Here is a 56,230-nt window from a genome sequence, read left to right on the forward strand (position 1 = left end):
GCCGACCGGGTGGTGACGGTGCCGGTCGCCGCCGCCAGCTACTCCGCGCTGACCGCCGCGAAGGGCGGGCTGCTGTGGCTGCGCTCGCCGATGCGCGGGGTGCTGGGCGACAACCTGGCCAGTCCCACGGCACGTCCGCCGCGAGCGTCGCTGGAGCGGTTCGACCTGGCCAAGTCGCGCACGGAGACGCTGGTGGACGGCGTGGACGCGTTCGACGTGGCCGGCGACGGTCAGCGGATGGTCGTGCAGGACCGCGGCGACCTGCGGGTGGTGCCGACCGACCGGAAGGTCGACTCGGACGACAGCGACTCGGTGGACGTCGACCTGTCCCGGATTCGCGTGGTGGTGGACCGGGCCGCCGAGTGGCGGCAGTCGTACGCGGAAGCCGGGCGGCTGATGCGGGACCACTTCTGGCGCACCGACATGGGCGGCGTGGACTGGGCGGGCGTGCTGGAGCGCTACCGGCCGCTCGTGGACCGGCTCGGCAGCTACAGCGACCTCGTCGACCTGCTGTGGGAGGTGCAGGGCGAGCTGGGCACGTCGCACGCCTACGTCATGCCCGTCCACGGCGGGGCGCGCGGTCGTGCGGTGGGGCTGCTGGGTGCGGACCTCGAACGGGACGAGGCGGGCGCGTGGCGGGTCGTGCGGGTGATCCCGGGTGAGACGTCGGACCCGGCGGCGCGGTCGCCGTTGGCGGCTCCGGGGGTCGCGGTGCGGGCGGGTGACGCGATCGTGGCCGTCGACGGGCGGCAGGTCGACCCGGTGACCGGCCCGGCGCCGCTGCTGGTCGGCGCGGCGGGGAAACCGGTGGAGCTGACCGTGCGGCCCGGTGGTGGGGGTGAGCCGCGACGGGTCGTGGTGGTGCCGTTGCGGGACGACGAACCGCTGCGGTACCACGCGTGGGTGGCCGACCGGCGGGCGCGCGTGCACGAGCTGACCGACGGGCGGGTCGGGTACCTGCACGTGCCGGACATGATGGGCGCCGGCTGGGCGCAGCTGCACCGGGACCTGCGGGTGGAGCTGGCGCGCGAGGCGGTGGTGCTGGACGTGCGGGAGAACGGCGGCGGGCACACGTCCGAGCTGGTGGTGGAGAAGCTGGGGCGGAAGGTCATCGGCTGGTCGGTGGCGCGCGGGTACACCACGGCCGTGAGCTACCCCGGTGACGCGCCGCGCGGGCCGGTGGTGGCCATCGCGGACGAGTTCGCCGGGTCCGACGGTGACATCGTGAACGTGGCGATCAAGGAGATGGGGATCGGGCCGGTCGTCGGCACCCGCACGTGGGGCGGGGTGATCGGCATCGACATGCAGTACAGCCTGGTGGACGGGACCTTGGTGACGCAGCCCCGTTACGCGACGTGGTTCGCCGGGCCGGGGTGGGACGTGGAGAACCACGGCGTCGACCCGGACGTCGAGGTCGTGATCACGCCGCAGGACCGCGTGGCCGGCCGCGACCCGCAGCTGGACACCGCCGTCCGCCTGGCCCTCACGTCCCTCGCCGACCGCCCCGCCGCCACGCCACCCGAACTCCCACCCCTCGCGTGAGTCCTACGTTCGGAACGCGTGAGTCCTACGTTCGCGTCCCCCGAGTTCAACGCTCAGAACGGCCCAGGCCGGCCGACCGTGTTCCGAGCGTTGAACTCGGGGGTTCCGAACGTAGGACACGGTCGTTCTGAACGTAGGACTCACGCGACCTGAACGTAGGACTCACGGGTCGGGAACGTAGGACTCACGGGGGGTGGGGGAGGAGGGTGTCGCCCCAGTGGCCGCCCTCGCGGACGCCGGGCGGGACGGCGAAGTGGCCGGAACCGTTGTGCTCCAAGTACTCCATCATCACGTCCTTGGTCGACAAGGCGTGCTGCATCGGCACGAACTGCCGGCCCGTGTCCCGGTTGAAGCACACGAAGAACAGCCCGGCGTCGAGGTGCCCGAGCCCGTCCGACCCGTCGGTGAAGTTGTACCCCCGCCGCAACACCCGCACGCCGCCGAGGTGCTCGGCCGACGCCAGCCGCACGTGCGCCACCTCGCCGATCGCCGGCTCACCGCCCGCACCCTTCACGTGCAGGTCGACCGGGTCGAACTCGGCCACCTGCCCGAGCGGCGCGCCGACGCCCTTGGTCCGCCCGACGATCGCCTCCTGCTCCGCCAACGACGTCCGGTCCCAGATCTCGACGTGCATCCGGATCCGCCGCGCCACCAGGTACGTGCCGCCGACCAGCCAGTCCGGCCCGTCGCCCGGCGCCACCCACACGTGCTCACGCAGCGCGTCGCCGTCCTCGGCCTTCACGTTGTTCGTCCCGTCCTTGAACCCGAACAGGTTCCGCGGCGTGACCTGCGACGTGGACGTGGACGACGTGCGGCCGAACCCGAGCTGCGACCAGCGCACCGAGACCCGCCCGAAGCCGATCCGGACCAGGTTGCGGATCGCGTGCACGGCCACCTGCGGGTCGTTCGCGCAAGCCTGGATGCACAGGTCACCACCGGTGCGCCGCTCGTCCAGGTCGTCACCGGGGAACCGGGGCAGGTCGATCAGCTTCGCGGGCTTGAGCGGCGCCAGCCCGAACCGGTCGTCGAACAGCGACGGCCCGAACCCGATGGTCAACGTCAGCGCGGACGCGGGCAGGTCGAGCGCCTCACCGGTGTCCTTCGGCGGCGCCTGCGCGTTGCCGCCGACCGCGCCGCCCTCGGCCGCTTCCTGACCGGCCGTCATCCGCCGGGCCGCCTCGGTCCACTCCTGCAGCAGCGACACCAGTTCGGCACGCTTGGAAGTGGTCACGTCCAGCGCCACGAAGTGCATCCGGTCCTGCGCGGGCGTCACGATCCCGGCCTGGTGCTCACCGTGGAACGGCACCGCCTCCGCACCGGTCAGCGCCCCCTCACCCCCGGAACCGGAGCCCGAACCGGACGCGGACAACGCACCTGCCGCCGCACCGGCACCGACCAGCGCGGCACCCGCCGCCCCGAACCCGAGCAGCCTGCGCCGGGGAACGCCGGTCACTGCGACACCACCTCGGCGACCTTGCTGATCGGCTCGCCGAGCGCGTCCACCGCCGCCGCCAACGCCCTGACCTCGTCCGCCGAGAGCTCGGTGTACAGCTTGAACCCGTCACCGACGCGGTGCGTCTCCAGCAGCTCGTCCAACGCCTTGAACTTCTCGTCCACCGAGGCCACCAGCGCCGCGTCCCGCTCCTCGATCACCGGCCGCAGCGCCGCGACGGCCGCCTGCGAACCGTCCACATTGGACCGGAAGTCCCACAGGTCGGTGTGCGAGTAGCGGTCCTCCTCGCCGGTGATCTTGCCGGTGGCGACCTCGTCCAGCAGCTCCTTCGCCCCGTTCGCCAGCTGCAACGGCGTCAGCTCCACCGCCTTGGCCTGCGTCACGATGTCCTTCACGTCGGTGAGCAGCCGGTCGGCGATGGCGGGCGAGTCGGCCTGCAGCCCGGACACCCACAAGTCCTTCTCCAGCCGGTGGAAGCCGGTGAACTCCGCGCCCTCCTCGATGACGTCCTCGCGGCCGTCGATCTTCGGGTCGAGGTCGCCGAAGCTCTCCGCCACCGGCTCGATGCGCTCCCAGTAGATCCGGGCGACCGGGAACAGCGCCTTGGCCTCCTCGACCTTGCCCGCCTTGACCGCGTCCACGAACTCGGTCGTCTTGACGAGCAGCGTGTCGGCCTGCGAGTTCACGTAGCGCTGGTAGCTCTTGGTCGCCTCGGCCAGCTTCGCGTTGCCGTCGGTGGACTTCTTGCCCTCACCGGACACGGTGAACTCGCCGCGGATGCCGTCGCCCCTCATGCCGGGCTTGCACGCGGTCTGCAGCTTGCCCGCCTCGGTGACCTCCACGATCAGCCGGCGGGTCAGGCCGGGGCCGATGTTCTCCACCTCGCCGAGGATCCGGTCGCCTTCGGCGTACAGGTAGAACTCGGTGACCTTGCTGCCCTTGTTGGTCACCTCGAACGTCACGTTGCCGGTGTTCGCGGTGGTGCGGGCGACCTTGCACGCCTCGTCGGACGCCTCGACGGCGATCGGGCCGTCGGCACCCGCGGGCGCGGCCTCGGTGCCGCACGCGGCGATCAGGAGCAGCGAGCCGAGAGCGGCGGTGCGAAAGGCGGCGCGGCCGGCGCGGACGGCGGAGTGGGGAACGGGCACGGTTTGTTCTCCGGTTTCAGCTCTTCGCCGCGACGCGCGGGCGGATCAGGAACAGCGGCAGGACGATGGCGACGTACGCCGTCCACGCGATGGCTTGCAGCACGGTGGTGCGCTGCGAGTAGTTGAAGATCCCCTTGAGCAGCGCCCCGTACCAGGAGTCCTCGGGGATGGTGTCGCTCAGGTCGAACGCGAGCGTGTCCAGGCCGGGCAGGATCACGGCTTCCTGGAGGTCGTGCAGGCCGTAGGCGAGAACGCCCGCCGCGACGAACACCAGCAGCGCGCCGGTCCACGTGAAGAACTTGCCGAGGTCGAACCGGATCGCGCCCCGGTAGAGCAGGAAGGCCAGGCCGATCGCGACGCCGATGCCGATCAGGAACCCGATCATCGGCTGGGTCGTGTTGCCCGCGCTCTGCACGCTGGAGTAGAAGAAGACTGCGGTCTCCAGGCCTTCGCGCCCGACGGCGAGGAACGCGAGGGTGACGACGGCCACCGGGCCGATCTCCAGCGCCCGGTCCAGCTTGCCGCGCAGTTCGGCGGCGATCGTGCGGGCCGTGGCGCGCATCCAGAAGATCATGCCGGTGACGAACGCCACCGCGAGCAGCGACATCCCGCCGCCGAACGCCTCCTGCTGCTCGAACGTCATCGTCGCGGTGGTGAACGTGACGACCGCGCCGAACACGATCGACAGCGCGACGGCCGCGCCGACGCCCAGCCAGACGTGGGGCAGCCGGGACCGGCGGTCGGTCTTGACCAGGAAGGCGACCAGGATGCTGACGACCAGGGCTGCTTCCAGTCCTTCGCGCAGCCCGATGAGCCCGTTGCTGAGGAGCACGGCGGCCATCCTCACGAGGAGTTAACTGAGGCTCTACGAACTTAGGCAAGCCTCGGCTTCCCGTCCAGTAGGACAAACAGGCCTTAACCTCGCAAAACAGGTACCGGGGACGTATTGCCGCGCAAACTCGCCCCGAGCACTCGTGGCGAGCACGTAGCCTGGGGCGGTGGTCGTCCCGCCGCCGTCGAAGACCGAGCCTCGCCCTCCGGGCCGCGGCGATGCCGGCAACCTGGCCGGGCGCCTGGCGCTGGTGCTGGTCCTGCTCGCTTTCGTGGCGGGCGGGGCGTGGGCGCTGGGCGCGTTGAACCGCTCCTCGCCCAGGCCCGCCGCCGATCCGCCGTTCCCCGTGCCGTTCCTGGAAGTGCGGCCCGGCGCCGCCGCACCGGGCGCGGCCGGTCAGGTGCCGACGTCCGGCGCACCCGAGGCCTCGCCGACGGGTGGTGTCGAACCGCTGGACGCGTGGGCGGCGTCGTTGTCCAGGAAGATCGACGTGCCGGCGCGGGCGCTGCGGGCGTACGCCGTGGCCGACTTGATGATGCGGACCCAGAACCCGTCGTGCCGGATCTCGTGGGCGACGCTGGCCGGTATCGGCCGCATCGAGTCGCACCACGGCACCATCGGCGGCCGGCGGCTCCAGGAGGCCGGTCGGCCGTCGAGCCCGATCGTCGGCATCCCGCTGGACGGCTCACCGGGCGTGAAGGCGATCGCCGACAGTGACGGCGGTGTGCTGGACGGCGACACGACGTGGGACCGGGCGGTGGGGCCGATGCAGTTCATCCCGACCACTTGGGCCCGTTACGCGGTGCGTGCGAACGGGGACGGCCAGAACCCCGATCCGCAGAACATCGACGACGCCGCCCTGGCCGCGGCGCGGTACCTCTGCTCCGGTGGACGTGACCTGGGCACCGGCGAGGGCTGGTGGGCGGCGGTGCTGGACTACAACAACTCGACCGAGTACGGCCAGAACGTCTACAGCGGCGCCGACGCCTACGCGCGGGCCAGCCTCGAAACCTGAGCTGCCGAACGCGCGGTGTAGTCAGGTGCCGGAGGGCTGCGGGGGTGGGCCGGTGTGCGGGATCGGGGCGACCGTGAGGCCCAGTTCCGGCAGGCCCAGCCAGTCGAGGTCCACCGAGGCCGCCGCAGCGCGGCTCGCCAGCTCCAGCCGCACCCGGTACACGCTGAGCAGCAGGGCCTGCAGGGAGTCGACGCCGAACGACGCGCCGACGTCGTCCTTGCCCAGCCCCAGGATCTGGTGCGGGCAGCACCAGTCGCCGTTGGTGCTCAGCGGGTCGGGGTGGGGGCTGCCGAAGCGGATCACGACCTCGGTGCGCGTGCCGTCACCGGCGACGCACTCCAGCCGTCGCTCGGCCACGACGTCGCCGAGTTCGTAGGCGGTCATCGGTCGCGCTCCACCGCCAGGCGGGCGCTGACCTCGCCCAGGGCTTCCTGGTACTCGGGTGACGGGTTCATCGCCGCCGCCATCCGCAGCTGCGTCAACGCTTCGGTCAACCGGTTCTGCCGCTGCAACGTCCGGCCCAGCGCGAACCGCGCGTAGTGGTCGCTCGGATCGAGGTCCAGCACCTTCCGGAACGCCGCCTCGGCGCGCTTCAGCTGGGCCGAACCCAGGTAGGCCCGGCCCGCGAGCAGCTGCACGCTCGCCCGTTCCGGCGCCGCTTCGAGCACGATCCGCAGCTCGCGCAGCGCCTCCAGCGGTCGGCGGTCCGCGAGCAGCGCCTCGGCTCGGCGGAACGCCTCGAAGGTGCTGTCCGTCATGGTTCGATCAACGCTACCCGTGCACCCCGCCGCGGTTCGACAGCCGACCGGATGACGGGATCGGCGTGTCACCACACGGGTCACCCCACGAGCGCGGCGTGCAGCCGGTCGAGCACCGGCTTGATCGACGCGGGTTGCTCCACATGGGCGTTGTGGCCGACCCCGGGTAGGACTATTCCACTCGGCTGCGCCGCCCGCAGGTGCTCCGGCGGGCACATGTGGTCGGTCTCGCCGGCGGCCAGGAACACCGGCGCCTTCGCCACCGCCAGCAACCCCGCCACGTCCGGCGCGCCCACCCCGAACGCCCCCGAATCCAACGCCGCCCGCCAACCGCCCGAGCCGCCCGATTCGCCAGAGCCGCCCAGCTTGACCGTTCCGCCTGTCCCGCCCGCACCGCCTGTCCCTCCCGACCCGGCCGCCTCGACCGTCCCGCCCGAACCGGCCGTCCCGCCCGAACCGACCGCCTCGGCGGAGCGGCCGACCCCGGCCGAGCCGCCTGTCCCGACCGATTCGCCCGAGCCGCCCACCTCGACCACGCCGTCCTCCAACGGCACACCGGCCAGCTTGCCCGCCCACGCCGACGCCTCCGCCCGCGTCCCGAACACCCGAGCCGGCCGCGCGGCCAGTGAAGCCGCCCGCGCCAACTCCTCCGCCGTCCACCGCAGCTTGACGCCCACCCCGCCCGCCGCGCGCACGTCCACCCCGAACCACCCACTGGCCAGCGTCAACGCCACCACACCACCCAGCGAGTGCCCCAGCACGGCCACCGGCCCGCCGGGGACCACCGCCGCCACCGCCGCCGCCAACGCCCCGAACGAGTACCGCTCCAGGGCCGCCGACCGCCCGTGCCCCGGCAGGTCCACCGCCATCCACGACCCGGGCCACGACTCCGCGACACCGCGCCACACCGACCCGGTCGCACCGAGCCCGTGCAGCAGCACCAGCAGCGGCCCATCCCCACCCCGCGTCACGTGAACCACGCGTGCATCCCCTTCCCGACGACCCCCCGACGAGCGAGCCGGGGCCGTTCCACACCTTGCACCAACTAGGCTCGTCACAGGTACGCGAATGGTCTGACGAGGGAGCGCACGTGGCGGTCATCGAGCAGGTCGGCGCCCGCGAGATCCTGGACTCGCGCGGCAACCCGACCGTCGAGGTTGAGGTGGCGTTGGACGACGGCACGCTCGAACGCGCCGCGGTGCCGTCCGGCGCGTCGACCGGTGAGCACGAGGCGGTCGAGCTGCGCGACCGGGACGCCAGGCGCTACCTCGGCAGGGGAGTGGAGCGCGCGGTCACGGCTGTGCTCGACGAGATCTCTCCCGGACTGGTCGGCGTCGAAGCCGTCGAGCAGCGCGTGGTGGACCAGAAGCTGGTCGACCTGGACGGCACACCGGACAAGTCCCGCCTGGGCGCGAACGCCATCCTCGGCGTGTCGCTCGCGGTGGCGAAGGCGGCGGCGGCGTCCAGCGGTCTCGAGCTGTTCCGGTACGTCGGCGGCCCGAACGCGCACGTCCTGCCCGTGCCGATGCTCAACATCCTCAACGGCGGCGCGCACGCCGACACCGACGTGGACATCCAGGAGTTCATGATCGCGCCGATCGGCGCGGAGAGCTTCCGCGAGGCCCTGCGCTGGGGCGCCGAGGTGTACCACGCGCTGAAGTCCGTGCTGAAGTCGAAGAACCTGTCCACGGGCCTGGGCGACGAGGGCGGCTTCGCACCCGCGCTGACCAGCAACCGCGAGGCGCTCGACCTGATCATGGTCGCGATCGAGAAGGCCGGCTACACCCCCGGCCGCGACGTCGCGCTGGCCCTGGACGTCGCCGCCACCGAGTTCCACACCGACGGTGCCTACCAGTTCGAGAAGACCAAGCGCAGCGCCGAGCAGATGACCGGCTACTACACCGGCCTGGTCGACGCCTACCCGCTGGTGTCGATCGAGGACCCGCTGTCCGAGGACGACTGGGACGGCTGGGTGCAGCTCACCGCCGAGCTGGGCGACCGCGTGCAGATCGTCGGCGACGACCTGTTCGTGACCAACCCGGAGCGGCTGGAGGAGGGCATCTCCCGGCGCGCGGCGAACGCGCTGCTGGTGAAGGTGAACCAGATCGGCACCCTGTCCGAGACGCTGGACGCGGTCGCCCTGGCCACGTCGTACGGCTACAAGTCGATGATGTCCCACCGCTCCGGCGAGACCGAGGACACCACGATCGCCGACCTGGCGGTGGCCACCGGCGTCGGCCAGATCAAGACCGGCGCGCCCGCCCGCGGTGAGCGCACGGCGAAGTACAACCAGCTCCTGCGCATCGAGGAGGCCCTGGGCGACGCCGCGCGGTACGCCGGTGACCTGGCCTTCCCGCGGTACACACCGGAGAGCTGATGGCGCCGCGGGAACGGGACGCTCGACGTGGCCGGGACGCCACGCCGAGGTCCAGCCCTGCCGCCGGCCGGGACCGCAAGGCCGGTACCGGCAAGGCGGGAGCCGGCAAGGCGGGAGCCGGCAAGGCGGGAAGCGGCAAGGCGGGAAGCGGCAAGGCGGACCCGAGGGCTGCCGGTAAAACCGCTGGTCGTCAGGGCAGCGGTGCGAGCCCGGCCGACCGCAGGTCCGCCAAGGGCGGCACGTCGGGCCGCAAGCCCGCGGGCGCGAGGCCGCAGGCACGGCCGACGGCGCGCAAGCCGCAGTCGAAGGCCCGGACCAGGGCGGGCGCGGGCACCGGCGGCGCGTTCGGCATGACCGGCACCCGGCGGGCCGCGTTGCTGGCGATGGTGGTGTGCGCGCTCGCGCTGAGCATCGCCGTGCCCCTCAGGACGTACCTGGCGCAACGGGAGGAGCTGCGGGAGGTCACCGCCTCCCACGAGACCCTGCGGGTCGAGGTGGCCCAGCTGGAGCAGCGCAAGCGTGAACTGGCGGACCCGTCGCACGTGGAGGCCGAGGCGCGTCGCCGGCTGCACTACGTCCGGCCCGGCGAGACGCCCTACATCGTTCAGCTCCCCGGTGACGAGGAGCGGGAGATCGACGAACAACGACCGGCCGCGAAACCGGCCCAGGACAAGGCGTGGTACGAGCAACTGTGGGATTCGGCGGCAGCGCGATGACGGTCAGTGACGAGGACAGGGCGGCGGTGGCGGCGCAGCTGGGACGCGCGCCGCGGGGCATGCGGGAGGTCGCCGCGCGGTGCCCCAGCGGCCACCCGGCGGTCGTGCAGACCAACCCGAGGTTGGAGGACGGCACCCCGTTCCCGACCCTGTACTACCTGACCTGCTCGCGGTTGAACTCGTTCGTCAGCAGGCTGGAGGGCGCCGGGCTGATGAAGGAGATGACCGACCGGTTGGCCGTGGATGAACAATTGGCCCAGGACTACCGCCGGGCGCATGATTTGTACTTGGCTGAACGGGACGCCATCGAACCGCTCGGCACGACCGTCACCGCGGGCGGCATGCCGGACCGGGTCAAGTGTTTGCACGTGCACGTGGCGCACTCCCTGGCCGTGGGCCGGGGCGTGAACCCCTTCGGCGACGAAGCCCTGGACAGGCTCGCGGAGTGGTGGCCGAGCGGCGACTGCGCGTCAACGGTGAAAAACTGACCTTACGGGCAGTTCTTCGGACATCGGCGTGCACGCGGCAGTGACACCGCCGTTCGGATCAGGCACTCTGGGTCCTGGCCGGGTAACGACTATCGGGGAGTTCGTGGCTGTGCCGAAGAGCAAACGTCGTGTGCGGAAGCGGACCAAGGTCCATCCCGGCACGATGACGCCACGGCAGTGGGGCTTCGCCGCGACGGCGACCGCCGCGATGCTCGTCCCAGCACTGTTGCACGGAGCGGCCCCGATCGACTGGGTCAACCTGTCGAACCAGTCCGGAGTGGAGGCCGTGCCGCCCGGTCCCGGCGACGTGCTGGGCACGCTCGCGCTGAAGGACCGCGGCACCCTCGGTGCGACCGGCCGACTGCCCGAGACGGACGAGCTGAGCGCGGCGCTGCTCGCCGACGCCGACGACCCGTCCGAGTTCGAGGACGAGCTGCCCCCGTTGGACGGCGGCTACCTGCGCGAAGGGCAGCACGGCATCCCCGGTGTCATGCTCGAGGCGTACATGCGCGCGGCGGACCGGTTGGCCCGCACCACGCCCGGCTGCAAGCTGGACTGGCCGTTGCTGGCGAGCATCGGGCGGATCGAGTCCGGGCACGCGCGCGGCGGCCGGGTCGCCGAGGACGGCACCACGGTCAGGCCCATCGTGGGGCCGGTGCTGAACGGCGCCCCCGGCGTGGCGGCGATCCCGGACACCGACGACGGCCGGTTCGACGGCGACCGGACCTGGGACCGGGCGGTCGGCCCGATGCAGTTCATCCCGTCCACGTGGGCCGGTTACGAGGCCGACGGCAACGGTGACGGGCAGAAGAACCCGAACAACATCTACGACGCCACGATCGGCGCGGGCAACTACCTGTGCGCGTACGGCGCGGACCTGAGCGATCCGGTGCAGCGCGCGCGCTCGGTGTTCCGGTACAACCACTCCGAGGAGTACGTCCGGACGGTGCTGTACTGGGCGGACGCCTACGCGAAGGGCGTCACCCCGCTGCCGGACATGGTCGGCTCGGACGACGACTACGGCCCCGGTCTGAGCCCCGGCAACCCGGCGAACAACCCCGGGCAGCCCGGCACCACGCCGCCCGGCACGACGCCCCCCGGCACCACGACGCCACCGTCGCAGGGCACGTCGACCCCGCCGACGACCACGACGCGTCCCGGGACGACGTTGACGCTGACCCCGACGCCGCCGTCGTGCCCCACGACGACGACGCCGACCACCACGCCGACGACGACGCCCACGACGACGACGCCGACGACGACACCTTCCGTGCCGCCGGGCTGCCCGACGCCGACCACCACCACGCCGCCGACGACGACGACCTCGCCGACCACGACCACCACGCCGAAGACCTCGACGGTGGAGCCCAGCTCCCCGGCGACGACCTCCGAGTCCCCGGTGACCACGTCGTCGGCAGCCACCACCCCGGGAAGCACCACCCCGGAGAGCACCACCCCGGCGGGCACCACCCCGGAGAGCACTACTTCGGCGGGCACTACTTCAGCGGGCACCACTTCAGCGGGCACCACTCCGGAAGGGACTACTCCGGAAGGGACCACGTCGGAGAAGACCACGTCGGAGAAGACCACGTCGGAGGGGACCACCTCGGACAGCAGCTCGCCGGCCGGGAGCTCCAGCGACCCGGCCACCTCCTCCGGGTCGTCCACCAGCTCGACCGGCTCGACCAGCTCGACCAGCTCGACCACCTCGTCGATGCAGCCCAGCTGAGCCTCCCGTCTCCGCCCCACCGCCCCGCTGAGCACCGGCCCGCCGACTAGGGTGCTGGGGGCAGCACCCACCGGCAGGGAAGGAACCGGGCATGGCACGCGTGGCCGCGATCGATTGCGGGACCAACTCGATCCGCCTGCTGGTCGCCGATGTGACCACTTCGGACAGTGGTGAGCGGTCGCTGCGCGACGTGCACCGCGAGATGCGGGTCGTCCGGCTCGGCCAGGGGGTGGATGCCACCGGCCGGCTGCACCCCGACGCCATCGCCCGCACCCGCGCCGCGCTCCTCGACTACACGAACGTCTTGCGCCGCAAGGGAACCGAGCGCGTCCGCATGGTCGCGACCTCCGCGACCCGCGACGCCGCCAACAAGGACGAGTTCTTCGACATGACCCGCGAAGTGCTGGGCGTCGAGGCCGAGGTCATCACCGGCGACGAGGAGGCCCGCCTCTCCTTCACCGGCGCGGTGTCCGACCTGGACGCGGACGAAGGCCCGTTCCTGGTCTCCGACATCGGTGGCGGGTCGACCGAACTCGTCCTGGGCACCTGGAACGGCGTGCGCGGCGACGTGGAGGCCGCCCGGTCCGTCGACATCGGCTGCGTGCGGCTCACCGAGCGCTGCCTGCGCGGCGACCCGCCGACCGAGGCCGAGGTCGAGGAAGCCGTCCGGGTGACGAAGGACGTCCTCGCCGAAGCGTTCGAAGCGGTGCCCACGGCGAAGACCAAGACCTGGATCGGCGTCGCCGGCACCGTCACGACCCTCGTCGCGCTCACCAAGGACCTGCCCCGGTACGACCCCGCGGAGATCCATCTGGCACGGATCGGCCTCGACCGGATCCGCGAGACCACCGCGAAGCTGCTCACCATGAGTCACGACGAGCGCGCGGCGCTGGGGCCGATGCACCCCGGCCGCGTGGACGTGATCTGCGGCGGCGCGTTGATCGTCCGCGTGCTCGCCGACCACCTGGAGTCGCGCGGAGTGACGGAACTCGTCTCCAGCGAGCACGACATCCTCGACGGGATCGCGTTCTCCACCGCCTGAAGCTGTCAACTGGGATTGATCGTGATCAAGCCGTGACGCCGTCACCGGTATGGCCCACGTCACCGTCCCCTTAGCGTTCCTCTGACGCTGTGAAAGCGGTCGACTCTGTTCGGTTACGCCCGATCAGGTGGGAGGACCCTAATGTCACGTGCCCGATTAGTCCCCGCGGCCGTCGCGGTCGCATTGGCCGCGGCAGCCTGCGGCTCGGCAGACACCCCGGCGGCCTCGAACACCGAAGCCGGCATCACCATCTTCAACACCGAGCCGGAGAACCCGCTCGTCCCCGGCAACACCACCGAGGTCGGTGGCAGCCGGGTCCTCGACCCGCTGTTCACCGGCCTCGTCGAGTACCGCGCGGAGGACGCGCAGCCGCAGAACGCGATGGCCGAGTCGATCGACACCACCGACTCCAAGGTCTTCACCGTCAAGATCAAGCAGGGCTGGCTGTTCCACGACGGCACGCCGGTCACCGCGAAGAGCTTCGTGGACGCCTGGAACTGGACCGCCTACGGGCCGAACGCCACGCAGGGCGCCAGCTTCTTCTCCCAGATCGACGGCTTCGACGCCGTCCACCCCAAGGACCCGGACGGCGCCGACGGCCCGCAGGCGCCGCCCGCACCGACCGCGGAAACCCTGTCCGGCTTGAAGGTCGTGGACGACCACACGTTCACCATCACGCTGTCCGAGGCGTTCGCCGTGTTCCCGGTGACCATCGGCTACGAGGTGTTCTCGCCGCTGCCGGAGTCGTTCTTCAAGGACCGCATGGCCTTCGAGAAGCACCCGATCGGCAACGGCCCGTTCAAGTACGTCTCGCGGGAGGTCGGCGCCAACATCAAGCTGACCCGCAACGACGACTACCAGGGCACCGACAAGCCGAAGTTCAAGGACTTGACGCTCAAGGTCTACCAGAGCCGTGAATCGGCCTACGCGGACCTCGTGTCGAACAACCTGGACTTCCTGGAGGAACTGCCGCCGAACGCGCTGGCCGGCCGGCAGTACGAGACCGACCTGGGCGAACGGGTGGTGCAGCGGGAGACGCTGAACAACCAGACCATCGCGTTCCCGCTCTACCTCAAGCCGTACGACAACGTCGACCTGCGCCGCGCGATCTCCATGGCGATCAACCGCGAGGAGATCACCCGGGTCATCTTCGAGGGCACCCGCAAGCCGGCCGACGGCTGGGTGCACCCGCTGATGAAGGGCTACCAGCCCGGCCAGTGCGGCGAGTACTGCACGTTCAACCCGGAAAAGGCCAAGGCGGCGCTCGCGAAGTCCGGGTACACCGGGGAGATCGTGCTGCTGTCCAACACCGACAGCGGGCACACGGAATGGGCCGAGGCGGTGGTCAACAGCATCAAGAACACCCTCGGCATCGAGGCCAGGTTCGCGCCGTCGACCAGCTTCGGCGAGTTCCGGCAGAAGGTGAACGCGCACGAGATGACCGGCATGTACCGGGCGGGCTGGATCGCGGACTACCCGTCGATCGAGAACTGGCTGACGCCGCTGTACCGGACCGGCTCGTCCTCCAACGACGGTGGCTACTCGAACCCCGCGCTCGACGCGAAGCTCGCCGAGGCCGACAAGGCGCCCAGCGAGGAGGAAGCGATCGAGCTGTACCTCGAAGCCGAGCGGATGCTCGCGGAGGACCTGCCGGTCCTCCCGCTGTGGACGCAGAACACCATCGCCGGCCGCTCCGACCGGCTCAAGGTGGCCAACCTCGACCCGTTCCGCACGCTGGACCTCTACACGGTGGAAGTGGCCTAGCACCAGGGGTTCCGCACGGGCCGGTCCGGGTCGCAGACCCGGGCCGGCCCCGGTCGAGGGGAGTGCGCGTTGGGGCGTTACGTCCTGCGCAGGCTGTTGCAGATGGTGCCGGTGTTCCTCGGCACGACGTTCCTGATCTACGCCCTGGTGTGGGCGGTGCCCGGTGACCCGTTCGAGGGCAAGTGCGGTGAGCGGGACTGCCCGGCGTCGTACGTGGCGGCGATGCGGGAGAAGTTCAACCTGGACGACCCGCTGATCGTCCAGTACGGCAAGTACCTGCTGGGACTGGTCCAAGGCGACTTCGGCCTCACGTCGTCGGGGGTCGAGGTCTCGACCCGGATCGCGGCGGCGTTCCCGGTGACGGTGCGGCTCGCCCTGGTGGCGCTGCTGGTCGAGGCGGTCATCGGCATCACCGCGGGTGTCGTCTCGGGCCTGCGCAACCGCGGGTTCCTGGACAGCCTGGTGCTCGTGTCGACGCTGTTCCTGATCTCCATCCCGGTGTTCGTCACCGGGTACGTGGTGCAGCTGGTGTTCGGGCTGCAACTCGGGTGGATCTCGCCGACGGTCACCACGCCGACGTTCGGGAACCTCATCGTGCCGGGGTTCGTGCTGGCCAGCCTGTCGATGGCGTACGTGGCAAGGCTTTCCCGGGCGAGCATCTCGGAGAACCGGCGGGCCGACTACGTGCGCACGGCGTTGGCGAAGGGCCAGCCCAACCACCGGGTGGTGGGCGTCCACCTGCTGCGGAACTCGCTGATCCCGGTGGTCACGTTCCTCGGCACCGACCTCGGCGCGTTCCTCGGCGGCGCGATCGTCACCGAGGGGATCTTCAACGTGCCCGGCGTCGGCGGGCTGGTGTTCCGGTCGATCCTGACGAAGGACGGCGCGATGGTGACCGGCGTCGTCACCGTGCTGGTGTTGGTGTACCTGCTCATGACGTTGCTGGTGGACCTGCTCTACGCGGTCTTGGACCCGAGGATCCGCTATGACTAGTCAGATCGCTCCTGCCGTGGTGGAACAGCCGCGCGGCCTGTTCGGGGACGCCTGGCACACGCTGCGGCGGCGGCCGTTGTTCTGGGTGTCCGTCTCGTTGATCCTGCTGATGCTGTCGCTGGCGCTGTTCCCGGGGCTGTTCGCGTCCGGCGACCCGAACCTGGCGGACCTGTCGCGGTCGCGCGGCGCGCCGTCCGCCGAGGCGTGGTTCGGGTACGACAACCAGGGCTACGACATCTACACGCGGGTCGTCTACGGCGCGCGGGCGTCGATCGTCGTCGGCCTGCTGGCGACGTTGGGCGTGGTGCTGGTCGGTGCGTCCGTGGGGATGCTGGCCGGGTTCTACGGCGGGTGGCTGGACGCCGTCGTGTCGCGGATCGCGGACGTGTTCGTGGGCGTGCCGTTCGTGCTGGGCGCGATCGTCATCCTCACCACCCTGAACGCCGGTGGTGACGCGGGGCCGGTGCGGATCGTGGCGCAGGTGGTGCTGTCGATCTCGGTGCTGTCGTGGCCGGTGGCGATGCGGATCATGCGGTCGACGGCGATCGCGGCCAAGCAGCAGGACTACGTGAAGGCGGCGCGGGCGTTGGGCGCGTCCTCGGTGCGGATCATCGGCAAGCACATGCTGCCCAACTGCATCGCGCCGGTGCTGGTGTACTCGACGATCGCCCTGGGCGCGTTCATCGGCGCCGAGGCGACGCTGTCGTACCTCGGGATCGGGCTGCGGCAGCCGGTCGTGTCGTGGGGCGTGATGATCAACAGCGCCAAGGACTACCTGCGCGTCGCGCCGCACGCGCTGCTGTTCCCGGCCGGTTTCCTGACCGCGACCGTGCTGGCCTTCGTGATGTTGGGTGACGCGGTGCGCGAAGCCCTCGACCCGAAGCTGCGTTGATCTGCTGGGCTCGACCCTTTTGGGGAGGTTTTGGTGCTGCTCGAGGTCGAGGACCTGCACGTGGAGTTCCGCACGCGGGACGGGGTGGCGCGCGTGCTGAACGGCGTGAGCTACCACGTGTCCGCGGGCGAGACGTTGGCCGTGCTGGGCGAGTCCGGGTCGGGGAAGAGCGTGACCGCGCAGGCGATCATGGGAATCCTCGACACGCCACCGGCTTTCGTGACGCGGGGGTCGGTGCGGTTCCACGGTGAGGAGCTGCTGTCGGCGTCCGCGGACCGTCGTCGGGCGGTGCGGGCGTCGGGCGTCGCGATGATCTTCCAGGACGCGCTGTCGGCGTTGAACCCGGTGTTCACGGTGGGGTTCCAGATCGAGGAGCAGCTGCGGGTGCGGCGCGGGATGAGCCGGGCCGACGCGCGGGCGCGGGCGGTCGAGCTGCTGGACCTGGTGCGGATTCCCCTCGCGCGGCAACGGGTTCGGGACTACCCGCACCAGTTCTCGGGCGGGATGCGGCAGCGGGCGATGATCGCGATGTCGTTGGCGCTCGACCCGGAGGTGCTGATCGCGGACGAGCCGACGACGGCGCTGGACGTGACCGTGCAGGCGCAGATCATGGACCTGCTGGCGGAGATCCAGCGCGAGCGGCAGATGGGGCTGATCCTGATCACGCACGACCTCGGGGTGGTGGCGGAGGTGGCGGACCGGATCGTGGTGATGTACGCGGGGCGGATCGTGGAGCACGCGGACGCGGTGTCGCTGTTCCGCTCACCCGGGCACCCGTACACGTCCGCGCTGATGCGCTCACTGCCGCGGTTGGACTCGAAGGGGACGGCCCTGGAGACGATCCGCGGGCTGCCGCCGAGCCTGCTGCGGATCCCGCCGGGGTGCCCGTTCCACCCCCGGTGCTCGCGGGCGGAGGACATCTGCGCTTCGCACGTGCCGTCGGCGGTGCGGCTGGGGTTCGGGCGGACCAGCGCGTGCCACTTCGCGGAGGAAGTCGTGGGTGGTCCCCGTGGCTGAGCTGCTGGAAGTGGTCGACCTGGTGAAGCACTTCCCGGTGACGCGGGGAGTGGCGTTCCGGCGGACGGTCGGGCAGGTGCGGGCGGTGGACGGCGTGTCGTTCACGTTGGGCGCGGGGGAGACGCTGGGGGTGGTCGGCGAGTCGGGGTGCGGCAAGTCGACGCTGGCCCAGGTTTTGATGCGGCTGGAACCGCCCACGTCCGGGGCGGCGTACTTCGAGGGTGAGCCGATGTTCTCGCTCCGGGGCGCCGCGCTGCGCCGGTGGCGGCGGGAGATGCAGATCGTGCTGCAGGACCCGTACACCTCCCTGAACCCGCGGATGACCGTGGGCGACATCGTGGGTGAGCCGTTCGAGATCCACCCGGAGGTCGCGCCCAAGGCGTCGCGGGCCGGGCGGGTGCGGGAGCTGCTGGACGTCGTCGGCCTGAACCCCGAGCACCTCAACCGGTACCCGCACCAGTTCTCGGGTGGGCAGCGGCAGCGGATCGGGATCGCGCGGGCGCTGGCGCTGAAGCCGAAGGTGATCGTGTGCGACGAGCCGGTGTCGGCGCTGGACGTGTCGATCCAGGCGCAGGTGATGAACCTCCTGGCCGAGCTCCAGGGCGAGTTCGGGCTGTCGTACGTGTTCATCGCGCACGACCTGTCGGTGGTGCGGCACCTGTCGGACCGGGTGGCGGTGATGTACCTGGGGAAGGTCGTGGAGATCGGGACGGAGGAGCAGATCTACCGGCACCCCACGCACCCGTACACGCAGGCGCTGCTGTCGGCGGTGCCGGTGGCCGACCCCGCCCTGCGGGGCAGGCGCGACGTGATCCGCCTGACCGGCGACGTGCCGTCACCGGTGAACCCGCCCTCCGGCTGCCGCTTCCGCACGCGGTGCTGGAAGGCGCAGGACGTGTGCGCCACCGAGGAACCGGCCCTGATCAGCCGCGACGGCGGGCATCCGAGCGCGTGCCACTTCGCCGAGGAACGCTCCGTCGTGCCGTGACTGACGCCGTGCCGTGACCGACAGCGTGGCCTGACTGACGCCGTGCCTGATGAGCGCATGCCCCGCGGGTCGCAATGAGCCGCGGGGCATGCGTTCAAGGCCGGTGCGCCCGGTGTGGGGCTCAGCCCAGGCTGCCGGTCGACCGCTAGCGGTTCGAGGCGGACTGGACGAAGTCGGCCAGGTCCTTCGACTGCTGGACCCGACTCGGCTCGTGGACGTACATCATGTGCCCGGCGGGGTAGTAGGCGGCTTCGATGTTGGCGTGCAGCTCGTCCGGGATCTGCAAGTGCGCCACCACGTGCTCGGCCGCGTAGTACGGCGTCGCCCCGTCCAGGTGACCGTATGCGATGTGCACGCGGAGGTGCGGGTTGGCGCGCATCGCCGACGCCAGCTTGTTCGCCACCGTCACGTGCACCCCCTCGAACTCCTTGAACGACCAAGGCCGGACGTTCACCGTCAGGATCTCGTACGGCAGGTCGTTCTCGTACTCCAACTCCGACCGCACGTAGTGGTTCAAGGCCGCCGTGTACGGCCCGAGGATCGCCGAGTACGACGGGTCCTCGCTGAACGTCTCCCGGCCGTAGTCCGCATCCGGCCCGGTGAACCGCGAATCGAGCCGCCCGACGACCTTCCGCTGCGACCGCAGCAACTCCGTGAAGAACCGCACGTGCTCGACCCGCAGGTTCACCCGGTCCACGTAGTCCTCGTCCAGACCGGTGAGGCGGGCCAGCCGCGCCACCACGTCGGCACGCTCCTCAGTGGACAGTCGGTTGCCACGCGCCAGCGCCCACGGGTAGTCCCGCGACGCGAACTCCTCGGCCTCCGCCAGGACGTCCTCCAGCGCCCGCGACCCGTGCAGCCCGTGGTAGTGCGCGATCGCCGCGTACGTCGGCAGGAACAGCGTGTGCGGCAGGTCGTTGCCCTCGCTGAAGTCCAGCGTCGCGAAGTCCAGCACCGACGAGATCAGCATCAACCCGTTGAGGTACATCCCGTACCGGGACTGGAGGTACTCGGCCAACCCGGCCGCCCGCGTCGTCCCGTACGACTCGCCGGCCAGGAACTTCGGCGACATCCACCGCCCGTTGCGCGACGTCCACAGCCGGATCACCTCGCCGACCGACTCCAGGTCGCCCTGGAAACCGTGGTACTCGCCGGGCTTCTCGCCCTTCACCGCCCGCGAGTACCCGGTCGACACCGGGTCGATGAACACGAGGTCGCTGTGCGCGAGCAGCGTCTCGGCGTTGTCGACCAGGTCGTACGGCGGCGGCGCCATGTCACCCACGTCACCGGACACCACCCGGCGCGGCCCGAGCAGCCCGAGGTGCAGCCACACGCTGGACGACCCCGGCCCGCCGTTGAACGCGAACGTCACCGGCCGCTTCGCCGGGTCCGCGCCGTCCAGCGTGTACGCCGTGACGAAGACCTCCGCCTTCGGCTGGTGCCCGTCGAACTTGCCCTCGGTCAGCACCTCCTGCCGCAGCACCACCCGACCGGTGGTAGTGGTGTAGTTCAGCTTGCGGCGCTTGACGGTGATGCTGTGCTGGGTGGTGACGAGGTCGTCGACCGGGAGGTCCCGCTCGTCGTCGGGCTTGTCCTTGGCGGCCTGCTCGTCGCCGTTGTCCTTGTCGGTCATGGCCGAACTCTACGATCGGAGACGCGCACCTTGCTCCCGCTGTCCGCTCTCGACGAACGGGTTACCAGTTGCCGCGCGTGCCCGCGGCTGGTGGCGTGGCGCGAGGAGGTGGCGCGGGTCAAGCGGGCGGCGTTCCGGGACGAGGAGTACTGGGGGCGGCCGGTGCCGGGGTTCGGCCCCGCCGACGCGTCACTGGCGATCGTCGGCCTGGCGCCCGCCGCGCACGGCGCGAACCGCACCGGCCGCATGTTCACCGGCGACCGCTCGGGGGACTTCCTGTACGCGGCGATGCACGCGGTCGGGTTGGCGACGCAGCCGACGTCGACGCACGTCGGCGACGGCCTGGAGCTGATCGGCACGCGCATCACGGCCCCGGTGAAGTGCCCGCCGCCGGAGAACAAGCCGACCCCGGAGGAACGCGACAACTGCCGTCCGTGGCTGATCCGGGAACTCGAACTGCTCCGCCCGACCCTGCGGGCGGTGCTCGTGCTGGGCGCGTTCGGCTGGCAGGCGGTGCTGCCGGTGCTGGCCGCGTGCTGGCAGGTGCCCCGGCCACGCCCCGCGTTCGGCCACGGCGCCCACGTGACGCTGGAGGCACAGGACGACGGCCCGCCCCTGCAGCTGTTCGGCTGCTACCACGTGAGCCCGCACAACACGTTCACCGGCAAGCTCACCCAGTCCATGCTCCAAGACGTCCTGGAGCAAGCCAAGACCGCAGCCGGCCTCGGTTGAGGAGCCGGCTCGGATCCGGCCGCCGGTCGGTGCCGTACGGGTTGCGGTGGACGTCGGGGTCGTCGGCCACAGCGAAGCCGACCACCTGCCGGAACCCGGCACGAACGGGCCTGCGTCGTCCACGTCCGGTCACCGTCGCGACCCGATCCGGCGCGGTTCACCGCAGCACCGGGCGGTTGGCCCACGTGTACTCGGTCGCGATGTCGAAGACGCAGGCACAACTCGGGCACTCCGCCTTGCCGAAGAGGTGGGCGAGTCCGCCGGCGAGGGCTTCTTCCCCGTCGCGGACCGCGGTCTCGTGCATCCACCGGCCGATGCCCGAGAGCTCGTCGGCGGACGCCGGCCGCAGGTCGCGCCGGTCCACGTCGCCCCGGTGCCAGTCCCGGATCGCCGAGTAGTTCCCGTGGTCGCCGATGGCGATCGTCACCTCGACGGCGCACTGCGGACAGGCCAGTTGGTAGAAGTCGTCCGTGAAGTCCCCCAGGGCGGCTGCCCAGTGGTACTGCTCCTCGACCGCGAGCAGCGCGCGGAACGGCCTGAGGTAGTCGGAGGGCCGCGACCGCAGGTGCCGGTCCAGCACCTCGCGGAACTCCGCGATCGCGTCGGCGCAGTCGGCCGCCAGATCGTCACAGCCGTGGTGCGCTGCCGCCCGTTCCACGATTTCCCCGGCCAGCGCACGTGCCCGTGCGCTGGCCGGTGCGAGACGCACCAGACGAGGCAGGGCGGCGAAGCCGGCGGGCGACACCAAGTCGTGCTCCAGGACCAGCCGGTAGCCCAACTCGTCCCAGGCTTCGGCGTCGTCCTCGCGCTCCACCCGCTCCAGGAGCCCGGGAACGCGATCAGTGCCGAACCAGCAGTCGTGCGTTCGCGACCAGTCCACGTGTCCGGTGAAACGCCGGTCAGCCGTACAGGTGGCGGTTGACGTCGGGGTCGTTGGCCAGCACGAAGTCGACCACCTGCCAGAACTCGGGCAGTCGCGGGTGGGTGAGGCCGTCCTCCCGGGACAGCTGCACGCCGTGGATGTCGCTGCCCGACCCGTCCATGCACGCCTGGACCAGGGTCGCCGCCGGCTGCGGGCTGCCCTCGACCGGGCCGACGCGGCACCCGAACGTCACGTGGTCCTCGGTGGAGCCCGTGCCCCAGGTGCCCAGAATGACGTCGATCCACGTCTCGTGCGGATGGTCGCGGTGGTGGTACGAGTTCGCGAAGTACACGGCGTGCGCGTTCCCGTCGCGGTGGACGAAGTTCCACGACCGTTCGATCGGCGCGTCACAGCACCCGCACGCGTACTGCCTCGTCTGCCGCTCGTCGGGCTCCATCGCCAAGGTCACCGGTGAAGACTATCGATCACGGTGGGCCAGTCGGCCGCGTTCCCGGGAAACCGCACGCGCCGAACCACGGCGACGGGCATCCTTGGCTCATGAAGCCCCGGCTCGCGCTCGTCATCGCGGTGGGGTCGGCGCTCGTGCTGATCGCGCTCGCCGCGCGCGGGGAGTCGCCGGTCCGCTACGGGGAACGGCCCGTGGTCGCCGAGGAGACGCCCGCGCCGACCGCCAAGCCGGTCGACCCCTTCGACGTCGACGTGGGCGGTTCGACGGTCGGCGGGTCGTTCCTCGTCCTCACCATCGTGCTGGTCGTGGTGGCGGTCGGGGTGGTCGCGTTGGTGATCTCGTTCGGCGTGTTCCGGCACCGGCAGCGGCGCGGGGTGGGTGTCGCGGTCGACGCCCCGGACCTGGAGGACGGTCGTGCGGAGCCGCCGGCGATCTTCGTGCGACGTGCTGCGGAAGCGCTCGACGAGCTGCGCGACCAGGCCGGACCGCCCGGTGACGCGGTCATCGCCGCCTGGCTCAGCCTCGAACGGGCCGCCGAGGACAGCGGTGTGCCGCGCCAGGACCACCAGACGCCCACCGAGTTCACCGGCGACCTGCTGCGCCGCTACGAAGTGGACGAAGGCGCGGCGGGCACGCTCAAGCTCGTCTACCAGCGGGCCCGGTTCGGGACGGCGGCGGTGACGGCGGCGGACGCCCGCACGGCCACCGAAGCGCTGGAGCGGATCGTGCGGGACCTCCGGTGAGCCCGCTGCTCGGCATGGCCCGCGCGATCACGCTGGCGGTCGCCGTCACCGCGGTCACCGCGTTCGTCCTCACCCGCGTCGGCGCGCCCTGGCACTGGGCGGTGCCGATCGCGGTGCCGGTCGGCGCGTTGGCCCTGCTCGCGTCACGCCTGCCGCGCGCCACGGACGTCGTCTGGGCGCCCCTGCCCGCGACCATCTCCACCGCCACGTCCGCCCAGGCCGGTTCGCTCGCCGGCCGGCTCGCCGAGGCCGCCGTCGACCAGGACCGGTTCGTCACCCGCGTGCAGCCCCGGCTGCGGCGGCTCGCGGAGGCGCGGTTGCGGCAGCGGCACGGCGTGCCCGGCCTCGACGACCCGAGAGCGCCCGAACTGCTCGGCGCCGACCTGCACCGCCTGCTCACCGACCCGACCGCACCGCTGCCCGAGCCGTCGAAGCTCGCCGACCTCCTGGAGAACCTGTGACCCACGGCACCGTGTCAGTCGAGACGATCGCGGCCGACGCGAAAGCGGTGCTCGCCGCCGTCGGCACCGTCGTCGTGGGTCGGGAGCGGTCGTTGCGGCTGGCGTTGGCGGCCGTCCTCGCGGGCGGGCACGTGCTGCTGGAGGACGTGCCCGGCCTGGGCAAGACGCTGATGGCCCGGTCGCTGGCGCAGGCGTTGAAGTTGGACTTCAAGCGCCTCCAGTGCACCCCCGACCTGCTGCCCGCCGACGTCACCGGCTCGTTCCTCTACAACCCGGGCGACCGCGAGTTCACGTTCCGCGAGGGACCGCTGTTCACCGGCCTGCTGCTCGCCGACGAGATCAACCGGACCCCGCCGAAGACCCAGTCCGCGCTGCTGGAGGCCATGCAGGAACGGCAGGTCACGGTCGAGGGCCGCACGTTCCCGCTGCCCCGCCCGTTCCACGTGCTGGCGACCGCGAACCCGGTGGAGTACGAGGGCACCTACCCGCTGCCCGAGGCGCAGCTCGACCGGTTCCTGCTGCGGCTGGACATCGGCTACCCGCCCCCCGCCGAGGAGGTCGAGGTGCTGCGCCGCAGGCTCACCCGGCAGCGCGAGGAGACCGAGGTGGAGGCCGTGCTGGACGCCCGGCGGCTCCGGGAGCTCCAGCACGGCGTGGAACAGGTGGCGGTGGACGACGACGTGCTCCGGTACTGCGTGGACCTGGCGTCCGCGAGCCGCGGGCACACCGCCGTCGAGGTCGGCGCGTCACCGCGCGGCGCGCAGGCGTTGGTGCTGGTGGCACGGGCTCTGGCGGTCCTGGACGGGCGCGACTTCGTGCTGCCGGAGGACGTCAAGGAGTGCGCCGTCGCCGCCCTCGCGCACCGCATCACGCTGCGCCCGGAGACGTGGACGTCCGGCGTGACGGGCGTGGAGGTCGTCACCGAGCTGCTCGGCCGCGTGGCCGGCCCGGCGAGCACCCGTTCGTCATGACGAGGGCGCAGCGGCTTCGTGAAGCGCTCACCGGGGGGAGAGGGGAGCACTGGCACCCGACCGACGCGCTGGTGCGCGGTCTGGCGCTGGGCGTCGGGCTGGTGGTGCTCGGCGGGCTGCTGCACGAGGTGGAGCTGGTCCTGTTCGGCGCGCCGCTGCTGATCTCCACGCTGCTCGCCCTGCTCACGCCCGTCACGGGCACGCCGACGGTCAAGGTGCGCGGCCTGCCCCGCACGGGTGAGGTCGGCGCGGCCAGGTCCGCGGTCGAGGTCGATCCGGGTGAGGGCTCGGAGGTGCTGGCGATCCGGCTGCCCGACCCCGTGGCCGGCGGTATCGGCACGGTGCACCTGATGCCCGCGACGGCGCGGGAGATCGAGGTCGTGCTGCGCCGTGACGCGTGGGGCGAGGGCGTCGACCTGCGGCCGGACCACCTGGTGGCGGGGCCGGACGCGTTGTTCGTGCACGGTCCGATCACCGCCGTCGAACGCGGTCGGGTGATCCTGCCGCCGGTGGAGGCGTTGCCCGCCGGTCTGCTGCCCGCGCGGGCGGTGGGGTTGGTCGGCGCGCACCGGGCGCGGCGGCCGGGCGACTCGGTGGAGCTGCGCGACATCCGGGCGTTCCAGCCGGGTGACCGGCTGCGGCGGATCGACTGGCGGGTGTCGTTGCGGACCAGTGCGATGGCGGGCACCGCCGAGGGCACGCACCTGCACGTCCGCGAGCACCACGCGGAGGCGGACGCGGACGTCGTGCTGGCGCTGGACACGCGGCAGGACGTCGGCGCGGAGCTGGGGGACTGGGCGACGCCGGCGCGTGCGACGACGGGCAGCTCGCTGGGCAGGTCGCTCGGGGACTGGTCGCTGGCGTCGCGCGGGACGACCGTGCGGCCGGGAGGCAGCCTCGACGTGGCGGTGCGGGCGGCGGCGTCGTTGGCGGCCGGGTACCTGCGGCAGGGCGACCGGGTGAGCCTGGTCGACCTCGGCCGGCCGCAGCTCGGTGCGCGTCCGGGCGTCGGGCGGCGGCAGCTGCTGCGGCTGCGGCACCAGCTCGTGGTGTGCGCCCGGTCGGCGGGGTGGGCCCAGCGGCCCGTGCTGCGGCCCGAACAGGTGCCGCACGGGGCGCTGGTGGTGGTGCTGTCGCCGTTCTTGGACGCCGAGGTGGTGGAGCTGGCGGTGCACGCCGCGCGGCGCGGGAACGTGGTGCTGGCGGTGGACGTGCTGCCGGAGCAGTTGCGGCCCGATCCCGAGGCGCAGTGGGGTGTGAGCGCGTTGAAGGTGATCCGGCTGGAGCACGACGTGCGGCTGGAGGCGATGCGGCAGCACGGCGTGGCCGTCGTGCCGTGGGGCGCGCCGATCGCGGGCGTGCTGCGGCAGGCCCGGACCGGACGGCGGCTGTCCCGATGACCCCGCCCCCGACCGCGACCCCACCCCCGGCCTCTCCCGTGACCCCGGGCCCGCCCGTGGCCCCGACCCTGCCCGCGGTCCCACTCCTGCCCGTGACGCTCGCGGCGGCACCTCAGCGGGTGGCTCGCGCGTTCCGAGCGTTGAACTCGGGGGTTCCGAACGTAGGACTCGCGGGACGCGAACGTAGGACTCACTGGTGAGGGGCGGGGTGGGCGGGTGGGTGTTGCGGGCGGCCATCGGGGTCGCCTCGGGGGCCGTGGCCTGGGTGCTGGCGGTCCACGGGGTCGAGTGGCCCGCGCTCGCCATGTACGGGCTCCTGGTGGCCGCCGCGATGGCGATCCCGGCGTCCGCCGCGGTCGCGCTGATCATCGGCTACCCGGCGGCGGCGATGGCGTTCGTCGGCGACGACCGGTCCTGGGCGGGCGTGTTCGCGCTGGTCGTGCTCCTGCACCTGGTGCACGTCCTGGCCGCCTACGCGGCCGTGGTCCCGATCGGATCACGCGTTCACCTGGAAGCACTAAAGGCACCCGCGAAGAGGTTCGCCCTCGTTCAACTCTCCGTGCTGGCCGTGGCCGCGGTCGTCATCCTGTTGCCGGGCGGCCGAACGGACGCCGCGGTGGAGGTCGTCGGCCTCGCGTGCGCGGTCGGGCTGGTCCTCGGAGCGGTCCTCCTGATGCGCCGGAAAGGCTGAGAAACGACCTGCCCGACCTCAGCCCCAGCTGAACGTCTGTATCGTTCCTCTCAGCACGTTCTCCATGATCTGCTGGTCAGCGGCAGCGTGTCCGTCATCACCCGGCGACCGTGGTCACAACAGGCCCCGTAGATGCGCGGGAAACCCCCCTCCGGTGCGACCATATGTGTATGGCTGCTGTGAAGTCGCAACCCACACGGATCGTGATTGTCGGCGGTGGGTACGTCGGCATGTACACCGCGCTGGGATTGCAGAAGAAGCTGCGTTCCGGCGAGGCGTCCGTCACGGTGATCGACCCCCAGCCGCACATGACCTACCAGCCGTTCCTCCCCGAGGCGGCGGCCGGCTCCATCGAGCCCCGCCACGTCGTGGTGCCGCTCCGGAAGGTCCTCAAGCGCTGCCACGTGGTCACCGGCCGTGCCACCCGCATCGAGCACGAGCGCAAGGCCGTCACGGTCGAGCTCGCCGACGGCCACGTCGAGGAGTTCGAGTACGACGTGCTCGTCTCGGCCCTGGGTGCCATCTCGCGCACCCTCCCCATCCCGGGCCTGGCCGAGGTCGGCATCGGCATGAAGACCATCGGTGAGGCCATCTACCTTCGCAACCACGTGCTGTCGCGGCTCGACCAGGCCGCCAGCACGAACGACCCGGAGCTGCGCAAGCGCCTGCTGAGCTTCGTGGTCATCGGCGGCGGCTTCGCCGGGATCGAGACGCTGGCGGAGCTGGAGGACATGGCCCGCTACGCGCTGCGCTACTACGAGGGCCTCAAGCAGGAGGACATGCACTGGGTCCTGGTCGAGGCCACCGGCCGGATCATGCCCGAGGTGAGCGCCCGGCTCGGCGCGTGGACCGTCGAGCAGCTGGAGAAGCGCGGCATCAAGTGCTACCTCGACACGCGCGTCAAGAGCATGGAGGGTGGCCACGTCGTCCTCGACGACGGCACCGAGTTCGACTCGGACACCATCATCTGGACCGCGGGCATGAAGGCCAACCCCATGCTGCGCAACACCGACCTGCCGCTGGACGAGCGCGGCCGGGTGCGGTGCACGGCGGCCATGCAGGTCGTCGGGCTGCCGGGCGTGTGGGCGGCGGGCGACTGCTCGGCCGTGCCGGACCTGTCGCAGACCGAGCAGGACCCGACGGCGACGTGCGTGCCCAACGCGCAGCACGCCATCCGCCAGTCGAAGCTGCTGACGAAGAACATCCTCGCCACCCTGCGCGGCAAGCCGACCAAGGACTACTTCCACAAGTACCTGGGCTCGGTCGCCGGCCTCGGCCTCTACAAGGGCGTGGCGGACGTGTTCGGCCTGCGCTTCAAGGGCGTCATCGCGTGGCTGATGCACCGCAGCTACCACGTGATGTTCATGCCCACGTTCAACCGCAAGTTCCGGGTCTTCGTCGACTGGACGCAGGCGCTGTTCTCCGGCCGCGAGGTCGTCGCGCTCGGCCAGATCCACGAGCCGAAGGCCGAGTTCGACCGCGCCACCAAGAGCTGACGCGAACGGCCGCCCACCTGCTGCTCCGTTCGGTACGGTGGGCGGACGGCCGTCCGGACCAGCGATCTCACTTGAGCCCCCAGACGGCCTAACGACACGCCGGTCACCTTGACATTGCGTAACGTGAACCCGAGAATACAGCTGGTGTATCGCCTGAATGTGTGATGCATCAGTGGGGAGAGAGGTGACCGCGATGTCTCTCGAGGAGCTGGCCGCACAGCTTCGCCGCGGTGAGATCGAGGATCGTACACTGGCGGAGTACTCCGCGGAGTACGCCACCGCCGAAAAGCGTTTTTGCAGCAAGAAAGACGACTGAGTCATGACCGTCTCCGGGTGGGGGAACGAGCTCGTTCCCCCACCCGAGGCAGCAAGACCCGCGAAACCGACCCCGCTGCTGCTCCAAGGTCAGGATTACCTGTTCCGGTCGCAGCCGAAGTGCCTGGACTTCCAGGAACAGGTGCACCGCCTCGGGATGGTCGACGAGGGTGACGGCAGTCCCGTGCCCTGCGTGCTGGTGCTCGCCCGCGCAGCCGACATGGAGATGAACGAGCTCTCCATCGCGCTCGCCGAACGCGGCATCCGGATGGCCCGCATCGACGCCGACCGCTCCGTCGACCTGCCGCTCACCGTCTACACCGACCAGCCGCTGCTGGAACTCGACCGCTGGCTGCTGCGCCCGCTGCTGGTGTGGCGCCGGCACTTCGAGCTCTCCGCCGTACCCCTCGAACCGGGCACGCTGGCCGGCGCCTACGCCGTCGACCAGTGGGGCGCCGTCGCCGACTGGCTGTCCAGCCGGGGTGACTGGGCGCACGTCAACCCGAGCCGCAACACCTCCCACCTGAACCGGCTGACGCAGCTCGCCGACGCCTCCGCGTTCGGCCTGCGCGTGCCGCGCACCACCGTCACCACCCGACCCGGCCGCACCAGGCCGGGCGGCGGGCAGTGCATCGTCAAGACCTCCGGCCGGCACCTGCTGGAACCGCGCCCAGGCATGCAGCACGGCCTCTTCCCGCGTCCGCTGGAGACCAGCCGGTCCGGTGACGTGCCCGAGTCCGCGCCGGTGATCGTGCAGGAGTACGTGCCGTCGGACACCGAGCTGCGCGTGTTCGTCGTCGGCGAGCGGTGCCTGGCGTTCCAGGTGGACAAGCTGGACCCGGCGCAGCTGTGGGTGGACCCGGAGGCGGTCCGCGTCACGCCGGTCGACGTGCCGTCCGGGCTGACCGACCGGCTGCTCGCCCTGGCCAGGCACTGGCGGCTCCAGGTGGCGGCGTTCGACCTGCTGGTCTCGGGCGGCGACCACGTGTTCCTGGAGGTCAACGTCAACTGCGACTGGCGGTGGTTCGAGCACCGGGCGGGGGACGCGCGGGTGTCGGTGGCAGTGCACGAATGGGTGGCGGCGCGCTTCAAGGAGCTGCTGGGTGCGGGCAAAGGTCGCTGAGCACGCGACGCTGTTCTACCAGGACGGCGCCGTGGTGTGGGACGACTACCTCCACCACCGGCAGTTCGCCATCAGCGAGACCGCGGAACTGCTCTGCCGCAAGTTCACCGAGTTCACCGACGTCGACGCGCTGCTCAGGCCGCTCGGCGAGGAGGACCGTGCTGCCCTGCGCAAGGTGCTGGACGAGTTGGTCGACGCCGGTGTGCTGATCGTCGAGGGCTCGCCCCAGCACGAGGAGGAACGCCGGCTGCTGGACGGCTGGCGCTCGTGGGGCGTGTCCGCCCGGCACTTCCACTTCGCCAGCCGCACCCTCGCCGACGCTCCGTACCAGGGTTCCGACGAGCACGACGCGGTGCTGGACGCGAAGCTCGCGACGTCGCCGCCGCCCCCGCCGTTCCGCAGCCTCGGCGGTGCCGCCGTGCCGCTGCCGCCGTTGCCGGAGCAGCCCGGGTGGGCGGGGTCCGGCCTGTTCGACGTCCTGCTGGAACGGCGCACCACGCGCGAGTTCGGCACGTCCGGCGTGCCGCTCGACCGGGTCGGCGAGCTGCTGGCCGTGCTGGCCGGTCCGTCGCCCGCGCGGTCCCGGATCGGGCGGTCCGGCACGGTGTTCAAGACCAGCCCGTCCGGTGGCGGGCGGCACCCGGTCGAGCTGTACGCGCACGCGCGGGACGTGCCGGGGCTGGAGCCGGGCTGGTACCACTACGACGGGCTCGCGCACGCGCTGGAGCCCGTCGGGGTGCGCTGGGGACCGGCCGAGATGGCCGCGGCGGCCGGTGACCAGGACTGGGTCGGGCAGGCGCCGTTGGTCCTCGCGTACACCGGGGTGCTCGAACGGACTAGATGGCGTTACGACACCTCACGTGCATACCGTGTTGTGCAAATGGACGTAGGACATCTATCCCAAACGGCTTATCTGGTTGCTACGGCAATGGGTCTTGGTATCGGCTTCACCGCAGCATTGCGGGATGAGCTCGTCGAACAAGCACTCGACTGTGATGCTTATCACGAGGTCGTACTCGGCCTGAGCGCCTTGGGCCCATTACCCGAATGAGCGCAATAGCGGATTGCATTGAGCCGTGCGGGGGACTTCTTCCGAACCTGCCCCACGAACGCTCGGTAACCGCTTAGGCTCCCCGCTGCCCCCGTAGCCCAACCGGTAGAGGCAGGCTCCTTAAAAGAGTCACAGTACGGGTTCGAATCCCGTCGGGGGCACGCTCGGTGCCGCATTGGCTTCACCCATCTGCCGGGTGAACACGAACGCGCAAGCGCGATCGTCAGTCACCCGAGTCACCCGATCGGACCTGCGAAGCGGTTCGGGACGCCGTGCACCGGCATCCCGAACCGACGACTTCGCGGTGTCCGACCGCGGACGACTCGCGCGCGGATCAGGGGTGGTCGGCGCGCACCCGTTCCGCGGCGGCTTCACCCGAGGCGGCTTCTCCCGAGGTGGTCCCACCCGAGGCGGCCCACTCCGAGACGACCTCGTCCAGCACGGCCAGCGGCAGCGGGCCGCCGCCGAGCACGAGGTCGTGGAACGCCCGGATGTCGAAGCGGTCGCCCAGCGCCTCCTCGGCCGCCGCCCGGATCCGCAGGATCTCGAGCCGGCCGACCATGTACGCCAGCGCCTGACCGGGCGCGGCGATGTACCGGTCCACCTCGTTCTCGATCTCGACCAGCGCCATCGGCGTGTGCCGGCTCAGGTACTCCACGCCCTGCGCCCGGCTCCAGCCGTGGGCGTGCAGACCGGTGTCCACGACCAGCCGGCCGGCGCGCAGCGAGTCCATCGCCAGCATCCCGAGCCGCGCCACGTCGTCCGAGTAGAGGCCCATCTCGTCGGCCAGCCGCTCGGTGTAGAGGCCCCAGCCCTCCAGGTACGCGGTCACGTTCGCGACCCGGCGCAGCATCGGCAGGTCGGTCAGCTGCTGGGCCAGCGTGATCTGGAAGTGGTGCCCCGGCACGGCCTCGTGGAACGCGATCGCCTCGGCCTGGTACCGGAACCGCTCCTCGACCCGGTGGGTGTTCGCGTAGTACGTGCCCGGCCGCAGCCCGTCCGCCGACGGCGGCGCGTAGTACGCGGTCGGCGCGCCCGGCGCGTCGGCGGCGGGCACCGGCTCCACCCGGCAGCGCTGCTCCGGCACCCGGCCGAACCAGCGCGGCGCGGCCTCCTCCGCCCTGGTCACCGCCTCACGGGCGGCGTCGATCAGCTCGTCCTCGGTCGTCCAGCGCAACGCCGGGTCGGTGCGCATCCGTTCCAGCACCGCCGCCACGTCGGACGTGCCGAAGACGCGTTCGCCCAGCTCGGCCAGCTCGCGCGTCACGCCCGCCATCACGTCGAGGCCCGTCTGGTGCAGCTCGGCGGGCGTGCGGTCGGTCGTCGTCTGGACCCGGACCAGCGCCGCGTACATCGCCTCGCCGCCGGGCAGCCGGCCAAGGCCGACCTCGTCGGTGGACCGGCCCCCGATGCCCGCGATCACGTCGCGGTAGGCGGCGAACGCGGGCCGCACCACGTCGGCCAGCAGCCGTTCGCGCTCGGCGGTGAACTCGTCGCTGCCCGCCGGTCGGGCGAACGGGTCGTCGTCGGCGACCAGGTAGCGGTCGACGTGAGCCACCGCCGCGTCCACCAGGTGCTGCACGGGCGTGCGGCCCGCCGCCGCACCGGCGAGCTGGCGGTCGGCGACCCGGCGCAGGAAGTCGGGCACGGCGGCGAGCCGGTCGAGGTACGCCCGCTCGGACTCGGGCCCGGACAGCGCCGTCATCGGCATGACGGTCAGCAGCTCGCCCGCCGGCGCGAAGAACGAGTCGGTGATCGTGTACTCGACGCCGCGCGCGTCGATCAGGTCCACCACCGCCCGCGCCTGCTGGACGATCACCGCACGGGTCACCGGGTCGTCGTCCGCGGGCAGCGTGCGCGCCCGTTCCGCGATGTCCAGGGCCTGCGCCCGGGTCGCCTCGTCGGTCTCGGCCCGGTGGTCGGTGAGCAGGTGGTCGTACCCGGGCACGCCGTAGACCGTGGCGGCCAGCGGCATCTGCGTGAACATCAGGTCGAGCAGTTCGTCGGCCAACTCCGCCGTCGTGCCCATGCGCACCCCCGGATCGTCGTCAAAGGAAAGATGGTACTTAGCCTAAGAAACGATTTACACCCCGTCCAAATAGGCCAGCACGGCGAGCACCCGGCGGTTGTCGTCCTCCGACATCGGCAGGTCCAACTTGCCGAAGATGTTCGCGATGTGTTTGCCGACGGCTTTCTCGGTGACGAACAGCCGGCCGGCGATCGCGCCGTTGGAACGGCCCTCGGCCATCAGCGAGAGCACTTCCCGTTCACGGGGGGTCAACGTCGCCAGCGGCTGGTCCCGCGCGCCGCGGGCGAGCAGCTGGGTGATGACCTCGGGGTCCATCGCGGTACCGCCCGCCGCGACCCGCCGAATGGCGTCGACGAACTGCCGGACGTCCGACACCCGGTCCTTGAGCAGGTAGCCGACCGCGCCGCCGCGATCGGACAGCAGTTCCCGCGCGTAAAGCTGCTCGACGTACTGGGAGAGGACCAGGACCGGCAGTCCCGGCACCCGCTTGCGGGCCTCGATGGCGGCGCGCAGGCCCTCGTCGGTGAACGTCGGCGGCAGGCGCACGTCGACCACCGCCACGTCGGGGCGGTGGTCGACCAGGGCCTTGAGCAGGGCGGGACCGGAGTCGACCGCCTCCACCACGTCGAAGTCGTACGCCTGCAGGAGCCGGATCAGGCCGTCCCGGAGGAGGACGAGGTCTTCACCGAGGACAACGCGCACGGCAGCTCCATGGTCACGATGGTCGGCCCGCCCACCGGGCTCGCGACCCCGAGTGTGCCGTCGAACGCGGCCAGCCGGCGCTCGATCCCGCGCAATCCGCCGTTCTCCGACGCCTCCGCGCCCCCGCGCCCGTCGTCGCCGATCATCAGCGAGAGCTTGCCGTCCTCGTACCGCACGCGGATCCACGCGCTGGTCGCGCCGCTGTGCTTGGCCACGTTGGTCAGCGTCTCGGCCACCGCGAAGTACGCGGCCGACTCGACCGGCGCCTCCGGCCGCCCGGTCAGCTCGATGTCCGCCTCCACCGGCAGCGGGTGGGCCAGCGCCAACGCGCGCAGCGCGCCGTCCAGCCCGCGGTCCGCCAGCACCGGCGGGTGGATGCCGCGGACCAGGTCCCGCAGCTCCGCCAGCGCCTGGGTGGACGACTGGCGCGCCTCGGCCAGCAGCTCCTGCGCGGCCCGCGGGTCACGGGCCAGCAGCTCCTCGGCCATGCCCAGGCTCATGCCCAGCGCGACCAGGCGGGCCTGCGCGCCGTCGTGCAGGTCCCGTTCGATCCGGCGCAGCTCGGCCGCCTGCGCGTCCACCGTGTCGGCCCGTGAGTCGGCCAGCACGCGCACGCGGTTGGTCAGCGTGGCCTTGGCGCTCGGCGCGAGCAGCCACCTCGCGATCGAGGCGTGCAGCCGGGCGGCGCGGGGCGTGGCCCACCACGCCAGCACCAGGAAGCCGATGCCGAACAGGGGCGCGAGCACGAAGTTGCCGGGGGTGTCGTGCCGCAGCAGGACGTACTCGACGGACCTGCCGCTGTCGATCCAGATCAGCGGCACCACGAACCCCAGCAGGCCGTTGATCCAGAACGCCACCGGCAGGATGCCGCAGAAGACCCCGACGACCGCGTTGACGGGCAGGAACGCCAGGTCGCGCCACGTCGCCGGGTCGGTGGCGATGGTGCGGACCCTGGTCATCGGGCCCCGGTTCTCCGGCAGCCGGTAGGGCGCGTTGATCGGCACCTCCAGCACGCCGGAGGCCCACCGGCGGAAGAACCCGGTGTAGTGGCGGGCCAGCGCGGTGAACAGCAGCAGCAGCGGCACGCCGACGGTCACCAGGATCAGCGGGTAGGCGTAGAGCTGGAGCGGGATCAGCGGGAGCCCTGCCACGCACAGCGGCGCCCGCGCCAGCCCCAGCGCGGCCTGCGTCAGTCGGGCGCGGGCGTCGCGTACGAGGTCGTGGTCCGTCATGGCCCCGATTCTTCCGGCAGGCCACCGGCAAATCGGTGGGTTTAACCCCCCAAACCGCGCGGGCCGGGTTCAGATCTCGATCAAGGTGCCGTCGGTGACCAGCTCGGCGCCCGCCGCGGTGATCTCGGCGTGCTCGGGTGAGCCTGGGTCCAGCGCGGGGTTGGTGTTGTTCAGGTGGGTGTAGATGAGCCTGGTCGAGGGGTGTTCGCGCAGGTGGGGGAGGCTGTGGGTGATGGGGAGGTGGCCCATCGCGGACTGTCCGCCCGTGCCCGTCCCGGTGGCCGTGCTCATCTCGGACGGCGCGTGGAAGGTGCCGTCGAGCAGGACCACGTCGGCCTCCGCGACCAGCGCGTCGAACCCGGGCGGCCAGGACGCGAGGCACGGCGCGTACAGCAGCACCCCGCCGGTGGCCGGGTCGGTGAACCGGTACGCCACCACCCACGGGCCATCGGTCGCATCGGCGCCGTCGGTCGCGTCGGCCGCGTCGGTCGCGTACCTGGGGCGCTTGCCGCTGATCGGGAACGCGGTGACCTCCAGCCCGTCCAGCGTCAGCACCCGCTCCGGCTCCACCTCCCGCCACGACCACTCGCCGTACGTCGCCAGCACGTCCCGCGTGGGAGCGAGAGCGCGCAGCACGGCCGCCGGCCCGTGTACCCGCAACCCGACCGCCCCGCGCAGCACGGCCAAGCCCAGCGTGTGGTCGAGCTCGGCGTCGGTGAACAGCACGCCGCGCACGGGCGTGTCCCGCGGACCGGGGCCGGGCGCGAGCGAAGGCGTGGACGCCAGCTGCGCGCCGATGTCGGGCGAGGCGTTCACCAGCCACCACCCCACACCGTCGGCGCTCACGGCCAACGCGTCCTGCGTGCGCGCGGGCAGCTCACCGGAACGCACCGCCGAGCACGGCCCGCACGCGCAGTTCCACTGCGGCACACCCCCGCCGGCCGCCGTCCCGAGCACCACGACCTTCACCGGACCACCGCCCGGTGCTCCACCGGAGCCGTCCCACCGGCCAGGACCAGGTCGACCAAGCCCCGGTGCGGCGACAGGGAGCACACCGGGTCGGTCGCCGAGGCGTCCCCGGTCAGCTGGAACGCCTGGCACCGGCACCCGCCGAAGTCCACCTCGCGCCGCACGCACGAACGGCACGGCTCCTGCATCCAGTCGAAGCCGCGGAACGCGGTGAAAGCGGCCGACGAGTGCCAGATGTCGGACAGGGCGCGGTCCTTGACGTTCTCCACGCCCAACCCCTCGATCACCCCCGCCGCTGGGCACGGCAGCACATCGCCGTTCGGCGCCACGGTCAGCTGCCGCGCGCCCCACCCGTGCATGCACGGCTTCGGGTGCGCCTCGTGGTAGTCGGCGACCACGTAGACGATCTCCATCGCCGAACGCGCCCGCGCCGCGGCCACCACCTCACCCGCCCGCGCCACCTGCTCCCGCGTCGGCAGCAACGCGGCGCGGTTGCGCAAGGCCCACCCGTAGTACTGGGTGTTGGCCAGCTCCAACCGGTCCGCGCCCATGCGTTCCGCCAGCGCGATGATCGCGCCGACGTTGTCGAGGTTCAGCCGGTGCAGCACCACGTTCACGGTCAGCGGCAGCCCGGCGTCCCGGACCACCTCGGCGGCCTTGAGCTTGTGCCCGTGCGCCCGGACCCCGGCGATCAGGTCCGCGCCCGCCGCCTCGGCGTCCTGCACCGACAGCTGCACGTGGTCGACGCCCGCCAGCCGGTCCGCGGTCAGCCCCAGGCCGCTGGTCACCAGGTTCACGTAGCAGCCGAGCCCGGCCGCGTGGCCGACCAGCTCGGCGAAGTCCCGGCGTGCCAGCGGTTCCCCGCCGGACAGGTGGAGCTGCCACACCCCCATCGCGCGGGCCTGGTCGAACACCGACCGCCACCCCGCCGTGTCCAGCTCGTCCGCGCGGCCGGCAAGCTCCACGGGGTTCGAGCAGTACCCGCACCGCAGCGGGCACCGGTGGGTCAGCTCGGCGAGCAGGCCGAACGGCGCGTCCGCCCCGGGTACCTCACCCATCGACGGCCACCACCCGGCGCGCCACCAACCGGTCGACCAGCTCGGCCACGTCGGCCGCCCGCACCCCGTCGAACTCCTCGGCCAACCGGCGCGCGATGCCCTCGACGGACGTCCGCCCGTCGCACAGCCCGACCACCGCCGCCGCGGTCTCGTTGAGCACCAGCACGCCCTCCGGGAACAGCACCACGTGGCAGGCCCGGGTCTCGTCGTAAGCGGTCTTCACCCCTCGGCGCAGACGCGGCGCCGCGCTGAGCGGGGTCACGAGTAGTAGTCCACGGCGTCCAGCAGCGCGCGCAGCACGTCGCACTTGAACGCCAGCGCGGCGATTGCCGCCTCCTGCTGGTCGAGCGTGCGGCAGTGGCGCACCACGATGTCCAAAGTGGACGCTCCTTCGTCGGCGACCACCCCGAGCCTGGCGGTGAAGTAGGCGAAACCCTCCTCGGCGATCCACGGGTAGTGCTCGCGCATGTCGACGAGCCGGCGCGCCATCAGGCCGCGCGAGAACATCTCGGTGAGACCGGACGCCACCGCCTCCACCCATGGACGCGTGCGGGCGAACGTCACGTAGGCGTCCACGGCGAACCGCGTGCCCGGCAGCACGTGCCGCTCGTCCAGCACCTCCTCCCGGGTCAGCCCGAGGGCCTCGGCCAGTCGGAGCCAGTTCTCGGCGCCGCCGTCACCCGGCCCGCTGCCGTCGTGCCACACGATCCGCTCCCGCCACACCCGGCGGACCTCGACGTCCGGGCAGTTGGCCAGGATCGCCGCGTCCTTGCGCGGGATCGCGCGCTGGTAGTACCAGCGGTTCGCCGCCCACAGCTGGAGCTCGTGCTTGGACAACCGGCCCTCGTGCAGCCGGACGTGGAACGGGTGGCGGTCCCAGTAGCGGGACGACAGGGCGCGCAGGTGCGCGGTGAAATCGTCGGGGTCGAGCACCACGGGGGCACCTCTCGGGTTCGCAGGCGCCGCGCCCTTCGACACCGCGTGCCGAACGGCGCGGCGGAACGGCCGGCGTCAGCCGCGAGCGGCGTAGGCGGTGACTTCCATCGGGGTGTCGACGTCCCGGAAGTCGGGCGCGACCCAGGTGCGCTTCGGCGACTCGACGCGCTGGACCTCGGCGCGCCGAGGTTCGACGGCGTGGACTGCGACGGCCTGGAGTTCGGAGGTCCGGTGTTCGACCGTTCGGGTATCGGTGGTCATGCGCTACTCCTCGGATGCCGGTGCGTTCCGTGGGGCGGCGGGAATCTCACCGTAGAGCTTCGCCCAGCACCGCGCCAGACGGGTCAGTTCCGGGCGGCGGGCATGCGCCTCAACTGCTCCAGCACCACCGGGTCCTGCAACTGCATCCACTGGATGACCTCCGTGTAGGTGGCGCACGCCGTCTCCGGCCGCACGCACACCTCGCCCAGGAACCCCTCCACCGCGTTGCTGAACGCGCCGCCGGCCCACTCGTTGAAGTGGTTGCCGATCACGATCGGGGCGCGGTTGCGGTTGAACGTCGCCTGGTACACCGACCGGTACGTGTCCAGCACGATCCGGGTGTAGTCGGCGGCCTTCTCCGGCTCCTCCTTGGCGCCGTTGAGCGCGTACCAGAGGTTGAAGTCCATCATCACGACCTGCTTGCCCAGCGCGGGCACGCGCACCTCCGGCATGGGGAACTCCCACATCCCGTCCCGCGCGAACGGCCACACCACGCCGAGGCTCACGTGGCTGGTGTCGTAGGCCAGGCCGTGCGCGCGCATCGCCGGGAACGCCTGCGGCCAGTCACCCTCCAGGCACGGCGTCCGCCCGCCGCGCACGGCCGCCGGGTCCAGCTTGAACCCCTGCTGCCGTGCCTTCTCCACGATCGCGAAGAACTGGTCGATCTCGGAGTTCCACTGGTCGGTCTTCCAGGTGCCGACGTTCGGCTCGTCGCCGACGCAGAAGTGCCCGTTGTAGTGGGTGCCGATCTCGTGCCCGGCGTCGATGGCCGCGTTCAGGTACCCGATCCGCAGGTCGACGTCCGCGCGGCTGCCGCCGAACCCGATGGACGACCGGCCCCGGTCGTGCCCCGGCCCGGTGTACGACGCGGCGTCCTCGTCCGCGACCAGGTACACGCCCGACAACAACCCGGTGACGTGCGCGTTCGACTGCCTTGCCAGCGGCATGATCCGGTCCCAGTGCGGCTTGGACGCCGCGCCGTCGAACGAGAACAGCACGAACTGGGGCGGCTTCTCACCCGGCAGCATCCGCCGCATCCACGACGGCGGCGACGTGGACGGCGGCACGGTCAACGGGGCGGTCGTGCCCGCGTCGGGGCTGGTCGTGCCCGCGTTGCCGCCGGTCGGGCGCGGTGCCATCGGCAGCGGCGCGGCCGGCTCGCCCACGTCGTTGCCGGGTTCCGATTCCCGCGCGCCCAGCACCGCCAGCACCACCAAGGTGAGTGCCAGCGCCACACCAGTGCTGAGCCGCCCCCATCGCTTCACACCAACAATGACGACGGGAGGTAGCGGGAGGTTGCCTGTTCGTCACGACCGGCCGAGGTCGAGGTCGAGGTCGGTCAGGGGACGGGGGTGGCGATCACGACCTGGTTCTCCTCGTAACCGGTGTCGCCGCCGACCCACCGACCGCCGCACGTCACCAGCACCAGCCGGTGCCCGCCACGCGGTCCGAACAACTCGACCGCACGCGCGGGCAGGGCGTCCTTGCGGACCGCCTCCACCTGGCCGACCTGGAACCGGAACGACTTGCCCGCCGTGTCGACCACGGTCACGTGCTGCCCGACCGCCGCCCGCCACAGCTCGTCGAACGGCCCGGTCATGCCCTTCCAGTTCACGTGCCCGGCCAGCACCGTCGCGCCCTCGGACGCGCCGAGGTCCACGCCCCACCACGTCGCCTCGCCGACGCCCTCCGGCACCGGCAGCACGCCGTCGGCGGTGACCTCCTCGCGCACCAGCGTGGCCAACCCGCCCGCGGGCAGCCGCACCGTCCCCGGCTGCTGCTGCGGCGGCGCGACCGGAGGCGGCGGGGGAGCGGGCGTGGTCGTCACGGGTGTTCCCGGCGGGTTCGCGCCGACCGGCATCCCGGCGAGGTCCACGCCCCGCCCCGACAGCGCGCTGTCGCCCAACGGGTGCGGCACCACGGCGTCACCGGGCGTGGCCAGGCCCGCCAGGACGACGTCCGGCGACCGGGTGACGACGAGCGCGGCGGAGGCGAGCAGCGCCGCCACCGCCACGCCCGTCAGCAGAGCCTTCACCGGCGTGCGGTCGCCCGTCGCCGGGCAAGCAGGCCGACCAGGGCCGCGCCGAGCAGCACCACGCCGCCGAACCCGACCAGGGCGCCGGTCGGCGTCTCGGTGGTGAACGACGCCTTCGCCACGACACCGGCGCCTTCCGCGCCCGCCGGGATCGTGATGGGCACGATGGGTTTGTCCGGTTTGTTGGTCAACGCCAGCGCCAGCGTCTGGCCCGGCTCGACGTTCCCGCACGCCTTGGGCGGGGCGTTCGGGTCGAAGAACTCCTCGTAGCCCTTCGCCGGCGCGACCTCGACCACGCAGATCTCCTGCGGCGTGCGGAGGTCGGGCACGACCGCGGTGCCGTCGGCGGCGGTCTGGAGCACGATCGGCTGACCCTCGGGGCCGGTCAACGCCGTGTCGTCCTGCCGCTTCGCGGGCGACGAGCCGTCGGCCGCCGTCACCCGCAGCGCCACGCCCGCGATCGCCTTGCCGGTCTCCTCGTCGGTCTTGGCGACCTTGACCGCGCCGGGAGCCGTCTTCGCCGTCGTCGCCGCGTTCGCGGCCAGCTTCTTCTCGCCACCCGTGGTGACGATCCGCTGCATGGCCGTGTTGTTCTGGGGGACCTGCACCTTCGGCCGGTCCGCCGGGCTGTCCAGCTTCACCGAGAACGACGGGTTCGGCCCGGTCGGCACCACCTTCACCGCGAGCGCCGTGCCGTCGGTCGGCGTGGTCAGGTCGCCCGCCGGCGTGCCGCCCTCCAGCTCCGCGTCGGTCAGCTCCACCGTGACGGGGACGCCGGCGACCTGCGCGCCGTCGGGTTTGGTGATGTCCACCACCCACGTGTCCGGCGTGCCGATGATCTGCTCCTCAGCGGGCGCGCTCACCTTGGCCGCCCACGGACCGCGGTTGGCCTTCGCGTCGTCGCGCAGCCGGTTCACGGCCTGCTGCGCCTGGCCGAAGTTCGCCAGCTGGTCGTAGTGGAACGCCTCGTCGTAGGCGATCTCCTGGAAGCCCTTGGTCGGGTCGAGGTAGACGTTGTTCGCCGGGTCGGGGTAGGCCGTCCACGAGTGCAGCAGGTGCGCCAGCGCGGCGGCCTCGTCCGCCGACTGGGTGCCCGCGTAGCGCAGCAGCAGGTAGGAGATGTTCGCCGCGACCTCGTCGGACAGCGGCACACCGCCCTTGGACAGCAGTTCGTCGCCGTCCTGGTACTCCTGGCTGCTGTCCGGCGCGAGCAGGGAGTACTGCACGCACCACACGCGCTGGCCGCGCCACTCGTAGGAGCCGAGCCAATCACCGCCCGGGGGCTTGCCGTGGTAGCCCTGGGCCGGTACCTCGTGCCCGAGGCCTTCCTTCACCTGCGCGCCGGCCGCACCCGGTACCGCCAACAGGGTCACGCCCGCCGCGAGCACCGCGGCGGCGAGTCGCTTCCAACCCATGATCTTCCACTACCCCTCGGCGCGTCTGTGGAGAGCTGCCGCGCTGAGCCTTACGGCTACGGGATCATGTCGACAAGCCCCCACCGGGGTGGAGCGCCGACTACGCTCCGCAGCGCGGGTGGTGGATCCGAGATCGACAGCCCGAGTAAAGTCGCTTTTACCCGACGGGAACCGATCGACTCGTGTGGTCGTTGAACCCGTGACGGCGTCAGCACGCCACAGGAGGACGAGGTGCGTACCACCAGCAACCCCGCGTTCCGCAACCTGCCGACCAGCGGCGGTAGCGGTAACTACGCAGGCTTCGGCCAGCCCTACGAGTCGCAGCAGTACGGCGGCTACCAGAGTGCTCCGCCGACCACTGGCGAGCGCCCCATCACGATCGACGACGTGGTCACCAAGACCGCGACCACGCTCGGCGTGGCACTGCTCACCGGCTTCGTCTCGGCGTGGCTGGTGCTGTCCGGCCAGGTCGCGCCGTTCGCGCTGATGCTGCCGGGCATGATCATCGGCTTGGTGCTCGCCCTGATCATCATCTTCAAGAACCTGGCCAGCGCGCCGATGGTGCTCGCCTACTCGGCGGCCGAGGGCGTGTTCCTGGGCGCCATCACCGGCGTCTTCGAGAGCATGTTCCCCGGCATCGCGTGGCAGGCGATCCTCGGCACGTTCGGCGTGTTCGGTGCGATGCTCGTGGTCTACAAGACGGGCGCGATCCGCGTCACCCCGCGCCTGACCAAGTGGATCATCGGCGCCACCGTGGGCGCGGTCGTGCTCATGCTCGGCAACCTGGTCATGGGCATGTTCGGCGTGAACATGGGTCTGCGTGACGGCGGCACCCTGGCGATCGTCTTCAGCCTGGTCGTCATCGGCATCGCGGCGTTCAGCTTCCTGCTGGACTTCGAGGCCGCCAACGAGATGATCCGCGGCGGGCTGCCGGCCAAGTACGCCTGGCTGGCCGCGTTCGGCCTGATGACCACGCTCGTCTGGCTGTACCTGGAGATCCTGCGCCTGCTGTCCTACTTCCAGAACGACTAGCACCACCCAGCACCACCAGCGTGACCCGCGAAGGGCGCCCCGGCTCCGCCGGGGCGCCCTTCCCCTTCCCGTGAGTCCTACGTTCAGACCTCGTGAGTCCTACGTTCACGACCCGTGAGTCCTACGTTCAGGACCCCCGAGTTCAACGCTCAGAACGGCTCGGGGGCGCGGGTCGGTCGCGGGTCGGTCATGGGTCAGTCGCGCCAGCCGGGGTCGTCCTCCATGGCCGAACCCACCTCGACCAGGCACGGCACGCACAGCGCACCACCCGGCGCCCGGACCACGAGCTCCGGCGGCACCGAGTGGGCGCACGCCGCCTCGAAGTACACCTCCGAGCCCTGCTCCACGGAGAACGCGTGGCACAGCCGGTCGTACCCGCTGTGCCACCACACGTACGGCATCGTCACCCCGACCTCCCTACTCCTGAGTAGGACGCGCGGTAACGGTAACCGTGACGCGGTTCAGCTCAGTCGCTCGACCACCATCGCCATGCCCTGGCCGCCGCCGACGCACATCGTCTCCAGCCCGAACTGCTTGTCGTGGAACTGGAGCCCGTTGATCAGCGTCGTGGTGATCCGGGCACCGGTCATCCCGAACGGGTGCCCCACGGCGATCGCACCGCCGTTGACGTTGACCCGGTCGAGGTCGAAGCCGAGCTCCCGGTACGACGGGATGACCTGCGCCGCGAACGCCTCGTTGATCTCCACCAGGTCGATGTCCGACGCCGACAGGCCGGCCAGCGCCAACGCCCGCCGCGACGCCTCGACCGGACCGAGCCCCATGATCTCCGGCGACAACCCGGACACGCCCGTCGACACGATCCGCGCCAGCGGGGTGATCCCCAGCTCACGCGCCTTCACGTCGCTCATGACCACCAACGCCGCCGCGCCGTCGTTCAACGGGCAGCAGTTGCCCGCCGTCACGCGACCGTCCGGCCGGAACACCGGCTTCAGCCCCGACACGCCCTCGATCGTCACGCCCGGCCGCGGACCGTCGTCGGTCGACACGACCGTGCCGTCCGGCAGCGTGACGGGCGTGATCTCGCGCGCCCAGAACCCGTTGGCGATGGCCTTCTCGGCGAGGTTCTGCGACCGCACCCCGAACTGGTCCATCTCCTCGCGCGACACGCCCTTCGCCAGCGCCAGGTTCTCGGCCGTCTGCCCCATCGAGATGTAGATGTTCGGCAGCTGCCCGTTCTCCCGCGGGTCCACCCACTCGGACGCGCCCGACTGGGCCACCGCGGCCGACCGCGCCTCGGCGTCGGCGAACAGCGGGTTGTGCGTGTCCGGCCACGAGTCGGACGACCCGCGCGCGAACCGGGACACCGTCTCCACGCCGGCGCTGATGAACACGTCGCCCTCGCCCGCCTTGATCGCGTGCAGCGCCATGCGGGTCGTCTGCACGCTGGACGCGCAGTACCGGGTGACCGTGGTGGCGGGCAACCGGTCGAACCCGGCCAGCACGGACACCACGCGGCCCAGGTTGAAGCCCTGCTCGCCGCCGGGCAGACCGCAGCCGAGCATCAGGTCGTCGATGTCGGCGGGGTCGAGCTGCGGCACCTTCGCCAGCGCGGCGTGGAGGACCTGGACGGTCAGGTCGTCGGCGCGCACGTCCTTCAGCGAACCCTTGCCCGCGCGCCCGATGGGCGACCTGGCGGTGGAGACGATCACGGCCTCAGGCATTACGGAACTCCTTCGTTTCGCCGCAATGGGTGTCGTGCAGCCTAGTTAACGCCCGTTCAGCGCGGCCACCACTCGTGACGAAGGACGCCGCACAGCGGAGCCAGCAGAACCGACGTCGCCGCCTCGTACCCGGCCGCGCTCGGGTGGAACTGGTCACGGCTGAAGTAGTCCACCCGCCGCGCGTGGAACTCGGCCGCCAGCAGGTCGCCCAGCGGCACCGCCACCCCGCCGGCCCACTCGACCTCGACCCGCTGGGCCCGCGCCAACCCCCGTGACCACGTGCGCGCCACCGACCGCAGCGGCTCGCCGATCGGCCGCACCGTGCCGAGGTCCGGACACGTGCCGACCACCACCCCGACCCCCGCCGCGCGCAGCCGCCGCACCTGCGCGCCCAGCAACGCCGCCGACACCGGCACCGACAGCCGCGCGGTCACGTCGTTCGCACCGATGATCACCAGCGCCACGTCCGGCGGGTCCGCCAAGGCCCGGTCCACCTGCACCGACAGGTCACGCGTCGTCGAACCCGAGATCGCGTGCGTCTCCAGCCGCACCGGCGCCCCGACCTCCTCGGCCAACCCGGTCGCCAGCACCACGCCCGGCAGGTCGGCCGGGTCGTCCACCCCGAGGCCCGCGGCCATCGAGTCGCCGAGTACGGCGAACCGCACCGGCGTGCCGCTGCCCGCCCCGTACACCCCGTCGGCACGCGGCGGCGGCGCGTCCAGCACCCCGATCACCACCCGCGCACGCCGTGACTGCCTGGTGAACAGCCCGTACGCCGCGCCGGTCAGCCCGCCCAGCACCCCCGCCGCCACCGCCAGAAACCGGAACCCCCGCATCGAGACCCCTTCCCGAAGTCCCCATCGTCCACCGGGCAGATCGCCGCGGCACCCATATACGCTCAGCGAGTCATCTCAAGAAGTGGAAGGTCCGTCGTGGAGTACGTCGAGAGCGTCGTAGACCTGGTCGGTAACACGCCGCTGGTGAAGCTGAACGCGGTGGCCGAAGGGCTCCAGCCGCTCATCCTGGCCAAGGTCGAGTACCTCAACCCCGGTGGCAGCGTGAAGGACCGCATCGCGCTGCGCATGGTGGAGGCGGCCGAGCGCAGCGGCGAGCTCAAGCCCGGCGGCACGATCGTCGAGCCCACGTCCGGCAACACCGGCGTCGGCCTGGCGCTCGTGGCCCAGCGCAAGGGCTACAAGTGCGTCTTCGTCTGCCCCGACAAGGTCAGCGTGGACAAGCGCAACGTGCTCAAGGCGTACGGCGCCGAGGTCGTGGTGTGCCCGACCGCGGTCGCGCCGGAGCACCCCGACTCGTACTACAACGTGTCCGACCGCCTGGTCGCCGAGATCCCCGGCGCGTGGAAGCCCAACCAGTACGCCAACCCGGAGAACCCGGCCAGCCACTACCACGGCACCGGACCCGAGGTGTGGCGGCAGACCGCCGGCCGGATCACGCACTTCGTCGCGGGCGTCGGCACCGGCGGCACCATCTCCGGCACCGGCAGGTACCTCAAGGAGGTGTCCGAGGGCCGCGTGAAGGTCGTCGGCGCGGACCCGGAGGGCTCGGTGTACTCCGGCGGCAGCGGCCGGCCGTACCTGGTGGAGGGCGTCGGCGAGGACTTCTGGCCGGACGCCTACGACCGCACGGTGTGCGACGAGATCGTGGCCGTGTCCGACGCCGACTCGTTCGAGATCACCCGGCGGCTGGCCCGCGAGGAAGGCCTCCTCGTCGGCGGCTCGTGCGGCATGGCCGTCGCGGCGGCGCTGCGGGTGGCGGAGAAGGCCGGCCCGGACGACGTGATCGTGGTGCTGCTCCCCGACGGCGGGCGCGGCTACCTGTCCAGCGTGTTCAACGACAAGTGGATGGCGCAGTACGGCTTCCTGTCGCCCGACACGTCCGGCGCGACGGTCGGGGACGTGTTGCGGCGCAAGGACGGCACCATGCCGGACCTCGTCCACGGCCATCCCAACGAGACGGTCGCCGAGGCGGTCGCGATCATGCGCGAGTACGGCGTGTCGCAGATGCCCGTCGTCAACGCCGAGCCGCCGGTGATGGCCGCCGAGGTCGCCGGCGCGGTCAACGAGCGGGACCTGCTCGACGCGTTGTTCACCGGCAAGGCGCAGCTGACCGACCGGCTCGACCGGCACATGTCGTTGAAGCTCCCGACCATCGGCGCGGGCGAGTCGATCACCTCCGCGATGCAGGCACTGTCCTCAGCGGACGGTGCGTTGGTGCTGGACGACGGCAAGCCCGCCGGCGTCGTCACCCGGCAGGACATCCTGGGTTTCCTCGCTGGTCGCTGAACGGGACGGGTTGCCCGGTTGCCGCTCGACAGACCTGCGGCATCCGCTAGCGTGGGCCACCGACTCATACGCCTACGGCCCGTGCCAAGGGGGTTGGAAACTCCGATGAACGCTCCGCAGCCGCCAGAGAACCAGCAGTTCGGCGGTCAACACCAGCAGGAGCAGGGGCAGGGTGCCCAGCCCCCGAACGCCGACGCGACCCAGGTCGTGCCGAGCGGCGGCCAGCCCCCTGCTTTCCCGCCGCCGGAGGCGACCCAGATCGTGTCCTCCGGCCAGCAGCCCGCGTCGAACCCGGACGCCACGCAGGTCGTGTCGCCGGGCGCGACCCAGCAGCCGCAGTCCAACCCCTACGGCCAGCCCCAGCAGCAGCAGCCGGGCTCGGGCGCGTTCCCGGCCCAGCAGCCGCCGCAGCCGGGTTACGGCCAGCAGCCGCCCCCGCAGCAGTACGGGCAGCAGCAGCAGCAGTACGGCCAGCAGCCTTACGGGCAGCAGCCGTACGGCCAGCAGCCACCGTCCAACCCGTACGGTCAGCCGCAGGCGAACCCGTACGCGCAGCAGCAGCCGCAGCAGCCGGCCAACCCGTACGGCCAGCAGGCTCCGTCCAACCCGTACGGTCAGCCCGCCCAGCAGCAGGCGTGGGGCGCGCAGCCCGGCTACGGTCAGCCCGCCGCCTTCCCGCCGCCGGCCGGCGGGTACGCGGAGTGGGGCAGCCGCGCGGTCGGCGCGTTGATCGACTACGTCGCGCCCGGTGTCGTCGGCGCCATCCTTGCCGTCGTCGGCTCGGCGACCGGTGACCCGACGATCGCGATCATCCTGGGCCTCGTCGCCTGGGTGGGCATCATGGGTTTCATGATCTACAACTCCTGGTACCTGGCCGGCACCACCGGCCAGTCCATGGGCAAGAAGATCGCGAAGGTCAAGCTGATCAAGGAGGAGACGGGGCAGCCGATCGGCTTCGGCAACGCCTTCGTCCGCCACCTGTGCCACTTCGTCGACTCGATCGCCTGCTACGTCGGCTGGTTCGCGCCGCTGTGGGAGCTCAAGAAGCAGACGTGGGCCGACAAGATCATGGGCACCATCGTGGTGAACGCACCGGAGGCCGCGGTCCCCGGCGGCTACCCCGGCGGTGGCGGGTACGGCCAGCCGCAGCCGAACCCCTACGGGCAGCCGCCCGCGTCCAACCCGTACGGACAGCCGCAGCAGCAGAACCCCTACGGCCAGCAGCCGCCCCAGCAGTGGTGACCTGCTGACCGGATCGATTCACCCGATCGACCCGCTCGCCCCGACCGCCCGCCGGCCCTCAAGCCGGCGGGCGGTCGTCGTTCCCACGGCCGTACCCTGGGCCCATGACGGACACCGGCCACTACGGTTTCGCGACCAGGGCTATCCACGCCGGGCAGGACCCCGACCCCACGACGGGCTCGGTCATCGTGCCGATCCACGCGACGTCCACCTACGCCCAGGACGGCGTCGGCGGACTGCGCAACGGCTTCGAGTACTCCCGCACCGGCAACCCCACGAGGGCTGCGCTGGAGGAGTGCCTGGCGGCTCTCGAAGGCGGCCGACACGGCCGCGCGTTCTCGTCCGGCATGGGCGCGACGGACACGGCGCTGCGGGCGATGTGCCGCCCCGGCGACCACATCATCATCCCGAACGACGCGTACGGCGGCACGTTCCGGCTGATCGACAAGGTGTTCTCGCAGTGGGGCATCGAGCACACGCCGGTGGCGCTGTCCGACGTGGACGCGGTGCGCGCGGCCGTGCGGCCGAACACCAAGGTCATCTGGATCGAGACGCCGACCAACCCGCTGCTGAACGTCGCCGACATCGCCCTCCTCGCGCAGGTCGCGCACTCGGCGGGCGCGCGGTTCGTGGTCGACAACACGTTCGCCTCGCCGTACATCCAGAACCCGTTGGAGCTGGGCGCGGACGTCGTGTTGCACTCGACCACCAAGTACGTGGGCGGGCACTCGGACGTCGTCGGCGGTGCCCTGATCACGTCGGACGACGAACTCGACGCGCAGTTCGGCTTCCTGCAGAACGGCGCGGGCGCGGTGCCGGGGCCGTTCGACGCGTGGCTGACGTTGCGCGGGATCAAGACGCTCGAAGTGCGCATGGAGAAGCACTCGGACAACGCCGAGAAGGTCACCGAGGCGCTGCTCCGGCACCCCAAGGTGAGCCACGTGTACTACCCGGGCCTGCCCGACCACCCGGGTCACGAGATCGCGGCGAAGCAGATGCGCCGGTTCGGCGGCATGGTGTCGTTCCTGGTCAAGGGTGGTGAGGAGGAGGCCCTCCGGGTCTGCTCGCGGACGAAGCTGTTCACCCTGGCCGAGTCGCTCGGCGGCGTCGAGTCGCTGATCGAGCACCCGGGCCGGATGACCCACGCCAGCACCGCAGGGTCACTCCTGCAGGTGCCCGCCGACCTGGTCCGCGTCTCGGTGGGCATCGAATCGGCCGACGACCTCGTCGCCGACCTCACCGCCGCCCTCGACTAACCGAGAGTCCTACGTTCACGTCGCGTGAGTCCTACGTTCACGACGCGTGAGTCCTACGCTCACGACGCGTGAGTCCTACGTTCGGAACCCCCGAGTTCAACGCTCAGGACACCACGAACGCCACGAACCCCGCGCTCAGCCGGCCCGAGCGCGGGGTTCGTGGCGTTCCGAACGGTCGACCGGCGCGTCAGCCGCGCCCGTAACGGACGGCGGCTCGTTCCTTCGCCTTGGCGGCCTCGACTTCACGGTCACGCGGCGGGGCCTTCGTGACCAGCGACTCGAGCAGCACGCGCGTGGCCTCGGCGACCGCCTCGACGGCGACGTCGAACGCCTCCTGGTTCGCCGACGCAGGGTGGGTCGACCCGCTCACCTTGCGCACGTACTGGACGGCCGCCGCCCGGATCTCGTCCTCGGACGCCGGCGGTTCGAAGTTGTGGAGCACCCTGATGTTGCGACACATGGCTCTACTATCGCCCAACGAGTCAAGGTTTGACGTCGTACCGCGCGTTCTCCACCCGGGGCACGGCGGGCAGGTCGTCACCGTTCACGCACCCGCCGACGAACTCGACCACGCCGTCGCGCTCCACGAACCGGCCGGTCTCCGCGCAGCCCGCGTGGGCCACGGTGAAGAAGGCCGCGCCGGTCAACGCCACGGCGGTGGCCGCCGCCCCGACGAGCGGGATCACCGCGGTGACCCGTGCCGCGAGCGCCATGCCACCCTCCAGGTGAATGCTCTGTGAGATATCCCCACTCCGAGAGTACCGGTCTCGGCGCACCTGGTAAGGCATCGTCAGGGTTCCCACAGGAACGGGCCGGCCCGGACACCCGGACCGGCCCGTTGCCGGCACAACGTCGGAGGCGGCCCCGGCAGTTCCCGGACGCCCGCGCCGGACGCCCGCGCAGTGCCGGACGCGGGCGCAGTTCCCGGACGCCCGCGCAGTGCCGGACGCCGCCCCCAGACCGCTAGAGGTTGCCCCGACGGTCCTGCTCACGCTCGATCGCCTCGAACAACGCCTTGAAGTTGCCCTTGCCGAACCCGAGCGACCCGTGCCGCTCGATCAGCTCGTAGAACACCGTCGGCCGGTCGCCGGTCGGCTTGGTGAAGATCTGCAGCAGGTAGCCGTCCTCGTCCCGGTCGACCAGGATCCGGTGCTCCTTCAGCACCTCGATCGGCACCCGCACCTCGCCGATGCGCGCCCGCAGCTCCGGGTCGTCGTAGTACGAGTCGGGCGTCTCCAGGAACTCCACGCCCGCCGAGCGCATCGCGGTCAACGTGGCCACGATGTCGTTGGTGGCCAGCGCGATGTGCTGGACGCCGGCACCCGAGTAGAACTCCAGGTACTCGTCGATCTGCGACTTCTTCTTCGCCACGGCGGGCTCGTTCAGCGGGAACTTAACCCGGTGGTTGCCGTTGGAGACGACCTTGCTCATCAACGCCGAGTAGTCGGTGGCGATGTCGTCGCCGACGAACTCCGCCATGTTCACGAAGCCCATCACCCGGTTGTAGAACTCGACCCAGTGGTCCATCCGGCCCAGTTCGACGTTGCCCACGCAGTGGTCGACCGCCTGGAACAACCGCTTCGGCGCACCTTCCGGCCGCACGACCGCGCTCTTCCGGACCTCGTACCCGGGCAGGTAGGGGCCGTTGTAGCGGGACCGGTCGACGAGCGTGTGGCGGGTCTCGCCGTACGTCGCGATGGCGGCCACGCGGACGGTGCCGTGCTCGTCGGTGAGGTCGTGCGGCTCTTCGAGGACGGTCGCGCCCTGCGCCCGCGCGTGCGTGACGCAACGGTCGACGTCGGCGACCTCCAGCGCGAGGTCCACCACGCCGTCACCGTGCTTGCGGTGGTGGTCGAGCAGCGGGCTGTCCGGCCGCACGCCCCCGTTGATCACGAACCGCGCCGACCCGGACTTGAGCACGAAGGACTTGTGGTCCCGCTGCCCGGTCTCCGGCCCCGAGTACGCGACGAGCTCCATCCCGAACGCCACCTGGTAGAACCACGCGGTCTGGGTCGCGTTGCCGACCACGAAGACCACGGCGTCCAACGAGCGGACGGGGAACGGGTCGCGCGTCCCGTCGTAGTCGACCAGGCCCACGAGTTGGCGGAGCTGGTCGTAGCTCACGTCGTCAAGCTGCTGCGTCATGCTTCACAGGATGTGCGTGCTGGTCAGGGTGAGCAACAGTCGTCCGTTTTGCTGGTCGTTCTGTACAGTGACTCATGCCTTCGGACCCGCAAACTGAACACTCTGACCAGGCCGTCGACGCTCTGGACGCACGGCTGCTGCTCCTGCTCACCGACGAGCCGAGGCTGGGCGTGCTGGAGTGCTCGCGACGGCTGGGCGTGGCGCGCGGCACGGTGCAGGCCCGGCTGGACCGGCTGGTGGCGCGCGGTGTGCTGACGGGTTTCCCGCCGGCGCTCGACCTGGCCGCGATGGGCTACGGGCTGACCGCGTTCGCCGTGCTGGAGATCGCGCAGGGACGGCGGCACGAGGTGTCGGAAGGCCTGGCCGCGATCAACGAGGTGTGCGAGGTGCACGCCACCACCGGACCGGGTGACTTGTTCGTGCGGGTGGTGGCCAGGTCGAACGCCGACCTCCAGCGGGTGATCGACTCGATCGTGGACGTGCCGGGCGTGCAGCGCCTGTCCACGTCGATCGCGCTCTCCACCCCCGTCCCGCCGCGAGTGCGCCCGCTGCTCGAGCACGTCGTCTGACCTGGGGACGTGCGTTCCGAGCGTTGAACTCGGGTGTCCCGAACGTAGGACTCACGCGACGGGAACGTAGGACTCACGCGACGGGAACGTAGGACTCACGCGACAGCAGAAGGGCGGCCACCCCGCGTGGTGGCCGCCCTCCCGATGTCTTGGGGTCAGCCGGAGTACGGCACGGCCTTGATCAGTGTGACCTTCATCGTGCTGCCGTTGGGCAGTTCGTACTGGCGCGTCTCGCCCTCCTTGGCGCCGAGCAGCGCCTTGCCCAGCGGGGACGAGGGGGAGTAGACCTCCAGGGCTCCGTGCGCGCCCTCCTCGCGGGTCGCGAGCAGGAACTCCTCGGTCTCGTCGTCACCGTCGTAACGCACGGTGAGCACCATGCCGGGTGCCGCGACGCCCGTGACCGTGGGCGCCTCGCCGACCTTGGCGACCCTCAACAGCTCTTGCAACTGCCGGATGCGGGCCTCCTGCTTGCCCTGCTCCTCGCGGGCCGCGTGGTACCCGCCGTTCTCGCGGAGGTCACCCTCTTCGCGACGCGCGTTGATCTCCGCAGCAATGACCGGGCGATTCTCGATCATCTCGTCCAGCTCTCCCTTGAGCCGGTCGTAGGCCTCCTGGGTCAGCCAGGTCACCTCAGTGTCGCTCACGGTCACCAACTCCTCGTCTTGCTCCGGCCCACGGCGTGGGCTGGCAGTTCCCGGGCGCGCCAGCCCGGAACGGAAAAGCACGGCCCGCGTCGGGGCCGTGCTGATAGGCCAGAGTAACACGCAGACAACGTTCAACGACGGCGTTTTGTTCCTCGATCCGCCACTAAACCCCCAGATCACCCGCTTGGCCGCTACCTCATGGACAGGTACGCCGGAACCTGGTAGGAGCATCCGAACACCTCGCCGGTGACCGGAGGTTTGGACGTCTTCAGCACCGTGGTCGCGCGCACCGTGTCGCCGCCGGGCCGGACGAGGACTTCGCGCCGGCCCGCCTCGTCGCCGTCCTGGGAACGCGCGCGGACGATGCACACGACGGGCTGCTCGGGCGTCTGCCGGACCACCTCGAAAGTGATCTCCACCGCGTTGTCGCCCACCACCTGGAACGCGGTCTGCTTCGCCTCGACGGGCATGGTGCCGAGGTTGCGGTAGCCGACCCACGCGACGACGGCCCCCACCAGCACGGCGATCACGGGGAGTGACCATCGGGCCCAGCGGGGGAGTGAACGGCGGGGTGTGCCGTACCGGCCCTCGGGCAGTGCCACTTGCCGACGCCTTCCTGCCCGTGGGGAACAATGTCGCTCGACTATCGCGTTGAGTGTCGCAGGGGCTGGACCGGTCAGGTCCGGCAGGGGCAAGGAGGAGCACCACCGTCATGGTTGAGAAGCTGCGCCTGATGGCGGTGCACGCGCACCCCGACGACGAGTCCAGCAAGGGTGCCGCGACGATGGCCCGCTACGTGGCCGAGGGCCACGAGGTGATGGTCGTGACCTGCACCGGAGGCGAGGCGGGCAGCATTCTGAACCCCGCCATGGACCGTCCCGAGGTGCTCGCGGACATGGCCGGGGTCAGGCGCGCCGAGATGGCCCGCGCCGCCGAGATCCTGGGTGTCCGGCACCGCTGGCTGGGCTTCGTCGACTCGGGCCTGCCCGAGGGCGACCCGCTGCCGCCGCTGCCCGAGGGCTGCTTCGCCCTCGTGCCGCTGGAGGAGTCCACGCCGCCGCTGGTCGAGGTGATCCGCGAGTTCCGCCCGCACGTGATCGTCACCTACGACGAGAACGGCGGCTACCCGCACCCCGACCACATCCGCTGCCACGAGGTGTCGGTCGCCGCGTTCGACGCGGCGGGCGACCCGGAGCGCTACCCCGACCTGGGCGAGCCGTGGCAGCCGCTGAAGCTGTACTACTCGCACGGGTTCTCCCGCGCGAAGCTGATGGCGTTCCACGAGGCGCTCGTCGCGGAGGGCCAGGAGTCCCCGTACGCCGAGTGGCTGGCGGGCTGGGACCAGGGCAAGCCGGACGTCATCGAGCGGGTCACCACCCGGGTCGAGTGCGCCGACTACTTCCCGGTGCGCGACGAGGCCCTGAAGGCCCACGCCACCCAGATCGACCCCGAGAGCCGCTGGTTCGCCGTGCCGCTGGAGATGCAGCGCTCGGTGTGGCCGACGGAGGAGTACGAACTGGCGCGGTCGCTGGTCGACAGCACCGTGCCCGAGGACGACCTGTTCGCGGGCGTCCGGGAGAGGGTGAGCGCGTGACCTCGTTCGACCCTGTTCCGTGGGAGCAGACCACCGCGGTCGTGCTGGCTTCGCAGCCGTCCACGGAGAAGGACCCGGGCGGCCAGCAGGAGGACTTCGGCAAGTCCTCCCCGCTGGGCCTGCTCGTGCTGGTGCTGTTCTTCATCGCGGTGGTCTTCCTGGTCAAGTCGATGAACAAGCACCTGAGGAAGCTGCCCGCGTCGTTCGACAAGCCGGAAGCGGAGCCCGCGGTCGACGAGGCCAAGAGCAAGGACAAGGTCGACAAGGGCGCGGACAACGGCACGGACAAGGGCGAGAAGGAGTAGGCCCGCCTACTGCTGCCGGTACCAGGCGCGGCGGGCGGGCACGGACACGATCTCGCGTTCGGGGTAGCGCAGGGCGGTGAGACTGCCGCCGAACACGCAGCCCGTGTCCAGGCACAACGTCCCGTTCACCCAGGTCGGTTCCTCGACCGGCGTGTGTCCATAGAGGACCATCGCGGCGCCCCGGTAGTCCTGTGCCCACGGGTAGCGGACCGGGAACCCCTTGGCGTCGTGCCGGCCGGTGCTCACGCCCCACAACGCCAACGACCGCGTCCGCGCCGACTCACGGCCGTGGTAGCTCTCGGGCAGGCCGGCGTGCGCGATGACCAGCTTGCCGCCGTCGAGGAGGAAGTGCGGCACGAGCGAGTCGCAGAACGCCAGCACCTCGGCGCGGAACTCCGGCGTCTCACGGGCCAGCTGCTCCATCGACTGCTCCAGGCCGTGGTTGAGCTGGACGGCGTGCCCCTTCAACGCGCGCACCAGCTTCTCCTCGTGGTTGCCGCGCACCGAGACGGCGTCGCCGGCCGCCACCATCGCCATGACCAGCCGCAGCACGCCAGGGGTGTCGGGGCCGCGGTCGACGAGGTCGCCGACGAAGACCGCCTTGCGCCCGTCCGGGTGCGCGCCTCCGGGGGAATAGCCGAGTTCGCGCAGCAGGTGGACCAGTTCGACGTGGCAGCCGTGCACGTCGCCGATCACGTCGAACGGGCCGGTCTCGTGCCGCAGGTCGTGCGGCAGGGGTTCGTCGGAGGGCTCCATGCCCACAGTGTGATCGACTGGCCGCGCGGCCAGGAACGAATTGTCGCCTGGACCTACTGTGGAGCCATGACGAACCGGCTCGTGTCCTCGACCAGCCCGTACCTGCTCCAGCACGCGGACAACCCGGTGCACTGGTGGCCGTGGTCGCCGGAGGCGTTCGAGGAGGCGCGCGAGCGCGGTGTGCCGGTGCTGCTCTCGGTCGGGTACGCGGCGTGCCACTGGTGCCACGTGATGGCGCACGAGTCGTTCGAGGACGAGACCACCGCGGCGTACATGAACGAGCACTTCGTCAACGTGAAGGTGGACCGCGAGGAGCGGCCGGACGTGGACGCGGTGTACATGGCGGTCACGCAGGCGCTCAGCGGGCACGGCGGATGGCCGATGACGTGCTTCCTCACGCCCGACGGCGAGCCGTTCTACGCGGGCACGTACTACCCGCCGACGCCGCGCCAGGGAATGCCGTCGTTCCGCCAGGTGCTGGAGGCCATCGACCACGCGTGGCGCGAGCAGGGCGACGAGGTGCGCGAGTCGGCGGCGGGGATCGTCGCGCAGCTGGCGTTCAAGCCGCTGCCGCAGTCCACTGTGGACGCCGACGTGCTGGCGGGTGCCGTGGTGTCGCTGCTCGGGCACTTCGACCGGGCCAACGCCGGTTTCGGCGGCGCGCCGAAGTTCCCGCCGTCGATGGTGCTGGAGTTCCTGCTGCGCCACCACGAGCGGACCGGGTCCGTCGAGGCGCTGTCGATGGCGCGGACGACGTGCGGCGCGATGGCGAACGGCGGGCTGTACGACCAGCTGGCGGGCGGGTTCGCGCGGTACAGCGTGGACGCGGCGTGGGTGGTGCCGCACTTCGAGAAGATGTTGTACGACAACGCCCTGCTGCTGCGCGTGTACACGCACCTGAGCCGCCGTGACGACGACCCGCGGTACCGGGCGGTGGTGCGGGAGACGGCCGAGTTCCTGCTCCGGGACCTGGGCACGCCGGAGGGCGGGTTCGCGGCGTCGCTGGACGCGGACACCGAGGGCGTCGAGGGGTCGACGTACGTGTGGACGCCCGCGCAGTTGGTCGAGGTGCTGGGGATGGCGGCCGGAGCGCGCGCTGCGGAGCTCTACGGCGTGACGGACGAGGGCACGTTCGAGCACGGTTCGTCGACGTTGCGGATGCTCGGCTCACCGGACCCGGAGATCGCCGCCAAGCTGCTGGAGGCGCGGAACCGGCGGGTGCAGCCGGGGCGTGACGACAAGGTCGTGACGGCGTGGAACGGGTTGGCGATCGCGGCGCTGGCCGAGGCGGGCGCCGTGTTCGGCGAGCCGAGGTGGGTGGAGGCGGCGGCGCGCGCGGCGTCGTTGGTGCTGGACGTGCACCT

Annotated in this window: 58 protein-coding genes, 1 tRNA gene and 1 pseudogene (2 of these 60 only partly in view); 31 read left to right on the top strand and 29 right to left on the bottom strand. The window is 71.4% G+C overall.

What is annotated here, in order from left to right; all coding sequences use genetic code 11:
- A protein-coding gene (locus OQ02_RS26295) for a S41 family peptidase (protein WP_033441243.1) crosses the window boundary here: on the top strand, nt 1-1,542 show its end. The gene continues 1,638 nt to the left of window position 1, outside the view; 1,542 of the gene's 3,180 nt are visible here — the last part of the coding sequence; its start codon lies off the left edge, out of view; the stop codon is at nt 1,540-1,542.
- A 184-nt stretch (nt 1,543-1,726) separates the two neighbouring features.
- Here OQ02_RS26295 and efeB read toward each other — a convergent pair whose 3' ends face one another.
- From efeB to efeU, 3 genes are read right to left on the bottom strand one after another with little or no spacing between them, the layout of a single operon-like run.
- Nucleotides 1,727-2,995 carry an iron uptake transporter deferrochelatase/peroxidase subunit gene (gene efeB, locus OQ02_RS26300; protein WP_033441244.1) on the bottom strand — a complete coding sequence of 423 codons (1,269 nt, stop codon included), beginning with the start codon at nt 2,993-2,995 and terminating at the stop codon, nt 1,727-1,729.
- Nucleotides 2,992-4,143: an iron uptake system protein EfeO gene (efeO, locus tag OQ02_RS26305; RefSeq protein WP_033441245.1), complete on the bottom strand. Its 1,152-nt coding sequence runs from the start codon at nt 4,141-4,143 to the stop codon at nt 2,992-2,994. The genes efeB and efeO overlap by 4 nt, the downstream gene beginning before the upstream one ends.
- A gap of 16 nt (nt 4,144-4,159) precedes the next feature.
- Nucleotides 4,160-4,975 carry an iron uptake transporter permease EfeU gene (gene efeU, locus OQ02_RS26310; RefSeq protein ID WP_033441330.1) on the bottom strand — a complete coding sequence of 272 codons (816 nt, stop codon included), beginning with the start codon at nt 4,973-4,975 and terminating at the stop codon, nt 4,160-4,162.
- Between the two features lie 166 nt (nt 4,976-5,141).
- On the opposite strand from efeU, the gene OQ02_RS26315 reads away from it, so the two are divergent.
- On the top strand, nt 5,142-5,990 hold the full coding sequence (locus OQ02_RS26315) for a lytic transglycosylase domain-containing protein (protein WP_033441246.1): 849 nt from the start codon (nt 5,142-5,144) through the stop codon (nt 5,988-5,990).
- Between the two features lie 21 nt (nt 5,991-6,011).
- Here OQ02_RS26315 and OQ02_RS41330 read toward each other — a convergent pair whose 3' ends face one another.
- The 3 genes from OQ02_RS41330 to OQ02_RS26330 form a co-directional block, all read right to left on the bottom strand.
- On the bottom strand, nt 6,012-6,374 hold the full coding sequence (locus tag OQ02_RS41330; protein ID WP_051772818.1) for a DUF6968 family protein: 363 nt from the start codon (nt 6,372-6,374) through the stop codon (nt 6,012-6,014).
- Nucleotides 6,371-6,748: a tetratricopeptide repeat protein gene (locus OQ02_RS26325; RefSeq protein ID WP_033441247.1), complete on the bottom strand. Its 378-nt coding sequence runs from the start codon at nt 6,746-6,748 to the stop codon at nt 6,371-6,373. Before OQ02_RS26325 ends, OQ02_RS41330 begins: the two co-directional genes overlap by 4 nt.
- A gap of 80 nt (nt 6,749-6,828) precedes the next feature.
- Entirely contained in the window at nt 6,829-7,728 is a 900-nt protein-coding gene (locus OQ02_RS26330; RefSeq protein WP_033441248.1) for an alpha/beta hydrolase, read from the bottom strand.
- A gap of 110 nt (nt 7,729-7,838) precedes the next feature.
- Between OQ02_RS26330 and eno the strand changes: the two genes are divergently transcribed.
- The 10 genes from eno (at nt 7,839) to OQ02_RS26380 (ending at nt 18,754) form a co-directional block, all read left to right on the top strand.
- Nucleotides 7,839-9,125, top strand: coding sequence for a phosphopyruvate hydratase (gene eno, locus OQ02_RS26335; RefSeq protein WP_033441249.1), 1,287 nt, complete (start codon nt 7,839-7,841; stop codon nt 9,123-9,125).
- A complete protein-coding gene (locus tag OQ02_RS46085; RefSeq protein ID WP_081915958.1) occupies nt 9,125-9,841 on the top strand; it encodes an FtsB family cell division protein in 717 nt (238 codons plus the stop codon). The genes eno and OQ02_RS46085 overlap by 1 nt, the downstream gene beginning before the upstream one ends.
- A complete protein-coding gene (locus OQ02_RS26345; RefSeq protein ID WP_033441332.1) occupies nt 9,838-10,329 on the top strand; it encodes a DUF501 domain-containing protein in 492 nt (163 codons plus the stop codon). Before OQ02_RS46085 ends, OQ02_RS26345 begins: the two co-directional genes overlap by 4 nt.
- Nucleotides 10,330-10,492: 163 nt before the next feature.
- Nucleotides 10,493-12,058: a lytic transglycosylase domain-containing protein gene (locus tag OQ02_RS44130; RefSeq protein ID WP_197043503.1), complete on the top strand. Its 1,566-nt coding sequence runs from the start codon at nt 10,493-10,495 to the stop codon at nt 12,056-12,058.
- A gap of 91 nt (nt 12,059-12,149) precedes the next feature.
- Nucleotides 12,150-13,100 (top strand): Ppx/GppA phosphatase family protein, encoded by a 951-nt coding sequence (locus OQ02_RS26355; RefSeq protein WP_033441251.1) that lies wholly within the window; start codon nt 12,150-12,152, stop codon nt 13,098-13,100.
- Nucleotides 13,101-13,241: 141 nt separating this feature from the next.
- Complete coding sequence (locus OQ02_RS26360) at nt 13,242-14,864, top strand: peptide ABC transporter substrate-binding protein (RefSeq protein ID WP_033441252.1); 1,623 nt, start codon at nt 13,242-13,244, stop codon at nt 14,862-14,864.
- 69 nt (nt 14,865-14,933) lie between these two features.
- The gene (locus OQ02_RS26365) at nt 14,934-15,857 is read left to right on the top strand and encodes an ABC transporter permease (RefSeq protein WP_033441253.1); all 924 of its coding nucleotides are present in this window, start codon (nt 14,934-14,936) and stop codon (nt 15,855-15,857) included.
- On the top strand, nt 15,850-16,749 hold the full coding sequence (locus OQ02_RS26370) for an ABC transporter permease (RefSeq protein WP_033441254.1): 900 nt from the start codon (nt 15,850-15,852) through the stop codon (nt 16,747-16,749). The genes OQ02_RS26365 and OQ02_RS26370 overlap by 8 nt, the downstream gene beginning before the upstream one ends.
- 33 nt (nt 16,750-16,782) lie before the next feature.
- Complete coding sequence (locus tag OQ02_RS26375; protein ID WP_081915968.1) at nt 16,783-17,766, top strand: ABC transporter ATP-binding protein; 984 nt, start codon at nt 16,783-16,785, stop codon at nt 17,764-17,766.
- Nucleotides 17,759-18,754, top strand: coding sequence for an ABC transporter ATP-binding protein (locus OQ02_RS26380; protein ID WP_033441334.1), 996 nt, complete (start codon nt 17,759-17,761; stop codon nt 18,752-18,754). Before OQ02_RS26375 ends, OQ02_RS26380 begins: the two co-directional genes overlap by 8 nt.
- A 145-nt stretch (nt 18,755-18,899) precedes the next feature.
- Here the strand turns inward: OQ02_RS26380 and OQ02_RS26385 are convergent, their stop codons facing one another.
- The gene (locus OQ02_RS26385) at nt 18,900-20,387 is read right to left on the bottom strand and encodes a S10 family peptidase (protein WP_033441256.1); all 1,488 of its coding nucleotides are present in this window, start codon (nt 20,385-20,387) and stop codon (nt 18,900-18,902) included.
- Nucleotides 20,388-20,417: 30 nt separating this feature from the next.
- Between OQ02_RS26385 and OQ02_RS26390 the strand changes: the two genes are divergently transcribed.
- Nucleotides 20,418-21,119 (top strand): uracil-DNA glycosylase, encoded by a 702-nt coding sequence (locus OQ02_RS26390; RefSeq protein ID WP_033441257.1) that lies wholly within the window; start codon nt 20,418-20,420, stop codon nt 21,117-21,119.
- A gap of 157 nt (nt 21,120-21,276) precedes the next feature.
- Here the strand turns inward: OQ02_RS26390 and OQ02_RS26395 are convergent, their stop codons facing one another.
- Together OQ02_RS26395 and OQ02_RS26400 are read right to left on the bottom strand one after the other, a co-directional pair.
- Nucleotides 21,277-21,999, bottom strand: a complete 723-nt coding sequence (locus tag OQ02_RS26395) for a hypothetical protein (protein ID WP_033441258.1) — start codon at nt 21,997-21,999, stop codon at nt 21,277-21,279.
- Nucleotides 22,000-22,018: 19 nt separating this feature from the next.
- The gene (locus OQ02_RS26400) at nt 22,019-22,450 is read right to left on the bottom strand and encodes a hypothetical protein (RefSeq protein WP_033441259.1); all 432 of its coding nucleotides are present in this window, start codon (nt 22,448-22,450) and stop codon (nt 22,019-22,021) included.
- A gap of 89 nt (nt 22,451-22,539) precedes the next feature.
- Between OQ02_RS26400 and OQ02_RS41335 the strand changes: the two genes are divergently transcribed.
- The 10 genes from OQ02_RS41335 to OQ02_RS26445 all read left to right on the top strand — a co-directional run bounded on the left by OQ02_RS41335 (nt 22,540) and on the right by OQ02_RS26445 (nt 30,862).
- Nucleotides 22,540-23,193, top strand: a complete 654-nt coding sequence (locus OQ02_RS41335) for a DUF4129 domain-containing protein (RefSeq protein WP_051772819.1) — start codon at nt 22,540-22,542, stop codon at nt 23,191-23,193.
- A complete protein-coding gene (locus OQ02_RS44135) occupies nt 23,190-23,654 on the top strand; it encodes a hypothetical protein (protein WP_033441260.1) in 465 nt (154 codons plus the stop codon). Before OQ02_RS41335 ends, OQ02_RS44135 begins: the two co-directional genes overlap by 4 nt.
- 11 nt (nt 23,655-23,665) lie before the next feature.
- On the top strand, nt 23,666-24,625 hold the full coding sequence (locus tag OQ02_RS26415; RefSeq protein WP_231500230.1) for an AAA family ATPase: 960 nt from the start codon (nt 23,666-23,668) through the stop codon (nt 24,623-24,625).
- On the top strand, nt 24,622-26,025 hold the full coding sequence (locus OQ02_RS26420) for a DUF58 domain-containing protein (RefSeq protein WP_033441262.1): 1,404 nt from the start codon (nt 24,622-24,624) through the stop codon (nt 26,023-26,025). Before OQ02_RS26415 ends, OQ02_RS26420 begins: the two co-directional genes overlap by 4 nt.
- 196 nt (nt 26,026-26,221) lie before the next feature.
- Nucleotides 26,222-26,716 (top strand): hypothetical protein, encoded by a 495-nt coding sequence (locus OQ02_RS26425; protein ID WP_156077325.1) that lies wholly within the window; start codon nt 26,222-26,224, stop codon nt 26,714-26,716.
- Nucleotides 26,717-26,886: 170 nt separating this feature from the next.
- Complete coding sequence (locus OQ02_RS26430; protein WP_033441264.1) at nt 26,887-28,212, top strand: NAD(P)/FAD-dependent oxidoreductase; 1,326 nt, start codon at nt 26,887-26,889, stop codon at nt 28,210-28,212.
- Nucleotides 28,213-28,405: 193 nt separating this feature from the next.
- Nucleotides 28,406-28,528, top strand: a complete 123-nt coding sequence (locus OQ02_RS46765) for a hypothetical protein (RefSeq protein ID WP_269321641.1) — start codon at nt 28,406-28,408, stop codon at nt 28,526-28,528.
- 3 nt (nt 28,529-28,531) lie between these two features.
- Nucleotides 28,532-29,650: an ATP-grasp domain-containing protein gene (locus tag OQ02_RS26435; RefSeq protein WP_033441265.1), complete on the top strand. Its 1,119-nt coding sequence runs from the start codon at nt 28,532-28,534 to the stop codon at nt 29,648-29,650.
- Entirely contained in the window at nt 29,631-30,701 is a 1,071-nt protein-coding gene (locus tag OQ02_RS26440) for a SagB family peptide dehydrogenase (RefSeq protein WP_033441266.1), read from the top strand. The genes OQ02_RS26435 and OQ02_RS26440 overlap by 20 nt, the downstream gene beginning before the upstream one ends.
- An 87-nt stretch (nt 30,702-30,788) precedes the next feature.
- Nucleotides 30,789-30,862: transfer RNA gene (locus tag OQ02_RS26445), tRNA-Leu, on the top strand.
- Between the two features lie 173 nt (nt 30,863-31,035).
- On the opposite strand, the gene OQ02_RS26450 is transcribed toward OQ02_RS26445, so the two are convergent.
- The 11 genes from OQ02_RS26450 to OQ02_RS26500 all read right to left on the bottom strand — a co-directional run bounded on the left by OQ02_RS26450 (nt 31,036) and on the right by OQ02_RS26500 (nt 41,338).
- Nucleotides 31,036-32,730 (bottom strand): DUF885 domain-containing protein, encoded by a 1,695-nt coding sequence (locus OQ02_RS26450; RefSeq protein WP_081915961.1) that lies wholly within the window; start codon nt 32,728-32,730, stop codon nt 31,036-31,038.
- Nucleotides 32,731-32,784: 54 nt separating this feature from the next.
- Complete coding sequence (locus tag OQ02_RS26455; protein WP_033441267.1) at nt 32,785-33,432, bottom strand: LuxR C-terminal-related transcriptional regulator; 648 nt, start codon at nt 33,430-33,432, stop codon at nt 32,785-32,787.
- A complete protein-coding gene (locus OQ02_RS26460) occupies nt 33,384-34,664 on the bottom strand; it encodes a sensor histidine kinase (protein ID WP_033441268.1) in 1,281 nt (426 codons plus the stop codon). Before OQ02_RS26460 ends, OQ02_RS26455 begins: the two co-directional genes overlap by 49 nt.
- Before the next feature lie 69 nt (nt 34,665-34,733).
- Nucleotides 34,734-35,633 (bottom strand): pyrroloquinoline quinone biosynthesis protein PqqB, encoded by a 900-nt coding sequence (gene pqqB / locus OQ02_RS26465; protein WP_033441269.1) that lies wholly within the window; start codon nt 35,631-35,633, stop codon nt 34,734-34,736.
- Nucleotides 35,630-36,691, bottom strand: a complete 1,062-nt coding sequence (gene pqqE, locus OQ02_RS26470; protein WP_033441270.1) for a pyrroloquinoline quinone biosynthesis protein PqqE — start codon at nt 36,689-36,691, stop codon at nt 35,630-35,632. Before pqqE ends, pqqB begins: the two co-directional genes overlap by 4 nt.
- Nucleotides 36,684-36,953, bottom strand: coding sequence for a pyrroloquinoline quinone biosynthesis peptide chaperone PqqD (pqqD, locus tag OQ02_RS26475; RefSeq protein ID WP_033441271.1), 270 nt, complete (start codon nt 36,951-36,953; stop codon nt 36,684-36,686). The genes pqqE and pqqD overlap by 8 nt, the downstream gene beginning before the upstream one ends.
- The gene (gene pqqC / locus OQ02_RS26480) at nt 36,950-37,627 is read right to left on the bottom strand and encodes a pyrroloquinoline-quinone synthase PqqC (RefSeq protein WP_033441272.1); all 678 of its coding nucleotides are present in this window, start codon (nt 37,625-37,627) and stop codon (nt 36,950-36,952) included. Before pqqC ends, pqqD begins: the two co-directional genes overlap by 4 nt.
- 75 nt (nt 37,628-37,702) lie before the next feature.
- Nucleotides 37,703-37,888: a pyrroloquinoline quinone precursor peptide PqqA gene (pqqA, locus tag OQ02_RS26485; RefSeq protein WP_033441273.1), complete on the bottom strand. Its 186-nt coding sequence runs from the start codon at nt 37,886-37,888 to the stop codon at nt 37,703-37,705.
- A gap of 83 nt (nt 37,889-37,971) precedes the next feature.
- Entirely contained in the window at nt 37,972-39,123 is a 1,152-nt protein-coding gene (locus OQ02_RS26490; protein ID WP_231500231.1) for a polysaccharide deacetylase, read from the bottom strand.
- A 104-nt stretch (nt 39,124-39,227) separates the two neighbouring features.
- Nucleotides 39,228-39,923, bottom strand: coding sequence for a class F sortase (locus tag OQ02_RS26495; RefSeq protein ID WP_033441275.1), 696 nt, complete (start codon nt 39,921-39,923; stop codon nt 39,228-39,230).
- The gene (locus OQ02_RS26500; protein ID WP_033441276.1) at nt 39,920-41,338 is read right to left on the bottom strand and encodes a hypothetical protein; all 1,419 of its coding nucleotides are present in this window, start codon (nt 41,336-41,338) and stop codon (nt 39,920-39,922) included. Before OQ02_RS26500 ends, OQ02_RS26495 begins: the two co-directional genes overlap by 4 nt.
- 231 nt (nt 41,339-41,569) lie before the next feature.
- Between OQ02_RS26500 and OQ02_RS26505 the strand changes: the two genes are divergently transcribed.
- The gene (locus OQ02_RS26505; RefSeq protein WP_033441277.1) at nt 41,570-42,370 is read left to right on the top strand and encodes a Bax inhibitor-1/YccA family protein; all 801 of its coding nucleotides are present in this window, start codon (nt 41,570-41,572) and stop codon (nt 42,368-42,370) included.
- 194 nt (nt 42,371-42,564) lie between these two features.
- On the opposite strand, the gene OQ02_RS26510 is transcribed toward OQ02_RS26505, so the two are convergent.
- From OQ02_RS26510 to OQ02_RS26520, 3 genes are read right to left on the bottom strand one after another with little or no spacing between them, the layout of a single operon-like run.
- Entirely contained in the window at nt 42,565-42,777 is a 213-nt protein-coding gene (locus tag OQ02_RS26510; RefSeq protein WP_033441278.1) for a hypothetical protein, read from the bottom strand.
- A gap of 54 nt (nt 42,778-42,831) precedes the next feature.
- The gene (locus OQ02_RS26515; RefSeq protein ID WP_033441279.1) at nt 42,832-44,052 is read right to left on the bottom strand and encodes an acetyl-CoA C-acetyltransferase; all 1,221 of its coding nucleotides are present in this window, start codon (nt 44,050-44,052) and stop codon (nt 42,832-42,834) included.
- A 56-nt stretch (nt 44,053-44,108) separates the two neighbouring features.
- Entirely contained in the window at nt 44,109-44,888 is a 780-nt protein-coding gene (locus tag OQ02_RS26520; RefSeq protein ID WP_033441280.1) for an SGNH/GDSL hydrolase family protein, read from the bottom strand.
- A gap of 96 nt (nt 44,889-44,984) precedes the next feature.
- Here OQ02_RS26520 and OQ02_RS26525 point away from each other — a divergent pair, with 96 nt between their 5' ends.
- From OQ02_RS26525 to OQ02_RS26535, 3 genes are all read left to right on the top strand, one after another.
- Entirely contained in the window at nt 44,985-46,355 is a 1,371-nt protein-coding gene (locus OQ02_RS26525; RefSeq protein ID WP_033441281.1) for a cystathionine beta-synthase, read from the top strand.
- Between the two features lie 105 nt (nt 46,356-46,460).
- A complete protein-coding gene (locus OQ02_RS26530; protein ID WP_051772820.1) occupies nt 46,461-47,597 on the top strand; it encodes an RDD family protein in 1,137 nt (378 codons plus the stop codon).
- A 104-nt stretch (nt 47,598-47,701) separates the two neighbouring features.
- A complete protein-coding gene (locus tag OQ02_RS26535) occupies nt 47,702-48,853 on the top strand; it encodes a cystathionine gamma-synthase (RefSeq protein ID WP_033441282.1) in 1,152 nt (383 codons plus the stop codon).
- 187 nt (nt 48,854-49,040) lie between these two features.
- Here the strand turns inward: OQ02_RS26535 and OQ02_RS26540 are convergent, their stop codons facing one another.
- From OQ02_RS26540 to hppD, 3 genes are all read right to left on the bottom strand, one after another.
- Nucleotides 49,041-49,313 (bottom strand): DUF2277 domain-containing protein, encoded by a 273-nt coding sequence (locus OQ02_RS26540; protein WP_033441283.1) that lies wholly within the window; start codon nt 49,311-49,313, stop codon nt 49,041-49,043.
- Nucleotides 49,314-49,335: 22 nt separating this feature from the next.
- Complete coding sequence (locus OQ02_RS26545; RefSeq protein ID WP_033441338.1) at nt 49,336-49,566, bottom strand: hypothetical protein; 231 nt, start codon at nt 49,564-49,566, stop codon at nt 49,336-49,338.
- A gap of 250 nt (nt 49,567-49,816) precedes the next feature.
- Entirely contained in the window at nt 49,817-50,998 is a 1,182-nt protein-coding gene (gene hppD, locus OQ02_RS26550; RefSeq protein ID WP_033441284.1) for a 4-hydroxyphenylpyruvate dioxygenase, read from the bottom strand.
- Between the two features lie 74 nt (nt 50,999-51,072).
- Here hppD and OQ02_RS26555 point away from each other — a divergent pair, with 74 nt between their 5' ends.
- Nucleotides 51,073-51,567, top strand: coding sequence for an Lrp/AsnC family transcriptional regulator (locus tag OQ02_RS26555; RefSeq protein ID WP_051772821.1), 495 nt, complete (start codon nt 51,073-51,075; stop codon nt 51,565-51,567).
- Nucleotides 51,568-51,722: 155 nt separating this feature from the next.
- Here the strand turns inward: OQ02_RS26555 and greA are convergent, their stop codons facing one another.
- Both greA and OQ02_RS26565 read right to left on the bottom strand, forming a co-directional pair.
- The gene (gene greA / locus OQ02_RS26560; RefSeq protein ID WP_033441285.1) at nt 51,723-52,217 is read right to left on the bottom strand and encodes a transcription elongation factor GreA; all 495 of its coding nucleotides are present in this window, start codon (nt 52,215-52,217) and stop codon (nt 51,723-51,725) included.
- Between the two features lie 185 nt (nt 52,218-52,402).
- A complete protein-coding gene (locus OQ02_RS26565; protein ID WP_033441286.1) occupies nt 52,403-52,813 on the bottom strand; it encodes a DUF4307 domain-containing protein in 411 nt (136 codons plus the stop codon).
- A 110-nt stretch (nt 52,814-52,923) separates the two neighbouring features.
- On the opposite strand from OQ02_RS26565, the gene mca reads away from it, so the two are divergent.
- Nucleotides 52,924-53,805 carry a mycothiol conjugate amidase Mca gene (mca, locus tag OQ02_RS26570; protein ID WP_033441287.1) on the top strand — a complete coding sequence of 294 codons (882 nt, stop codon included), beginning with the start codon at nt 52,924-52,926 and terminating at the stop codon, nt 53,803-53,805.
- Nucleotides 53,802-54,110 carry a hypothetical protein gene (locus OQ02_RS26575; protein WP_033441288.1) on the top strand — a complete coding sequence of 103 codons (309 nt, stop codon included), beginning with the start codon at nt 53,802-53,804 and terminating at the stop codon, nt 54,108-54,110. The genes mca and OQ02_RS26575 overlap by 4 nt, the downstream gene beginning before the upstream one ends.
- Before the next feature lie 18 nt (nt 54,111-54,128).
- On the opposite strand, the pseudogene OQ02_RS26580 reads toward OQ02_RS26575, so the two are convergent.
- A pseudogene (locus tag OQ02_RS26580) lies at nt 54,129-55,019 on the bottom strand (metallophosphoesterase); the annotation flags it as partial.
- Here OQ02_RS26580 and OQ02_RS26585 point away from each other — a divergent pair.
- Nucleotides 54,933-56,230: the 5' portion of a thioredoxin domain-containing protein gene (locus tag OQ02_RS26585; RefSeq protein ID WP_033441289.1), read on the top strand. 670 nt of this gene lie beyond the right edge of the window; 1,298 of the gene's 1,968 nt are visible here — the first part of the coding sequence; its start codon is at nt 54,933-54,935; its stop codon lies beyond the right edge, outside the window. The pseudogene OQ02_RS26580 and the gene OQ02_RS26585 sit on opposite strands and share 87 nt — an antisense overlap.

Origin of the sequence: Saccharothrix sp. NRRL B-16314 (assembly GCF_000716595.1) — a bacterium.
Taxonomy (GTDB): domain Bacteria; phylum Actinomycetota; class Actinomycetes; order Mycobacteriales; family Pseudonocardiaceae; genus Actinosynnema.

Excerpts from the sequence above, each read along its gene's own strand:
- OQ02_RS26530 (WP_051772820.1), top strand. The coding sequence starts at position 46,461 with ATGAACGCTCCGCAGCCGCCAGAGAACCAGCAGTTCGGCGGTCAACAC.
- OQ02_RS26355 (WP_033441251.1), top strand. The coding sequence starts at position 12,150 with ATGGCACGCGTGGCCGCGATCGATTGCGGGACCAACTCGATCCGCCTG.
- OQ02_RS26435 (WP_033441265.1), top strand. The coding sequence starts at position 28,532 with ATGACCGTCTCCGGGTGGGGGAACGAGCTCGTTCCCCCACCCGAGGCA.
- OQ02_RS26385 (WP_033441256.1), bottom strand. The coding sequence starts at position 20,387 with ATGACCGACAAGGACAACGGCGACGAGCAGGCCGCCAAGGACAAGCCC.
- OQ02_RS26540 (WP_033441283.1), bottom strand. The coding sequence starts at position 49,313 with ATGTGTCGCAACATCAGGGTGCTCCACAACTTCGAACCGCCGGCGTCC.
- OQ02_RS26450 (WP_081915961.1), bottom strand. The coding sequence starts at position 32,730 with ATGGGCACGACGGCGGAGTTGGCCGACGAACTGCTCGACCTGATGTTC.
- mca (WP_033441287.1), top strand. The coding sequence starts at position 52,924 with ATGGTTGAGAAGCTGCGCCTGATGGCGGTGCACGCGCACCCCGACGAC.
- hppD (WP_033441284.1), bottom strand. The coding sequence starts at position 50,998 with ATGACGCAGCAGCTTGACGACGTGAGCTACGACCAGCTCCGCCAACTC.
- OQ02_RS26360 (WP_033441252.1), top strand. The coding sequence starts at position 13,242 with ATGTCACGTGCCCGATTAGTCCCCGCGGCCGTCGCGGTCGCATTGGCC.
- OQ02_RS26515 (WP_033441279.1), bottom strand. The coding sequence starts at position 44,052 with ATGCCTGAGGCCGTGATCGTCTCCACCGCCAGGTCGCCCATCGGGCGC.
- OQ02_RS41335 (WP_051772819.1), top strand. The coding sequence starts at position 22,540 with ATGAAGCCCCGGCTCGCGCTCGTCATCGCGGTGGGGTCGGCGCTCGTG.
- OQ02_RS26555 (WP_051772821.1), top strand. The coding sequence starts at position 51,073 with ATGCCTTCGGACCCGCAAACTGAACACTCTGACCAGGCCGTCGACGCT.
- OQ02_RS44130 (WP_197043503.1), top strand. The coding sequence starts at position 10,493 with ATGACGCCACGGCAGTGGGGCTTCGCCGCGACGGCGACCGCCGCGATG.
- OQ02_RS26500 (WP_033441276.1), bottom strand. The coding sequence starts at position 41,338 with ATGGGTTGGAAGCGACTCGCCGCCGCGGTGCTCGCGGCGGGCGTGACC.
- OQ02_RS26325 (WP_033441247.1), bottom strand. The coding sequence starts at position 6,748 with ATGACGGACAGCACCTTCGAGGCGTTCCGCCGAGCCGAGGCGCTGCTC.
- OQ02_RS26345 (WP_033441332.1), top strand. The coding sequence starts at position 9,838 with ATGACGGTCAGTGACGAGGACAGGGCGGCGGTGGCGGCGCAGCTGGGA.
- OQ02_RS41330 (WP_051772818.1), bottom strand. The coding sequence starts at position 6,374 with ATGACCGCCTACGAACTCGGCGACGTCGTGGCCGAGCGACGGCTGGAG.
- OQ02_RS26545 (WP_033441338.1), bottom strand. The coding sequence starts at position 49,566 with ATGGCGCTCGCGGCACGGGTCACCGCGGTGATCCCGCTCGTCGGGGCG.
- pqqA (WP_033441273.1), bottom strand. The coding sequence starts at position 37,888 with ATGACCACCGATACCCGAACGGTCGAACACCGGACCTCCGAACTCCAG.
- OQ02_RS26460 (WP_033441268.1), bottom strand. The coding sequence starts at position 34,664 with ATGACGGACCACGACCTCGTACGCGACGCCCGCGCCCGACTGACGCAG.
- OQ02_RS26535 (WP_033441282.1), top strand. The coding sequence starts at position 47,702 with ATGACGGACACCGGCCACTACGGTTTCGCGACCAGGGCTATCCACGCC.
- OQ02_RS26430 (WP_033441264.1), top strand. The coding sequence starts at position 26,887 with ATGGCTGCTGTGAAGTCGCAACCCACACGGATCGTGATTGTCGGCGGT.
- OQ02_RS26420 (WP_033441262.1), top strand. The coding sequence starts at position 24,622 with ATGACGAGGGCGCAGCGGCTTCGTGAAGCGCTCACCGGGGGGAGAGGG.
- OQ02_RS46085 (WP_081915958.1), top strand. The coding sequence starts at position 9,125 with ATGGCGCCGCGGGAACGGGACGCTCGACGTGGCCGGGACGCCACGCCG.
- OQ02_RS26520 (WP_033441280.1), bottom strand. The coding sequence starts at position 44,888 with ATGCGGGGGTTCCGGTTTCTGGCGGTGGCGGCGGGGGTGCTGGGCGGG.
- OQ02_RS46765 (WP_269321641.1), top strand. The coding sequence starts at position 28,406 with ATGTCTCTCGAGGAGCTGGCCGCACAGCTTCGCCGCGGTGAGATCGAG.
- pqqE (WP_033441270.1), bottom strand. The coding sequence starts at position 36,691 with ATGGGTGAGGTACCCGGGGCGGACGCGCCGTTCGGCCTGCTCGCCGAG.
- OQ02_RS26370 (WP_033441254.1), top strand. The coding sequence starts at position 15,850 with ATGACTAGTCAGATCGCTCCTGCCGTGGTGGAACAGCCGCGCGGCCTG.